The sequence below is a fragment of the Bradyrhizobium sp. genome (genome assembly GCF_004799445.1).
In the GTDB taxonomy this organism is placed as follows: domain Bacteria; phylum Pseudomonadota; class Alphaproteobacteria; order Rhizobiales; family Xanthobacteraceae; genus Bradyrhizobium.
Genome location: NZ_SSNA01000112.1, coordinates 1 through 53,158 on the forward strand (window position 1 = coordinate 1; position 53,158 = coordinate 53,158).

The window sequence follows — 53,158 nt, forward strand, 5'->3', positions numbered from 1 at the left end:
TCGCGTTCTCGACGGATGCTATCTCCTCGTTGAGCTGATTGATGATGATGTGGGTGTGGAGATCGGAGAGGTTGTTGATCTGGGGGTCTGCCGCGCTCAGCTGCTGCTGTACGCCGATGAGGTCCGAGACGATCAGGTTGACCTGATCCGGGCCGATACCGCCAATCTCGCGGGTCGTTGCGTCGTTGAATAGATCTGTTGCCGTAAGCGCCATTTCCTGCCTCCTTCTCTACACTGTTACGAATGCACTGCCGTTACTTCGGTTAGTTGCGGAAGGGCTTGCTGGCGCAAGCCTCCCTCGAGAAGTCCCATGGCCGCACAATTTAGATGGCGGTGATGCGCATTGTGCAGCGAGCCATTTTTGTCCCCTGTTGTCCCGTCAATGTTTCATCTCAGCCCTGGCAATCCACCCGAGCAGCGATGTGATGCGCAGCATGAAGATTTATTTAGCTTCGTGGCGCCATTCGGCCGACACCGGGGCCAATGCGTACGGAAGCAAGGTGATAGGCGGACGATTCTATGACGCCTGTCTCGCTTCTGGTTTGGGATTTGTTGAGTTGTGACAACTCTCACGAGCAGCGCTCGACCGTGATTCTGGCTCGAATTTCGGCAGACCTTCGGAAAGCCGCCAACTCGGAATAAGAATCTCGGCGTCACATATATGGCCAACAAACTTCTGCCGCCACATTTGTGGCCGGTGGAGTGTGGTGTCACATATGGTGGGGCCAATTGTCGGCAGAAATTGCCGACGGTCGCATTCCTGCCGAAAAATGGTCCGTATCACCTGTCAAGGAAATTTGATCGCCGATCGGTCTCGGCTCGACGGAAACGCGCAATTGCAAATGAGTGTCGATCAAGGTCAGGCGCAAGCAGTACCTCCGCCTCGCGGGATTTCGAATCTGCTATCGACCCTGGCGTCCGACGACCCCGTGGCGCTTGGGCTGCGCGAGAGCGCGCGGCGCATGGTTGGCATTGCCGTGTTCAGCGGGGTGATCAATGTTCTGATGCTGTCGGGCTCGCTTTATATGTTGCAGGTCTATGATCGGGTTATTCCGAGCCGCAACATTACGACCTTGCTGGGCCTCTCGCTGATCGTGCTGTTTGCCTATCTTATGCAAGGATACTTCGACGCGCTGCGATCGCGCATGCTGTGTCGGGTCGCAACGGTTTTCGACGCCGGCTTGCAGCAATCGATCCACACGGCGCTCGCCACGTTGCCACTTCGCGGCGTGAAGCCGATGCTGATGCAGCAGCCTTTGCGCGATCTCGACCAGGTGCGCGGCTTTATGTCCGGCATGGGGCCAACGGCGTTCCTTGATATGCCGTGGATTCCGATCTTTCTCATTGCGTTGTTTCTGTTTCATCCGGCAATCGGTATGACGGCTCTGCTCGGGACCGCCGGGATCATTGCGATGACGTTGCTGACCGAGCGCATGTCGCGCGGTGCCGCCAGGGCCGCGATGGAATCAAGCGCCCAGCGCCAGGTGCTGGCGGATGCGACGCAGCGCAATGCCGAAATTATCCGGGCCCTGGGCATGACGGATCGATTCACCGCCCGCTGGTCGCGGGCCAACGAGCGCTATTTGCGGGAAAATATCCGCGCCACCGACGTTGCTGCCAATCTCGGCTCGGGCGCGAAGGTGCTGCGCTATGTGCTGCAATCGGGAATGTTGGGCATCGGTGCATATCTTGTCGTGGCCGACCGGGCTTCGGGCGGCATCATGATCGCGTCGTCGATCATGATGGGACGCGCTCTGGCGCCGGTTGAAATAGCCCTCAGTACCTGGAAGCAGTTGGTCGCCGCGCGCCAGGGCATCGTCCGCCTGCGCGAAATCTGCAAGGTTACCGCGACACTTCCCGCACCACCGGTGGTGCTGCCGCGTCCTTGCCGTGAGCTATCGGTGCAGGGTCTGGCCGTCGCTGCGCCCGGCACGGAAAAGCTGATCGTCTCGGAAATTTCTTTCTCGCTCCGGGCCGGCATGGGTCTGGTTCTGCTTGGCGCGAGCGCATCGGGCAAGACCTCGCTCTCAAAGGCGCTGGTAGGAATCTGGCAGGCCCAGCGCGGAGTGGTGCGGCTCGACGGCGCCGCGCTCGATCAATGGCGAAACGAGGATCTGGGCCGCTATATCGGCTACCTGCCTCAGGATGTTGCCTTGTTCGATGGCACCGTTGCCGAGAATATCTGCCGCTTCGACGATCAGGCGACCTCCGATGCCATCCTCAAAGCGGCGCAGATCGCCGGCGTGCATGACATTATCTTGCGCCTTCCGGAGGGCTATTCGACGCGGATCGGCGAGGGCGGCATGAGCTTGTCCGCGGGCCAGCGGCAGAGACTGGGGCTGGCGCGGGCGGTGTTCGGCGATCCGTTTCTGGTTGTGCTCGATGAGCCCAATGCCAATCTGGATGCCGACGGCGAAAATGCCCTGACCCGCGCCATTCAGATTCTGCGCCAGAACAATTGCATCGTCATCGTCATATCGCACCGTCCAAGTGCTCTCTCGGCATTGAACATGGCGATGGTGCTCTATGAAGGAAGGGCGATCGCCTTTGGCCCACGCGAAGAGATATTTGCGCGCGTTCGCACCGGGACAGGCCAAGCCGCGGCGGCAACGCAGGCCGCGGCAGCACGGCAGCCTGCGGCAGCAGGACAGTCGGCGGCGGCGAAGCAAACTGCGGCGCCGAGTCCGAATTCGGCGCGCCTCGCTGTGCTGGCCGAGAGCGCCCTGCCATGAGAACGGGGGACGGGGCACGACCTGACGGTCAATCTCCGCAGCGCTGGATCGGCGAGCAGCACGGCGGCGGAGTCGGGCCGCAAGGCGCCGCGCTGATTCTCGAACTGCAGCGGCTGCGCCAGGCGTTCGAACGCGAGGAACCGAACGAGCCGCATGCACCGCGGGCGCGTCACCCGGCGCGTGACGACCTGCATCGCGGGCGTCGGCGTGCGGCCCCGCCGAAGCGCAAAAAGGGCAAGATTGAACGGGTCATCAATGTCTGCCTGGAGCAATTTTGGTTTACTGGCGCCGCTCCGTCCGCGCGCGGAAGCGAACATGCACGCGAGCCGACTGCCGGCCCGCCGCCGCGCCGGCCCAGTCCGATCATCGTGCCTGACGGCCCATCCCTGATTAATGTGACGAGGCCCGGGCCGGACCTTCCCAAGCCGAATGACAAATATCAGTCGATGCATATCGAAAGCCCGCAATTGACCCTTCCACCTCCGGCGGGTAACGCCGGGCCGGCAACGGCCATGGGACAGCTGATCAAGAACTGCCGTGTCGGCCTGAGCGAGGGCGTTGCCTTCCTCATCAATCGTGACGGTTTGGCCGACAACGATAACGCGCCAGGCGAAAGCCTGAGTTTACGGGCCGGACGCGCGTTCGAGCATGAATTGCGAACCGGGCTTCGAGTGCTGCTTGTTGCCGGCGTGTTGGCCGGCGGCTGGACCGTGCTGATGCCGCTTGCCGGGGCCGTCGTGGTTCCCGGTAACCTTGTGGTTCAATCGAACGTCAAGACCATCCAGCATCCGACCGGCGGGGTTGTCGCGGAGATCGCGGCCCGCAATGGAATGCGGGTGGGTGTCGGCGATTTGCTGGTGCGGCTCGACGCGACCCAGGCGCAGGCCAGTCTGCAGGTGGTGAGTAAGCAGCTCGATGAATTCCGGGCCCGGATTGCCCGGCTGGTTGCTGAGCGCGACGGCCTGCCCGGGCTCCAGGTGCCGGCCGAATTGGCGGTGCGATCGGGCGAGGGCACCGTCAAGACCCTCCTGGCATCGGAGGAATCCCTGTTCAAGGCCCGGGCCAATGCGCGTCGGAGCCAGATCGATCTTCTGCAAAGCCGGGTCTCGCAGCTCGGCGAGGAAATTACCGGCCTCGATGCCCAGGTGGCGTCCAAGACCAGGCAACTGGAGCTGATTACTGGTGAACTCTCCGGTGTCCAGGAACTCTATGACAAGCGGCTTGTCCCGCTGACGCGACTCACGAGCCTGCAGCGTGAGAGCGCGCGGATCGAAGGCGAGCGCGGGCAGTTGATGTCGGCGATCGCCGAGACAAAATCAAAGATCGGCGAGGCGCAACTTCAGATCGTGCGACTCGATCAGGATTTCCGGACCGAGGTTGTGAAGGAACTCGGCGAGACACAGGGCAAGGAATCCGAACTTGTGGAGCGTAGCGTCGCTGCGCGAGATCTTCTTGACCGGATCGAGATCCGCTCGCCGGCTTCGGGGGTGATCCATCAGCTCTCCGCGCACACCATCGGCGGTGTCATCCGCGCCGGCGACGCCATCATGGAAGTCGTGCCGGACACCGATGATCTGCAAATCGAAGCGCGGATGCAGCCCGGCGATATCGATCAGGTACGGACGGGCCAGACGGCGTTCATACGCTTCTCGGCCTTCAACCAGCGTGTGACGCCGCAGCTCACCGGTGTGGTGTCATATGTGTCTGCTGATACCAGCCGCGATCAGCAGACCAATGCGTCTTACTTCACGGTCAGGGTGATGCTTCCCGAAGATGAACGTCGTCGGCTCGCTGGACTGCAGCTCGTGTCGGGTATGCCCGCGGAAGTCTTCATGCAGACGGGCAGCCGGACCATGATGAGCTATTTGTTGAAGCCGGTTACCGATCAGTTCCAGCGCGCCTTTGTCGAGCGATGAGCGCTGGTCGCGTGTGGTACTGACGCCATCCGAACGCCAGTCGAGCCACACGTGCTGAGCGAGGACCGCTCAGGTGGAGCGGAGTTGCATTTGCTCCAGCACCGCGCGGCCGAGCAGGCCGTAAGGGCTCGCGAACGTCTCCATCATCTCGAAGTGATTGTAGTTCTCATTGACGAGATACTGCACCGGCTTGTTGGCGGCCTTGAGCGCGGCGGCAAAATCGCGGGTCTGGCGTTGAAATTCGGGCGTCTCGTAGGTGCCATGGGCAAGCACCAGAGGCGTGTTGATCCGCGCCAGATGGCGCTGGGTAGAGAGACGCTCCTCCATCTCGTCTGTGAAGTGGACATATTTCGAGCGCGCCGAAAGCCGAACCGGCCTAAGATCGGACATGCCGCTTGAAAGCACGGCGCCCTTGATGAGGTTGTCGGGGAGGTCGAAATCCCCGCGCCATTCCGTGAGCAGCGCCACTCCGGCCAGATGCGCGCCGGAGGAGAAGCCGGACAAATAGATGCGTCCGGCGTCGCCACCGAAGTCCTTTGCATGGCGCGCGGTCCAGGCGATGGCGCGGCGGACCTGGTCGACCATCGGCATCAGATCGCCATTGGCCTCGTCCACCGAGATGAAGTCAGGGACGACGTAATGCGCGCCGGCGTTCATCAGCATTTCGGCGGGAAAGGCGTATTCAGCCGCCGGGCGCTGGTGCCAGGCCCCGCCGTGAATGTGAATGTGGATCGGCGCATTGGCCCGTTTGGTGGAATAGACTTCGAGCCGCTCGATGGCGGTCGGGCCGTAATCGAGGCGTTTGGGCTCGCCGAGGCGCGCGCGCATCGCATTGCTGTTGGACGCATAACGCCTGGTGATCTGCTGCAGGTTCGGCGCGTATTTGGACTGGTCATACGCGTCGTCGAGTTCCTTCTGGTCCATGTTGAGCCAGACCAGCGGCCCCTTTTCCGAACCGGCGGCGGGAGATGGCCCCGCAAACGCCGTGCCCTCTGCCGCGGCGGCGATGCCGACCGAAATCCCTGCCAGCACCGTTCTGCGATCGACTTTCACAGCTTGGTTATTCCGTCCAGTCATCGGCTAGGCACCGAGCCGCGGCAGCAGCTTCAGCGCATTGCCGCGCTCGATCTCCATGATCTGTGCTTCGGTGAAAACGCCCGAATTCCGCAGTCCCTTCACATGGTCGATGCCGGTGCGATAGGGAAAATCGGTGCCGAACACAATCTGCGAAGTCGGGATCACCGCGGTCAGCGCCGACATCGCGGCCTTGTTCGCGGTTTGCGCGGTGTCGTAATAGAAGCGCGTCAGTTCGGCCAGCGTTCCCTCGGGCACGGCCGCCTTTGATTTCGGATCGAGCAACGGCTGGCGGACGAACCGCTCGATCAGGAACGGCATGGTGCCGCCGGCATGCGAGAAGATCCAGCGGATGTCGCGGAATTTCTGCGCGTTGCCGGAGAAGATGATGTCGCCGATGGTGCGGGTCGTATCGGTGCCCCATTCGATCATCCCCGGCGGTTCGGTGCGCACCAGGTTGACGCAGCAATCGGCCGTGGCCGGATGGGTGTAGACCACGACCTTGCGCCGGTTGAGTTCTTCCATGACCGGCAGGAAGGCGGGATCGCCGAGCCACTTGTCGTGATAGTTCGTCAACAGGCCGATGCCGTCGAGCTTGAGGGTGTCGAGTGCGTAGGATATTTCCTTCAGGCTGCCGTCGACATCGGTGAGTGGAAGCATTGCGAAGCTCCCGAAGCGGCCGGGATGGTCGGCGATCAGCTTTGCGGCGTATTCGTTGCACTCGCGCACCAGCTTGCGCGCCGCCTCGCCGGAGGTGAAATTGACGCCCGGCTGCGTCACCGAGAGCATCGCGACCGCGATGCCCGCCTGGTCCATATCGGCCAGCGATTTTTCGGGCGTCCAGCCGCGCATCAGGCCATCACCGAAATTGGCGCCGACCGACGCCGCGATGTAGCTCGGTGGCGACAGATGATGATGAACATCGATGCGGTAGGGCTTTGCCCCGGCGGTCTGCGCCATGGCGTTCTGCGGGTGTCCCAACCCCGCCGCCGCCACGGTCGCGGCGCCGGCCAGTCCAGCCACGAATTGACGCCGGCTCAGCGCCGCGCCGGACAGCGAAAGGGTGCTCTCGCAGCCGCCGCAGGCGCAGCCTCGGTACGACCAGCGCTTGTTGCCATCGTGTTCGTTCATAACGCCCTCCCTGCCGGGTCCCTTCAGGACTTCTCGTCTTGATCGGTCCGATAAATGTCACAGTCCAGCTATGTACCGCAGATAGCGTGGCAGACAATAGATTCGCGATCTCAAGCCATTGGAAAATCCAAAAAATAGCATGGCCTGCGCGGGGGTCTGATCGGCGTGCCGGTTCACGCCTGCCGCTCGTTTTCTTGTTTGAAGCTTCGGATCGCGCGGCGCGTTCCGGTTTCACACGCGCGAAGCTTGCGTTCGAAGCCAAGCGGGTGCGGCGCGTCGGCATCTTGCATGCCAGAAGGCCGGCCAAATGTTTGCCGACATGCTGCACTGCGATGTCCACAAGGGCAGAAGGATTGCCTCTTTTCGCGCGACAAAATGCAACGGACTCGCGGTGCGGATTCTGCTATTGTGCGCGCGTCAATTGGCTTCACACAGGAGTGGAGTTCATGAACAAGCTCGTTGAAATTCGCCGCCAGGAATATTTTTGCCGGGAGCGTGCGTACCTTGATTCCGAGCGTAGGGTTTTCTGGCTCGCAGAAGCCGAAGAGTGGGAGCAGCGTGCGCTTGACGAAATTGCGTTCCATTTCAGGGAATGCAATCTCGATGCTTCCGGTCATTCCCTTGCCGCCAACTGAGCGGTTCCAGACCTTTCCGTTGCGTTAGACCGTTAGCCGCCGCGTGCAGCCGATACGCTGCCGGTGAGTTGCTGCGCGAGAGCGTGTTGCCGAGGCGGACCTCAGCCCGGCGGCGCGGTCGCGGCGACGTGCGCGCGCTGGTCAGTGCCGCCGTTCGGGCTTTGTGACGGTTTGCCTGACTTCGGCGCCGCAGTCGGCGCACTCATAGATGAAGTCGATCTTCGCCATGCTCCAATGCGGCTCGATGTCTCTGACATACATCGGCAGCAGCCCGATGCAGCCGGGGCAGACCACCGGGGGCGTCTCGACGAGGTCGTGATGCTGAACGTAGGCTGGCATATCGCTCTCCTTCGAAAGCCGAAAGTGAACATCAACCCCGAAACCAGCCTACTGCGCGGAATCAAAGGTCCCTCATCAACTCTTTCGAACGTTTGAGGAACGGCTGCATAATCCCGGCACATGTGACATTCCTGTTACATATCCGTTCGCGGCCGATGCTGGCATCGTGCTATATGCCGGTTGCGATACATAATAACAAAAGATCATCACGGGGAAGGAATGAGGATGGCACTGTTGCAGCAGAGCGTCCCGGGGGAACGCGATGCGTCGGAGCGGGCAGGGGAGGATCCCGTGCTGCAAAGCGCCGTTCGAAAAGCCGCGCTCAGGTTCGTGCCGCTTCTGACCATCGCCTATCTCTTCAACTATCTCGATCGCACCAGTCTTGGTTTCGCCGCCCTGACCATGAACCAGCAGCTTGGCCTGTCGGCGTCGCAGTTCGGTCTTGCGGCGGGCGTTTTCTTTCTCGGCTATTCGCTGTTTGAAGTGCCGAGCAACCTGATGCTCTATCGCTTCGGCGCGCGGCGCTGGCTTGCCCGCATCATGATCAGCTGGGGCATCGTGTCGGCGGCAACCGCCTTCGTGGTCGGGCCGAACAGCTTCTACGGCCTGCGCCTGCTGCTTGGGATCGCGGAAGCCGGGTTCTTCCCGGGGGTGACGTTCTTTCTCGCCGCCTGGTTTCCGGCCCAATACCGCACCAGGATGCTGGCCTGGTTCCTGGTCGGGATTCCCTTGTCCTCGCTGGTCGGCAGCCCGGTCTGCGGCCTGCTGCTGCAGATGGACGGCATCTGGGGTCTCGCCGGATGGCAGTGGCTGTTTCTGCTGGTGAGCCTGCCCTGCATCCCCCTGGGGTTTTTGACGCTGCGCCTGCTTTCCGATTCCCCGCAGGCCGCGACCTGGCTCACGCCCGACGAGCGTGACATGCTGGACGAGGTGCTCGCTTCCGAAGTGCGGGAGCGGCCGCATTCTTCATTGCTGGCGGCATTCAAGGATTCGCGCGTGCTGATCTGCGCCGTGATCCAGTTCGGCTTTACGCTAGGCTCCTACGGCATCGGCATCTGGCTGCCGCTGATGCTGAAGGAATATCATTTGTCGAATCTGGCGATCGGCTGGACCGCCGCCATCCCCTATCTGTTTGCTTCCGTTGGCATGATCCTGTGGGCGCGTTATGTCGACGAAAAAGGCCGGCGCATCGTCAACCTGGCGATCGCGTGCCTTCTCGGCGGTGTCGGGCTGCTGGCGCCGATCATCTCCGGCTCGCTTCCCGTCGCCGTCATCGGTTTCAGCCTGGCGCTGGTCGGCGTGACCGCGGCGCGGGCGATCTTCTGGACCATCCCGACCCGGTTCCTGACCGGGGTCGCGGCCGCGGGCGGGTTGGCCTTCATCAACTCAATCGCCACCGTCGGCGGCTTTGTCGGTCCATCGATGATGGGCTGGCTCAGGGAATTTTCAGGGTCCTACGTCGTCGGCTTGCTGGCCGTGGCGGCGATCATGGTCGCCGCGACCGCGGCGTCGATGTCGCTGAAGCTGGTGATATCGCGGGAGTGAGGCGGCTCGCGAGGTGAGGGAAGAGCGGTTTCCGGTCGAGGGGCTAGATGTGACACCGGATCAAGTTTGTAGCCACGACGGAAGCGCGCTCCCTCTCCCGCTTGCGGGGGAGGGTTGGGGTGGGGGTCTTCACAAGACGCAGCTGGTCGAGGGGATAGGCTTTGCCCCACCCGCCGCGCTCTGGCGCGCAATTGCGCTCCCGAGCGCGTCGACCTCCGCCGCAGGCGGGAGAGGTGAAGAAGTGCACCTGAAGAAGTGCACCTATCGACAGGCCGATTCAATTAAGAGCCATCGCGTTCCAGGCGAAGCCTTCCTCACGCCGTCTCATGCTTTTTGAGATCGCGCAGATGATCGAACCGGCTCGCCTGCAGGTCGGCGCCAGTCGAGGCGATTTCCGGAACCGCGGCCTCCGCCAGGATGTCCTTGGTGATGTCCTCGACCGCGCCGTCGGCGATCTCGTGAATGAAGCTGATGTTGCCGTATTCGCCGGACACGATGCGCGAGATAACCTCGCGCCGGGTCACTTCCGGATCGACGATGGCTTCGCGGCCGCGCCGTCCGTAGTCGATCATCACGACGAAATACTGCATGCGCGGTTCGCTGCGCTCCCGGCGGGCGTTGCCCGGTTGGGTCGCAGTATTTCTGAAATTCAGAAACAAGTCAACCCTATAATTCTGGAAATCAGAAATTTGGTGCCTGCCGCATGGTTCAGCCCGCGAATCACGGCCCGTTCCGGCGTCATTTCGCGGGCGTTTTCCCGCGCGCCGCCTTGCGCGAGCGCGCCGTCGCCTTGGCGCGCAGCCGCTCGATCTGGCCCCGCGGCAGGGTGACGCAGATTTCCCCGATCCATTCCAGCTTTACCCCAACGATCGGCTTGGCGTTGAAGCTCGTGAGGTTGACCAGGGTGGCGGATTTGCCCCGCTCGACGGTTTTCAGGTAGCGCTCGCCGGTCTTCAGCCGCACCGCGGCCTCTTCCCCGTAAAAGCTCGAAACCGGGTGCCGCTGCTCCCGGTAGACCACGATAATGTCGCCATTTTCATATTTCGGCAGCATGGAATCGCCGGCCACTTCGAAGGCGATGGTCTCCTCCGCGATCGGGAAGGGCAGTTCGACCTCGCCCAGTCCCTCCGGGGGTACCTGCTCGTGTTCCGGCTCGATCGCCGCACCGGCGCCGACCCGGCCCATGATCGGCACCGAGTTCAGCTCGAGATAGTCGATGATCGGCTGGATTTCCGAGGCCTTGATCAGGCGGGCATCGGACAGGATTTCGGAAACAGCACCGGGGCGAACGCCCATCGCCGCCGCAAGCCCCCCCTTGGTCTTGCCCGGCTTCTTGAGCCCCCGCTCGATCAGCTTGTTGTCCAGCATGGCGTATCTTTTCCGAATTTCAGAAATGAAAGCAATTCCGATTATCCGAAATCGGGCTTGACTTTCATTTCGTAATATCAGAAGTATGAGAACATAACGTGAAAACCTCGGAGGGCTGCCATGCAGTCGAGCTGGGCGGAAGAACATTCGCGGGCGCTGCGCGAATATCTCGAAAAAGGGCTGTCCTTTTCGCGGATCGCAAATGCGATCAACGCCAGGTTCAACACCGGCTATTCCCGCAATGCCACGATCGGCCGCGCCAGGCGCATGGGGCTTTCCGGTCCCGGGCGGGCCGATATTCCAGCAGCGCGGAAACCGCAGCCGAAGCCGCGTCCGGCGCGGCTGCTAAAAATACGCGCGCGCGCCCTTGCCCCATCCCGGCCGAAGCCGACGGTGCGGAAACGGGCCGCGGCGCTGAAACTGCGCTGCGTCGGCATCGTGCCGCGCCACCTGTCGCTGCTTGAGCTTGAACGCGGCGATTGCCGTTACCCTTATGGCGGCGAGGCGGAGGGCGAGGCCATCACCTTTTGCGGCCACCCACGCCGCGAGGGTTCGAGCTACTGCGTCGCGCATTTTCACCTGACCAGCAGCCCCGCCGCTGTGTCGGAGCGCTCGGCGGGCAAGGTGCTGTTGCGGCTGGTGGCGGCGGCATGAGCACAGAACTCTCTCATCTCGCAGTCCGTATCAAGCGGCTTTCGCCGCGGCATCGGCTGGCGCATCTGCGCGCGCTGATCCGGCGCGAGCCGGCCGGCTCAAACCGCAGGCTCACGCTCGTGGCGCTGTTGCACGATCAATGGGCGACGACGCCCGCAAACGATAACCGCAGTCTGTGAGGCGTGCGCCATGAACCGTCCCTGGATGCCCCTTTATGTCGGCGACTATCTCGGCGACACCGGCCACCTGACCACGGCGCAGCACGGGGCCTATCTGCTCTTGATGATGCACTACTGGCGCAAGGGCGAGCTTCCCGACGACGACCGGCAGCTCTCCAAGATCACAAAGCTGCCTTTGCGGACCTGGTGCGAGTATCGTCCGACCCTGCAGGATTTTTTCCACGAGGGCTGGAAGCACAAGCGGATCGACGCCGAGTTGGCGCGGATGATGCGCGTTTCCGAGAAGCGCGCGATCGCCGGCCAAAAGGGCGGCCTCGGCTCGGCGCTGGCGCGCATGAAGCTGGAAAATGCCTCGCGTTCCCGGCCACTCCCGCCCCGGGCAATTGCTTCGCGATCGTCGGGCGTGGCTCAAGCCGGCGCCGACCACTCACACCCACACTCAGATCAGAATCTTCCCCAGGGCGAAGCGCACATCGCAGCTGGCTCAATGCCGCATGCGGGGGGAGCGAAGGAAAAACCTGGCATCGCCGTCAGCCCGGAGCTTGTGGCCTACGTCGCGAGGCGCGCGACGTAAGAGACGAACGATTTTCGCCATTCGAACATCCACGCTTGCAAGGGAGCTATCATGGCACGGGCCAGACGCAAGAGGGCGCACAAATCGGCTAAAATTCATGACCGCAGGTCGCAGGACCTGCCGCGCAACGCCGAAGTGGCGGAGGTTGAAGTGGACGATCCGCTGGCGCTGGAGCCGGGCGAAAAGATCGTCACGCTGCGCTCGATCCGCAACGATCCGCTGGGCAGGCTGCACAGCCGCCGCCAGATCGACGAGGCGCAGTACCAGGGCGGGCGGGCGTTTCAGGACGATTGGGAAAAGGCCGAGCGCGACCCGCAGGCCGTCGATCCGACGCGGGAATATGTCGATGGCGGACAGGCGCGGGAGCCGATCACCGAACGCCAGCGCAAGGCGGTGCTGCGGCTCAACCGCGCCGAGCGCGAACTCGGCGCTGATGGCGCAGCGCTGGTGCATGAGGTTTTGGTTCTCGGGCTGACCATGGAGCAGATTGGCCAGCGCCGCGGGCTGCGTGGCCAGCGCTGGATCGACTATTTTGCCAGACGGTTCCGTGAATGCCTCGACCGCCTGGCGCTGCTCTACGGCTTTGCGACGGAGCGGCGGTAATGGTGCTGAATATTGGCTTCGCCGGATGAAAATTGGTGACTTTGCTTCTTGATGCAGCGGCGCTGCTGGGCGCCGCTTTGTGGAAGGTCGCGCTAGAACGAACGGGCAAGAAGAGTAACTACGCCGCGTGCCCGATCACCGGCGCGATATTCTTCAGCTCTTTTCCAATCGCGCGTTCGGCCATTTGAACATCAAAGGCATTCTGCAGGTTCAGCCACAGTGCAGCCGTCGTCCCGAACGCCTTCGACAATCGCAGGGCCGTATCGGCGGTGAGGCCAGTCTCTTCATTGGCCAGTCGCTCGATACGCGTTCGAGGCACGCCGCACACCTTGGCTAGCGCGCCCGCTGACATATCGAGAGGGATCAGGAACTCTTCCCGAAGCACTTCACCGGGATGCATCGGTGCAAGTCTTTTTTGAGCGACTTTTTTTGATGCGTGTCTCTTTTTCATTGGCGAGTTCCTGACACTAATTTATCCGCTAGTGATAGTCCGTAAATTCGACGTCGATCGGGCCCTCGTCTGTCCAGATGAAACAGATGCGGAACTGGTCGTTAACGCGGATCGAATGCTGCCCGATCCTGTCACCTTTCAGCATTTCCAGACGATTTCCCGGCGGAGCTCTCAGATCGCCTAATAGAGCCGCGGCATGCAGAAAACCAAGCTTGCGGCGGACGATCTTGATCAGGTCGGACGGAAAGCCCTTGCCCAGGATACCATTAAAAGCATTCTCCGTCTGTTTGTTCCGGAAGCTCCTGATCATTCAGGTATGTATCATATCATGATACATGCGTCAACGGCTGACCGAACGGAGGTAATGCGCGAAAACTTTTACCCCCGAGGTAATCGCCACGCGTCATCCGGCCGGCCAGAATCGCGATCATCAGCAAATTGATCAGGGATCGAAGCCATGGATAGACGCACTCTCATGAAATCGGCCGCCTCGGGTGCGGTCGGCGCCTGCCTGCTGGGCGGCATGACCGACAACGCGATGAACGCGCGTGCCGCCGCTCCGCCTGCGAAGCCGCACACCGGCGATTTCATCGAAACCGCCGACGGCGTGAAACTCGCCTACACCGATTGGGGAAGCGGCAAACCGGTCGTCTTCATTCACGCCTGGGCGCTGCCGTCGCCGATGTGGGACTACCAGATCGGCGCGCTCTCTCAAGCGGGCCTGCGCTGCATCGCCTATGACCGCCGCGGCCACGGCCGCTCAAGCAAGCCGGGCAGCGGCTACGACTGCGACACGCTCGCCGACGATCTGTCCGCGCTGTTGACGCAGCTCGATCTGCGTGGCGTGACGCTGGTCAGTCATTCCTTCGGCAGCTGCGAGATCGTGCGCTATCTGACCCGGCACGGCGCGGGCCGGATCGAGAAAATCGTCCTCATTGCACCGGCGGCGCTGCCCTTCTTGACGAGGACACCGGACAACCCAAACGGCATCCCGGCCGAAGCGCTGGAGTTCTTCCGCAGCCACGTGCTGCAGGCGGACTTTCCGAAATGGCTGGAGGAGGGCAGGCAGGGCTTCTTTGTCGCCGACACTTCGCCGAGCCTGCAGGAGTGGGTCAAGCAGCTGATGCTGACTACGCCGCTGCCGGTCGCGATCGAAACCAGCCGGCGCATCACCTCGACCGACTTTCGCCAGGAGCTGCCCGGGATCACCGTGCCCACGCTGATCATTCACGGCGACAAGGATGTCTCCGCGCCGATCGATCTGACCGGGCGGCCCACCGCCGCGCTGATCCCGAAGGCCCAGTTCAGGGTCTATGAGGGCGCGCCGCACGGGATCTTTCTGACCCACAAGGACCGCCTCAACGCCGACCTGCTCGGCTTCATCAAGGGGTAGGTTGGAGCAGGGGTCCCGCCCTTGGCGTTGCTCCGGCAGGCGTTAGCTGCGGGCGCCGCGCGGGGCCGCGCCTTGATCTTGCGCAATGTGGCTTTCGCCGCGCAGCCTTAGGCTGCGTGTAGCGTTCGGCTTGCGGCCGAAAGCCTTGTATCTGATGAATTTTTGCCTGTTTCCCGAGGGGGAGTCTGCGATGAAAAAAATCCCGAACCTGTCGATCTCGCCGGAGAAGGTGTTCTTCATCATCGCGAAGTCACGTCAGTCCGAAAGCAGCGCCGCCGGGTTGAATCTGGAATCCGATTCCGACGACGATGACATGCCCGAGAATCACAGCCAGAGCTCCGATCGCTCCGAGCTTTCCGGCTTCATTCGGGGATTGAACGAAGACGAGCAGATCGATCTCGTCGCGCTGATGTGGCTCGGCCGTGGTGACGGCAATCTCGACAACTGGCGCGATCTGCGCGGCGAGGCGTCGCGGGCTCACAACAACCGCACGGCCGCCTATCTGATCGGGACGCCAATGCTTGCCGACTATCTGGAGGAGGCGCTGTCGGCGTTCGGCATGTCGTCGGAGGATTTCGAGGAGCATCTCTGATCCTTCAAGGTCTGCCGCGGTTTCGGCCCGTCGTGGCGCCGCCCGTTGGCGAGATCGTGCAGCGGAACAGGGCCTCGATCGTTCCCAGCATGACGACGATGGCAATAGCCACCAATACCACGCCGTGCGACAAATCCGTCGGCTCGGGCTTACGTTCGATAATGGATGGCGGCGCCGCCTGATCGATATCGATCCAGCGTGCATCATCCGGCGACATGTCCGGCACCGAGTCATCCGGGCTAGGCTGTTCAATGGCCCGCTGAACTCCGTGGATTTGATGACTTCCACGCGTCGGCACCGCGTCCCAGCATTGATCCCGGCCATGCCGGTAGAGGTGAACCGAACCAGAATGCTGACGCGCGTCGGTCCTGCTCACGCAGGGCCGTGAGGCTTCGGATGGTCCCATCAACACCAGACTGACCAGGATCGACGCAGTAATCACCACGACAGGCATCGGGCGCGCTCCGTCTTGATACAGACGTTGCCTCCGCCGAGGTGTGTCTTCCGTAGTCCCAACTAATTGACGATTTGCAAATGATCACGGATTTTAAAGGGCAGCATGCTTGCCCCAATTGACGATACTCAAATCACGCCGGGATTTCCGGCACTATCGCGGCGTCAATGCGGCAGGTTTCCTATTTCGGTCCAAGATTGGCCCCCGACTCAAATCACTCTTGCAGTGAACGGGAAAACTGGGCGCGCGTACGGCTACCTGAATGGGGGGATTGGCGATGGGAAAGGTATCTCCGCTGGACAGCAATCAAGAGCGTGTCGACGGATCGTCACTCGAATGTGACGAAATTACCTATGACGAACACACAGACGACGTTGCGTCGCTGCTTGAAGACAATGCCCGGCTGCGAGAGCTTGTTTTCAAGCTATCGGAGATCATCCTCAGAAACGTCGTTGATGGGGAGTGGCAGCCCATCGCCGACCCGTGACCCAACGGTGCTGCAAGACGATTCATTGAAACGTGGCCGACGCAAACCCTCCTTCTGGCGCTGAATGTTGCGCAGCCGCCGTTGGCCGTCGGGACAACGACGTCGTCGAAATCGCGATTCCGGTCTGATCGGAGCGTGGCTTCTTCGCCACCGTTGGCATGGATTTGGGTTGGCTTTCCGTTTCGATCCGCTTCGCCGGCGCGATGTCGGCGAAAGCGCGGTCAAATTTTGGCAGGCGATAAAACACGATGCCGCGGTCGATGTAGGAAGCTGAAAAGCCGGGATCAAGCTGGACCGCCTGATCCAGATCGGCAATTGCCCCGTTCAGGTTGCCGTTGCGGTAGGCGAAGACTCCCCGTGCGTGAAAAAATTGGGCATCGTTCAGGACGAGGTCGGGAGCCGCGCCGAAATTGAGCGCCGGCAGGCTTTCCAAGTTGGTCGGAATCATGGCGGCGCTTCGCACGATGGCGTCGGCGGCAATGCTTGTACTCTCGCGTTTACTCTCGAGCTTGGCGATGACCGAATTCTGGTCGGTCGGATACAGCGAATCGGTTCGGCTGACGGGCGCGATATCAGGCGATACGCGCACAGCCACGCCAACGTTGTTGGCCGGAACAACCGATGCCGTCGATATCTGCATGAACAGCAAATAGCCGCCGACAGTCATGATGGAGATTCCGGCAAGTGCCATCACGCCGGAGGCAAGACTGTGAATCCTGGCGGCGAGGGGGCGCACGAACGCCCGGCGCTGCTCCGCGCGCGCGAGCGCCAGCAGATGGTCGTAAGCCTCGCGTTGTTCCGGGTCGATGAGGATTTCGTTGGCGCGGACGATCTGCCTGAATTTCAGCGCAGCGTCCGGATCGCCGGGTCTAAGGTCGGGGTGAGCGCCCTTGACGGCTCTGCGAAACGCGGCCCTCAGACCCTCGGCGTCATCGCGCGGAAGAGCGCCAAGCAAATCATAAAGCGTGTCCATTACCGCACTCGCTGCCGGATCCTCGTCTCCGCACGAAATTCCAGCTGCGAATTTGCTGCGGAGTACGCATACAATTGAAAATCACCGCCCCTACAGAGTGTTGATCCAGTACGGCAAAACAATGGCTTTGGAAACGCGCCGGAGCCGTTCTGGATGACGTCCGGGTTTTCGCCGAAGCGTTGTTATCGAGCAGTTATCGAGCCCGAGGGCCTTCGCAACTTGATAGTGCGCTTCCGGGCGAAGGGGCTCTCGCTCTGCGGAGCATTTTCGAGGCCCCAGCCTTACAGCCTTTGAGCCGGATCAGCCAACGGGTCGCGGGACTGCGCTGACGATGATAGGCTCTGTGCTCTCCGCCGCGCCGCCCGTCGAGGGGTGGTTTGCGCTTCCCAGGGCCCCAGATGAAGAATTTACCCGTTCGGTTCGTTTTGCCGGGAAATCGCGTTACCGCCCATGCGCTCAATGTGGGGGATCGGATCAATACGGCGAGCTTCGAAGGCGAAGCGCTCTCGGCGATTCCGCTGGCGCTGCGGGTTGGCAAGGACGGCGTCGCGGTCCTGTTTCGCTATGGCGCGGTGGTATTTGTTGGCATGTCCGCGGAAGGCGAGGCGGCCTTCCTGGAAAGGCTGTCACCGCGCATCGGCGGCAGGTTGACGCCGCCCGAGGAGGAAACCGCGACGTTCGAACTTGAGACCGAGGGCGAGGATCAGGTCGCCGCCGGAGGACCGATCCAGGTTCGCGACCTCTCGCTGGAAAGGCTTCTCATCATTTCCGACGCTCTCGCCAAGAGCGTCGTGCTCGCCCATGACGAACGCGAAGTGGCGAAAGTGTTCGAGATCATCGAACCCTTTGTGCGTGAATTGGCCAGCTCCGGGAAAACCCAGCGAAGCCGGCGGGGCATATTGAAGCTGATCGGGGACGCGCTTTTGGTGCAGCACCATGTATCGGGCCGGGTCGCCATTACGGAAAAGCCCGATGCGCTGTGGGATCGTCCGGATCTGGAGCGGCTCTATGCGCGCCTGGAGGATGAGTATGAACTCAAGGAGCGGGTCGACGCGCTCAACCGCAAGCTAGCCGTGGTCGCGGAAACCGCCAACACGCTGGCCGACATCATCGATACAAGGCGCTCGCTTCGCCTCGAACTCATCGTCGTGCTCTTGATCGCCTTCGAGATACTGATCACCTTCTACCAGATCTATGCCGCGCGCGGAGGGCATTGAGCATGATCGCGATGCCCCGCGGCCGCCACGCGAAATTCCTTGCCGGGAGCGGGGGACCGAAATGAATCGGCGACTGGTTTTCAGCGTGGCGCTGGTGGCGGTTCTGCTGGGCTTTTGGCTGGTCATGTCCAGGCCGACGTGACGGGATGGCTTTGCCGCCGCCCTTGGCGCGCGCTCGGGCTGGACCTGCGTCGCCGACGCCCCATAACGCGGCCGGGCGCCTTTGCGCGCCGCGGCCATGATTGTTTCGCGGCTTGGTCCTGAAAATGCGCCAAGCTCTGACATTTTCGGCCACAATCGGAAGCGACGCTAATCCGATGAGAACGATGGCGGTCATCATGATTCTGGCACTGCTCACGATATCCGGGGCGGTGATCTCGGACCAGATTCTGACCCGCGATGAGCGGGCGGCGCAAACCACGAATTGAAATCGTTTGGGGGACGACAATCATGCTTTCGGTGGATCAATTCCTGAGACTCATCAGCGTGCCGGCGGTCGTTGCGGCCTTCCTGATCGCCTCCCAGGTTTCGGGGGCCGGGATCTTCCACTCCACGCCCACGCAGTTGGCGAGCGAGTGACGTCTTGATAGCCGGCAGTCTGCGGGCCGGCCCGCTGATGCGCTTTGCAAAATCTCCCTTCGCATAAATTCAATCGCGTCGCAGCGATGGTTCTTGTTGCCGGATCGCGACTGCTGGGGCGGGTAGCGACCCCCTTGGGATCGGCCGGCAACGCCGGCAAGCGGGCGCTGTCCGCCGAAGCAACCGGCGATCCGCAGCATGACAATCGTGTGACAAGGGGGTCGTGATGCGGGCCGGTCCGCGCAATCAACCCAAAGCGAGGGCTGGCAGCCCGGTGATTAGATTAGAATTGAGCGGCGCGCGTTTACTCAACTTTAGATGATTGCCAGTAGTTCTACGGGGGTTAGGGCGTCATCACAATCCCCCCCAAAGGAGGCAGGTTTTGCAGCGCATTTTCTCGAAATTCTTGTCGGATCAATCCGGTGCGACCGCGATTGAATACGGTCTGATCGCGGCGGGTATCGCGCTTGCGATCATCGCGGTGGTGAACGGTCTGGGTTCGAACCTCAACGACAAGTTCACGTCGGTCAATACTTCGTTGAAGTAGGCTTCTGCCCCCTTCTCAGGGGTATACTCGAGCGACACATGGCGTGGCCCCGCCGGATCTGATCCGGCGGGGCCTTTCTCTGTCGCAAGTGCCGGACCCGAGGTGGCCGCGAGCCCTTTTTGGCGCTAGCTTTTTGTTTTGACGCGTTTTCTTTACGCGAACCGGGGCCCACCCCCGGATCAAGTCCGAGGGCATGCTTCGCCGGAAAACGCTCTAACCGCCGAAGCCGACCATGACGAATACCGCGAGCATCACCCCGCCGAACACGGCGCAAATGGCCGCGGCGATCAGTGGCGCCAGCGATCCCTGCCGGCTGTCCGGCTCCAGCACCGCGTTGCCCGGCTGCTCCGGATCGTAATAGACCGTGACGGGCTGCCCCTGCCGGTACTGGCTCGCCGCCTTTTCCGCGAGTTCGCGCAGGCCATAGATCGCGGTCGCGCCCCAGTTGGCGGCGGTGCCGACAAAGTCGCGCTTGCCGACCTGATAGGCGTAGCGCAGGTCGACCTGATAGCGATAGATCCTGCGAATGCGGGATTTGTCGTCGTTGTCCTTCTCCTCGATCGCTTCCTCGATCACGTCCGACAGGGTGATGTTGCCGGCCGCCGTCGGCCATCGCGCGCTGGCACTGGCCACCTGCCGCTGACGCACGTATGCGATGACGCCGAAGACGGCGCCGAGCAGGACAAGAACCGGCAAGGGAAAGACAAACAGCGGAACGCCCTTATCGGTATAGAGCACGTGGCCTGCGATCGAATGCGCAACCAGAACGGCCGCGATCAAGCCAAACACGATCGCAAAAGCGATCAGCGCTGCGAGATTTCCCTGATTGCTCGGCTCCAGCAGCGCGTTTTTGGGATCGTTCGGGTCGACATGGACGTCGACGCGGGCGCCGACCGGATATCTTGCCACCGTCCGCAAGGCGAGCACGCGCGTCGTGAGCGGCGCCCCACCGACGCCGATCTGGTCGCCCTCGATGTCCTGGCCGCCGACGCGATAGCGATAATGGATGATGGGGGTGGCGTCGTTGAGATCGTCCGATACGTGGCTGGGAGGCTGATCTACTTTTGATACGGTGATGACGCCCTCAACCGCGTCCCAGTTGCCGGCGGCCTGCATCCGGCTTCGCATGCGAAACATGTTGAACAGGAGGCCGGCGAAAATCAGCGTGCAAACGGCGGCGGCAATCTGGGTCCAGAGCAATTGGTGGGCATCCAGCATGGGCTTTCCTCAAAAGGGCTCTTGAAAATGACACGAAGTATTCGGCCTGCTCGTCATTCCGGGTTCGATGCGGAGCTTGTCATCGGGCCGCGCTTCGCGCGGGCCCGTTGGCATCGCGCCGGAATGACGGATTGCAATTATTCGCCGAACTCACTGGTGCGGCACAACCGCATACGGCGTGGTGTAGGGTTCGACCCGCAGCGATGAATTCGCGATCAGCCCGATCTTCGCGGTCGGCGCCTGCTGCAATTCGCCGTTGGGGCCGCGATGCACATTGTATTGCCACACCGCCATGTCGCCCCTCTGCGCCAGCGCATGCGCCACCGCGCTCGCATCCGTACCGCCGAGCCCCTTGAGCTCGTCGGGGGAAAGCCCGATGACGATTTCGTCCTTGACGGTGATGACCTTGAACAGCTCCGTCTTGGTCTCCTCCGCAAACGCGCCTTGCGGAGGCGCAACGGTGAGCGCCAGAGCGCCGCTTTTGACAAGATCGCGCCGAGATAACATGCACCGCCTCTTTCTGTCCGGATGACATGCCGTGGCGTTGACGTGCAGCCGCCGGCACGGTCGATCTCGGGCATCGCCTCGATCGCACCGGCATTGGTCGCGGCAGGCCGCGTTTAAGTTCACATGCCCCTGGGGCGGGCGCCGCATGGCGGGCGCCACGAGTTTTTCAGGCTGTCCGCGCCGATGTTTGGGCCTAACGTTGCTCTTGCGCGGGGGTCGGCGGTGGCTCCGGATGGGTCGCCTCATAGGCCAGCCACAACTCGAGCGCGGCCAGGAATGCCACGGCCGCGCCGTCGCCGGGAATTGGGAACAGACTTTAGGCGAATGAACCTGATCGGCGGTTGCGCCGTCATAAGGAGGGAGCCGCCCCGGGGGACCGCCATGAAATACGCGCTTGCGATTTGCTGCTTGATTTGCGTTGGCGTCGCCGCCGTTGCTCCGGCCAAAGCCGCCGACGCGTTCTACATCGGGACCTGGAAGCTCGCCGGCGCGGTGGTGGCGCCATGGGCCGATCCCGGGCAAAAGCCCGATGGCGCCGAGCCGGCGCGGCTGATCGGCAAGACCGTCGTCCTGCGGCCCAGGGAAATCGCCGGGCCGCGTCCGTTCGCCTGCGCGGCTCCGCACTACAAGGTCAGCGTTTTCACCGCCGACATGGCTTTCCAGGGCGCCTTTGAAGAAATGCGATCGAACAACAAGTCGGTCGATCCGGACAAGCTCGCCGCCTCGCTCGGCCTTACCGGGAAAAGCATCAAGACGCTGGAAACCGGCTGCGAGATCGACTTTCATTTCATCGACGATTCGACCGCGGAAATCGGCCTCAACGACCGCGTCTATACGCTGAAGAAGCAGTAGCGGCCCGCGCCTCGCCCGGTAGCTCTTCTGTTGCGCCTTGTGGAGCGGCCGATCGCGAGCATGAACCGATGGCCTCTTGGCCGCGACCAACTGTGAGGAAGGGTGCAGATGGCCAATTTTTTGCAGTGGATGGGTTTTGCCTTCGGTCTCGGCGTGATTGTGCTCGGCCTGTCAGCCTTCTTTCGCGGCTTTTCGCTGCCGCCGAATTCCCCCGAGCATCGCGCGAATGGCAAGGACGAGACCTGGCGCCTCTGATCCCCGGCGCGCGTTCAGTCGCAGGTCAGAACGATCTTCCCTTCCACCGTGCCTGTGGCCAGCAGTTCGAGTGCCTGCTTCGCTTCAGCAATCGGAAATGTCGCGGCGATGACCGGCTGGATTTGCCGGCGCGCGACCAGCGTGAAGATCTTCGGCAGGTCTTCGAGAAAGGGCTGCTTGTCCTTTCGGTACCACAATGAGATGCCGTAGAACGTGCCGCGGCGCCCGCGCAGGCGGCTACCTGCAAAGACATCGAAGAACGTGCGCGCCTGCGCAAGCCTGCCATCGACCGCCATGAAGCCGTAGCCGACGACCGTGCCGCCACGCCGTACCGCGCGAACGCATTTGAGGATATTCGCACCACCAATCGCATCGAAGGCGACATCGACGCCATCAGGCTCGCGCGCGCGGATGAGACGGTCGATGGGGCCGGCCCGATAGTCGATCGGCGTTGCCCCGAGTTGGGCAACTATCCCGTGCTTTCTCACTGAGGCGGCGCCGTAGGTTTTGACGCCGACTAGCCGCAGGAGCTGCAGGATCGCCGTTCCGACGCCGCCGCCCGCGCCGGTGATGAGCGCGCTCTCGCCGGCTTGCACCTTCGCCGCACGGTGGATCATTTGCCACGCGCTGACGTAGTTCAGGATGACGGCTGCGGCTTCCACGTCGGAGACCTCATCGGGGATCGGCACGAAATGCTCCGCGCCGCGAACCAGCCGTTCGGCAAAGCCGCCATGGACCGTCAGCGCGGCAACGCGCTGTCCAACATGAAAACCCGTCACGCCATCGCCGAGCGCCTCGACGATGCCTGCGATCTCGTAACCGCCGACAAAGGGGATTTTGGGGGCGAAGGCGTAGCTTCCCGCCAGCATCGTCAGGTCCGTCGCGCCGACGCCGCAGGCGCGGACGCGGACCCGCAATTCGCCCGCACCGGGCTCGGCCACCGGCAAGGCCACGGGCTGCAGCACCTCGGGCCCGCCCGGCTTCGTAATCATCATCGCGCGATAGGTTGTCGTCATGGCGCATCTCCTTCAGGCGTGTCGATGCGGTGGAGTATGGCGACTGCCTTGATAAAGGAAATTGCGCGAACTCGTATCCATGATATACATTTTTGTATGATGCAGGGCGAACCCGGCTGGGAGCTGTACCGTACGTTTCTGGAAGTCGTTCGCGACGGCAGCCTGTCGGGCGCGGCAAGAAAGCTTTCATTGACGCAGCCGACCGTCGGGCGTCACGTCGATGCGCTTGAGGCTTCGCTCGGACTGTCACTGTTCTCCCGTTCGCCGCAGGGGTTGAAGCCAACGCCTGCCGCGCTTGAACTGGTGAGCTACGCCGAGACCATGGCGGCCGCCTCGGCCGCGCTGCGCCGGACCGCCTCCGGCGGCGCCAAGGCCGATCGCGGCACGGTTCGCGTTACGGCCAGCGAGATGATCGGATGCGAGGTGCTGCCGCCACTGCTGGCGAGCTTTCGCGACAGCCATCCCGGCATCACGCTGGAGTTGGCGCTCAATAACCGCAACGAAGACCTGTTGCGGCGGGATGCGGACATCGCCGTCCGCATGGTCCGTCCCCGGCAGAAGTCGCTCGTCGCCCGCCGCGTCGGCAAGAGCGCGATCGGATTTTATGCGCATCGAAATTACGCGGAAAAATACGGCCTTCCGAAACAGATCGCGGACTTCGAGAAACACTGCCTGATCGGCTTTGACCGGGACGATCTGGCGCTTCGCAGCCTTGGCAAGCTGCCGGGGCTGGTGACGCGGGACAATTTCGGTTTCCGCTGCGACAGTGATCTGGCCCAGTTCTCGGCCCTGAAGGCAGGCGTCGGGATCGGTGGTTGCCAGCACAACATCGCCCGGCGCTTTCCGGAACTGGTGCCGGTACTTGCAAAGGCGATCCGCTTTGAACTGGAAGTATGGGTCGCGATGCACGAGGATATGCGATCCACAGGCCGTGTCCGGCTGTTGTTCGATCACCTCGCGGCGGGACTTTCGGCCTTTGTCCGGGGCGTTGGCGCCGGTGGCTGATCAGCTTTAAAGCGGCGAAACACAACAGCCGCGCGCTTGCTCCGCGTCGGCTAATTCCTCGCCAATCCCTGCTGCTGAGCCGAGCTAGAACTGGCTGCGATCTGCGACGGGAGTTTTTGCCGCTGGCTCCAGGCTGGCAATTCTGCGCTCGGCTTCAACTGCCAATCGCACTTCCTTGGCACTCGAGAGCGCCCTGCGAATATTTCTGTCTTCCGAACTGCTGTCGAACGTGATCAGCCGATTGCAGTTCGTACAGTTGGTTTGAAGCCCGTCGCGGACCCGATGCGCGCGCTCGCGAAACACCTGCGAGCATTTCGTGCACTTGATTCTGACTTTTTCGTCGATCATGAAACACCCCTGAATGCAGCCAATCTGCGTTCCAAGGCTTAACGTTGCGTTTGCGGGCAGGCTAAAACTCTAACGAGTCGAGGCGGCAACGCCGGTGAAAGCCGGTATCGCGGTTGCCGTTGCGGCAAGCCGCACCTTCCACGGGCATCGCGCGTCTGCCGTCCTTCCCGCGCGAAACCGTGCCTCGCCGTGCCGTCGCCGTCATTCGGCCCGACCTATTTCAGATGACGGTAGCGAATTCTTAAGGATGAAACCGCTCCGCCCGGCGTTACCGGATCGAACAACCCTTTTGACACCGTTCGACCGATATGTTTTTGCCGCCGATATGGTCGCCCTCCATCGGGGCCACACCTCGATGGCTTCCGGACCGGCATCAGGATTGCACGATGCGCGCTCACGATTGCCCGGTGATCGAAACCCCCGACTTGCTGCTCGCTGTGCTTGAGCGGGCGAACGACGGCGTCGTGATCGTCGATGGCGATCTTCACGTCAGCCATTTCAATGCAGCAGCCGAACGGCTCTGGCAGCTCGATCGCGCCGAAGTGCTCGGCCATCATGTCAGCCGCCTGGGACTGACGGACATCGAACTAAAGGACTTGGCACTGCATCATGTGGCGACCGCGGCCTCGGGTCAGCTGAACGGCAGCGACGCCACGCCGCGATCTGGCCCCGAGATCAGGATCCAGCGCAAGGATGGCAGCCGGATCCGTGCCGCGCTGTCGCTTTCGCGCGTCGAGGCCGGCGGTCAAGGCCGTACCGTCGCCTTCGTTCGGGACATCACCGCCGAGGTTGGATTACGCGAAAGACTGGCGTTGCTCTCGTTGATCGCCGACAGGACCAGCCGCGCAGTGGTCGTCACCGATCACAACTTGAAGGTCGTCTATACCAACGCTGCGTTCTCGGGAATGTTCGGGTATTCGATCGAGGAAGCACAGGGCCGCCAGGCGAACGAGCTCCTGGTGGGCCGGCATACCGACCGCAGGACGCTGGCGAGGTTGCGACGCGTGATCGGCCAGGAAAGCGGCGGCGAAGAGGAAATCCTCAGCTACGACAAAAACGGCGACGAAGTCTGGATCTCGGCCAATGTCACCACGTTCCGCAACGATCGCGGACGGGTCAAGTACATGTGCGCGCTGCTGACCGATATCACCGAGACCCGGCAATTGCGGTCGCTGCAGCAGCTGATCATGACCGCGCTGGCCGATGAAATCCCGCTTACGGATATCGCCGACCAGCTTTGCCGGCGCGTCGAGCAAATCGCGCCAGACGTCGTTTCGTCGCTGCTCCACATCGACGCCAACGGATTGGTCCATCCGCTGGGCGGCCCCAGTCTTCCCGACGACTATTCCCGGGCGCTGGAGGGCATCGCGATTGGCCCCGATACGGGGTCCTGCGGATCAGCGGCATTTTACGGCAAGCCGGTGCTGGCGATGGATATCGACACCGATCCGCGCTGGCAGCCGTTCAAGGCCCGGCCGCTCGAGGTTGGCTTGCGGGCGTGCTGGTCCACGCCGATCAAGGCCAAGGACGGCCGCGTGATCGGAACCTTCGCCTTCTATTTCAGGGAATGCCGTGCGCCGAGCCGCTGGCATCAGGCCATTGTCGACGCCTGCGTGCATCTCGGGGCGCTGGCGATCGAGCGCAATGACGCACGAGCCCAGATCGCGCGGCTCGCCTATCATGATATGCTGACCGGCCTGCCGAACCGCGCGCAGTTGCGTGGTCTGATCTCCCAGGCGATCGAAGCCTGTTCCGAGGGAAAACACGTTGCGCTGGCGTTTCTGGATGTCGATAACTTCAAGGACGTCAACGATACGCTCGGACACTCGGCCGGCGACGAATTGCTCATCCAGTTTGCCCAGTGCCTGCGCGCGCAGCTTCAGCCGGGTGACTTGCTGGGGCGTCTGGGCGGCGACGAATTCGTGATTGTGCTGCCGAACCGCGATGCTGCCGAAGCCTCGATGGTCGCCTCGCGGATTACCGATGCTCTGATCATGCCGCTGCGGATCGGAACCAGACAGGTGCCGATGTCTGCCAGCATCGGCATCAGTGTCTATCCGGACAACGCGACCGACATCGATACCCTGATACAGCAGGCCGATGCGGCGATGTACAAGGCCAAGCGGGCGGGCCGTTCCACGTACCGCTTCTTCAGCGCCGACATGAACAGGCTCGCCGAGCAACGGCTGGTCCTGAGCGCGGCGTTGCGCAGCGCGATCGCAAGTGACGCCCTGAAATTGCATTATCAGCCGCAGATCCGGACGGTCGACGGCGCCATCCATGGCGTCGAGGCGCTGGCGCGTTGGCATGATCCCGTGCTCGGCGAGGTCTCGCCTGCGAAGTTCATCCCGCTGGCCGAAGAGTGCGGCCTGATCGAGCAGATCGGCCTGTGGTCGATACGCGAGGCCTGCCGGCAGATGGCGGAGTGGCGCCAGTCCGGGCTCGACATACCCTGTGTCTCCGTCAACCTGTCTCCCATCAACTTCCAGAACGTGAACCTGGCAGCGGCGGTCGCCGAGATCCTGGCGGACCATGGGCTGCCGCCGGAAGTACTCATGCTCGAGATTACCGAAGGCGTGATTATGAACGAGCGCTCGGTCGCGATCGAGACGATGCATGCCGTTCGCAAGCTGGGGGTGGGGCTGTCGCTGGATGATTTTGGAACGGGTTATTCGAGCCTCAGCCGGTTGACGCAACTGCCGATTCGCGAGCTGAAGATCGACCGCGGCTTCATGCGCGATATCGAGAGCAACGCCAGCGCGCGGGCGATCGTTACCACCGTGGTTCGCGTCGGCCAGAGCCTGCAACTCATCGTCGTCGCCGAGGGCGTCGAAACCGAGTTGCAGCGAAATCTGCTCGCCGAACTCGGATGCGATGTGCTGCAGGGATTCCTCTACGCCCCCGCGCTGTCACCCCCAGCCTTCGGGCGCTGGCTGCTTGAGCATAGCGCCAGCCGAGCGAGCGTGATGCTCAGGCGCATCGGTCGATCGCTGTCGCAGCCGCCGGCCGAGTCTTCGCCCAGCGCCTCCTCAGCCGAGCGGCTGGGATAGGGTGCTCCACCGCTCCGGCTGCCGGCCATCCACGTCTTTTATTCCGCAAGCGACGCCAAGACGTGGATGCCCTGCATCGCAGACAAGTTTAGGCCGTCTGCGCACGCTCGACTGGCCGGGCTTGACGGAAAGCAGGATGTTATTTCTGAACCTGGTCAGGCCGGCGAGGCGAGGGGCTTGCCCTTCTCCACGATATAGGTGCTCACGATATGGCTCTTCTTGTCGCCATTCTTGCCGCCCGCATGCGGCGTGTTGGCCGGAATCACGACGGCGTCGCCCGGTTTAAAGGACTTGGTCGGCTGTCCCTCGATCGGCAGGTCAAATCCACCTTCGAGCATGTACGCAGATTCGATGCCCGGATGGGTATGCCGCCCGATGGTGACGCCGGGTTCGATTTCAATATCGACAATGAGCGTGACATATCCCGGAGTCGGGCCGTCGGTCTGTGACAGAATCTTGCGCGCGACCCCCGGCGTTGCCGCGGGCGGTGTCTGCGCCGACGCGTCGGTCGCAGCGAATCCAGTGATGGAGCAGAGCGCGCAGGACGCAATGCCGGCAAAGCCTCGGCGTGTCAGCATGGAAACCTCCCTGTGATGCCCGGATCGCTGCCGGGCTTGGAGACCGGCATCGCCTCGCGCCGGTTTCGGCGCAAAACTGCCTGACCAGGCTGTGCTTGGCAAGCGGCGGCGTGGCGCCGTGCGCCGCGCCGGATGTCCAATCTGTAACCGGTCTCGATCGAACGCACGAGCCGCGACCCACCCATCCCAGTGGCAATGGAGGGTTGGCAACGCGGGATGGTCCTTGTGACCGTTACCCGATCCTGCGGAAGGACATGCTCAAGCTCGGTTTTTCCGGGAACACCGGCTCGCGGTGAATCTGGGTGCCTGACTCGTCGACGACAACAACCGCAAGGGCGGGATCCTTGGGTCGGGGATCATCGCGAAGCTCGCTTGCGAGATTCTTGCTGTGTTCGATCGCCGCCGAGACGGTGGGAAATTCCAGTCCCCCCTTGTCCCTGACGGGAACGCCATCCTTGATGTCGAAATAATAGGTCCGCATGGCAATCCTCTGAATACACCTGGCAGATAGGGCGACAGACGCTCCCCAGCAGGGGAGCCCGAGGAGCATCCGTGACCCGACGTGCAGAGAAAACGTCCAGAGAAGCTGGCTCCGAATTTCTTCAGCCGCGCTGCTCCCTCACGTATGCACAGAGAAGCACACGCCGCAGGCCGCGCCTTGATCCTGGTCAATGCTTGCCGTGACCCCGGCGATTGTCCGCCGCGGCGTCGATCGCGCTGTCGCCACCCGGCGGTAACGTGCTAGGCTCGGTAAAATAACCGGTGAGGGCGTCATGGGCTTCATTTCTTTTCCCGTACTGCTGATCATCATTTATGCCCTGATTTCGCTTCGGGTGCTCAAGCAGTATGAGCGCGGCGTGGTGTTTCTGCTCGGCCGGTTTGCCGGCGTGCGCGGCCCCGGCCTGACCTTGATCTTCATGCCGTTCCAGACCATGACGCGGGTGTCCTTGCGCACCGTCACCATGCAGATCCCATCGCAAAAGATCATCACCAAGGACAACGTCTCGATCGATATCGCGGCGGTCGCCTATTACCACATCACCGATCCGGAAAAGGCCGTGATCGCCATCGAGAACGTCTACAACGCGATCAACCAGATCAGCCAGACCACGGTGCGCAACGTGGTGGGTCGCTTCAGCCTCGATCAGCTGTTGTCCGATACCGCCAGCATCAACGATCAGATCAAGAACGTCATCGACCTCCACACCGAACCCTGGGGCACCCAGGTCACGGCGGTGGAGATCAAGGACATCACGCTGCCGGACAACATGCAGCGAGCGATGGCCAAGGAAGCCGAGGCCGAGCGTGAACGCCGCGCCAAGATCGTCGCCGCCGAAGGCGAATACCAGGCCGCGGTGAAGCTCGGCCAGGCGGCCGACATCATCACCCAGCATCCGGTGGCGCTGCAGCTTCGCACCCTGCAGACGATGGCCGAAATCTCGGTGGAAAAAAACTCCACCATCATCTTCCCCGCCCAGTTCATGACGACGGTGCAGGAAGCGATCGCGCTGCTTTCAAAGGACTCGGCGTCGAAGTAGCCTCGTCCACGATTGGCCCGGCGCCGTTGCCTGGGTTTGCGGCCACTTTCCGGCGAAGGGCACCAGTAGAAGTCCGATCAGCGCCACGGCCGCGAGCAGCGCCCAGGCTTCGTTGACGGAAAGCGCGAACGCCGCCTTCTCGACCATCGGGCGGACATAGGCCTCGACGGCGGCGTCCGATACATCGGGCGGCCGGTGCAGGAACAGCTTCAGATCAAGCCCGATCGCCTGCGCCGCGGTGACGTCGCCGGCAATCAGCCGGTCGCGCAAGGCCTCGCCATGCCCAATGGTGCGCCCATAGAGGATGGTATCGATCAACGCGATGCCGATCGCCCCGCCAAGGTTGCGCATCAGGTTGAACAGGCCCGAGGCGTCGGGCACCTGCGCTGCCGTCAGCGTGCCCAGCGCCAGCCGTGTCGGAGGCAGCAGGCAGAACATGATCGCGATGCCGCGCAGGACCTGGGGCCAGAACATCTCGTCGAAATCGGCGACCCGGCTTTGCCACGCGCTCAAGCCGAGGCCGAGCGCGAACAGCGCGAAGCCCGCCGCGGACAGCATGCGCGCATCAAGCCTGCTTTCCAGGTGACCCGCGACCGGCGCGGTGACGAGTTGCGCGACGCCGGTGACGAGCATGATGGTGCCGATCTCGAAGGCGTCGTGATGCCGGACATAGGCGAGGAAGACCGGCATCAGATAGACCGAGCCGAATAATCCAACCCCGAGGCAGAAACTCAAGCCGCAACCGACCGCAAAGGAGCGCGCCCGCAAGGTCGAAAGCTCCACCACCGGATGCCGTGCTCCAAGCGTCCTGAATGCGAAGAGGGTTGCGGTCACCGTACTCACCGCGAACAGGCCGAGGCAGAGCGGCGAAAGCCAGCCATCCTGCGGGGCCTGTTTCAGGCCGATCTCGAGCGAGGCCAGCGAAATCGCCATCAGCACGAGCGAAGTGCGGTCGAGCGTGGCGAGATCGGTGAAATTGGGTTTCTCCGCCGGCAGCAAAAACGGCGTGGCGGCCGCCGCGATCAGCCCGGGGGCGACATTGATCAGGAACAGCCAGTGCCAGGACCAGGTCTCGGTGATCCAGCCGCCGACCACCGGGCCGACCGTCGGCGCCAGCACCGCCATGATGCCGGCTATCGTGGTGGCGATCGGGTGCAGGCGGACCGGAAACAGCAGGAACACCGCGGAAAACACCGCCGGGATCAGCGTGCCGCCGGCAAAGCCCTGAAGCACGCGGAAACCGACCAGGGTCGGAAAATCGAAGCTCGACGCGCAGCCGATCGAGGCCAGGGTAAACAGGCTGATCGAACCGACAAACAGCCAGCGCAAGCTCAGCACGCGCGTCAGCCAGCCCGTCAATGGAATGGCGATGATTTCCGCGATCAGATAGGCGGTCTGAATCCAGCTCATCGCATCGCGCGAGATTTCGAGCGCCTGCTGGATCGCGGGCAGCGAGGCCGCGACCACCTGGATGTCGAGGATCGCCATGAACATGCCGAGGCACATCAGGAGGAAGCCGAGCCACGTCGCGGCATTGGCTTCGCCCGGCGCGGCGATCCCTTCGCTTGCGGCAATCCCCTCACTCATGGAGCGGACCGCGCCGTCATTGCGGCGGAGGCATCGAGGGCGCGGTTTTCGGCGCGGATGCGGATGGCGAGAACCGCTGAATTGAGCACCGTGAAGATCACGGCGGCGAGCGGCAGGCCGAACACAAGCGGAAGCACGGCGATTTCGCCGGCAACCACGGCATAGTTGGGATGGGCGAGAAATCGATACGGTCCCGCCGACACCAGGTTCTCGCCCGGCAGCACAATGATCCGCGTGGTCCACCGCGGCCCCAGCGTTCGCATCACCCAGATCCGCAAGCCCTGCAGCATAAGATAGATCAGCAACGCTGCGACATTGACCGGCCGGTCGTGCCCGAACACCCACAGCGAGATCAGCCAGCCGGCATGGACGGCGACCATCAATGGATAGTGCCGCGGGGCGACCTCGACGGCGCCGCGGGCCATCAGCCGGCGCGTGTTGTAATGTGAGAGAACAAGTTCTCCGGCGCGCTGCAGCGTGACCAGCGCGAGGATGAATTCGGCCGCCGTCACGCGGCGTGCCGCAGACTGACGCAGCTTGCGCTGAAGCCGGGGCCGAGTGCTGTCAACAGCGAGCGTGCCGGCAACCCCTTCGCGCGGGCCCGTTCGAGGATGAAAAGCACCGTCGGCGACGACATATTGCCGTAGTCGGCGATTACCTGCCGTTCGTGCTCCAGCGTTCCCTGATCGAGCGCCAGCGCGGTCTCGATCGCGTTGATCACCCTGGCGCCGCCGGGGTGGCAGATGAATTGGTCGATATCCGCCAGCGAGAGCTGCATGCGGGCCAGGATCTGCGTCAAGACCGGTTTGAGTTGCGCAGTGACGAATTCGGGAATGGTGCGGCGAAGGATGACGCCGAACCCTTGCGGATCGACGCTCCAGCCCATCACGTCGAGCGTATCGGGCCAAAGGTGCTCGCCGGCATGCTCGATCTTTGTCGCGCCGCCGTCGCCCGCGCGCAGCACGATCGCGGCGGCGCCGTCGCCGAACAGGCTGACGGCAATGATGTTGGCCTTGGTGAGTTCGTCGAGGCGAAGCGCGAGCGAGCAGAGTTCGATCGTCACCAGCAGCACATTGGTACCAGGCCGCGCCTGGGCGAGGCGCGAGGCGATCGACAGGCCCGAGGTCCCGCCGGCGCAGCCGAGGCCGAACACCGGCACGCGCGACACGTCGGATCGAAAACCCATCCGGCGATGGACGCGGGCATCCAGGCTCGGCGTTGCGATCCCGGTGGAGCAAACGGTGACGACGGTGTCGACGTCGGCAGCGTCAAGGCCCGCGCCGGCCAGCGCCTTGCCGGCGACGTCGATGAACAGCGCTTCGGCTCCCTCGAGAAACGCTTCGGTGCGCTCCGGCCAGCCTCGCGGCTCGAGATACCACTCGAACGGTTTCACGCCGTGACGCTTGACGATTCCGGTGTTGGTGAAAATGCTTGCGAACCTGTCGTAATCGGGAAAGCGGCTGCCGAACACGTCCCACGCCGCGGCCTGAACATCCTTCTGCAAGAAAACGTGCGGAGGTACCGATGTCGCGAGCGAGAGCAGGGCAGCCGTTGGCATTACGAGATCCTTCGTGTCGATTTCCCTCATGATGGGAACATCGACAGGAAGTCTTTATTTCGGCGCTTGCGAAATTCTTCGCCGGAACGGGTCACTAAAGCGTGAAACCCGCGCACCAGGCGATCACGCTGCGTAGTCGCGGCGTCCCTGTTCTGTTCGCTGCAACGATGTTTCCTGCAGACTCCGAAGACCGCGGCGGACGCCTCGTCAGGCGCTCACGACCGGATTGCGCAGGATACCGATTCCCTCGATTTCGATTTCGCAGACGTCGCCTGGCCGCAGGAAGATGGGCGGCTTGCGGGGGTAGCCGACGCCTGCCGGCGTGCCGGTGATGATGACGTCGCCGGGCTCGAGCGTCATGACTTCGGAAATCAGTGCGATGGTGCGCGCGACCGGAAAGATCATGTTGCCCGTGTTGCCGTCCTGCAGGGTCTGGCCGTTCAAACGGCAGACGATTCGCAGTCCCGCGGCGCCGGCGGGCAGTTCGTCCGCCGTGACGATGTCGGGGCCGAACGGCCCGGTGCCGTCAAAATTCTTGCCCATGGTCCATTGCGTCGATTTGCGCTGATAGTCGCGCAGCGAGCCGTCGTTGAAACAGGCGTATCCGAAGACATGGGACAGCGCGTCGGCTTCACTGACATTGCGCGCCGGCTTGCCGATCACGATCGCAAGTTCGGCCTCGTAGTCGAACTTGTCCGAGCACAGCGGCCGCACCAGCGGCTGGCCATGTGCCACCAGCGAACTTTTGGTGCGGAGGAAAACCGCGGGGTAATCCGGAATCGGATTGCCGCCTTCCTTGGCGTGGTCGACGTAGTTCAGGCCGATGCAAACGATCTTGCCCGGCTCGGGCACGGGCAATCCCAGGGTGATGTCGGCGAGGGGATGCGATCGCCCTTCCGTCAACCGGCGGCCTGCCGCAACCGCCGCAATGACGGCCTGCGCTGAACCCAGATCGGAATCGGCGATTTCCACGATGCTGTCGCCACGACGCAGCGCCGGGCACCAGCGGCCTTCCCTTAGAAACGAAACCAGACGCATAGCCATCTCCGATGCTTGACCATGGCGTCCTTAATCGATATTTTTTTCCAAATCAACATTTTGTCGACAAAATGGAAGATGCTCGCAATGATCGACCAGCATGGCGCGCGAAATCTTCTCACCGGCGAAGCGTCCGGTAAAACGCTGGCGACCCATGCCGTCAGCGCTCTGCGTCAATGGATCCTCGACGGCGCGCTTGCGCCCGGCAGCCGGCTGCGGATCGAGGAATTGCGCGCACGCTTTGGAATGGGCGCGTCGCCGCTGCGCGAGGCGCTGAGCCAGCTTGCGGCGGAAGGTCTGGTGCAACGGCTGGATCAGCGCGGATTTCGCGTCGCGACCGCGGACGCGGCCGAACTCAACGATCTGATCGAGACCCGATGCCTGATCGAAGGCAGCGCCTTGCGGGCGTCGATCGAGGCCGGCGATGATGCCTGGGAAGAGCGCATCATCATCGCGCACCGCCGGCTCTCGCGCGTGCCACGGTCGCTCGGCGCGGAGGCGTTCATTCCCAATCCGGAATGGGACAAGCTGCACCTGGCCTTGCACATGGCATTGATCGGCGCGTGTCGGGCAACCACCGTGCTTGAGATCTGCGAAACCCTGCACCACCGTGCAACACGTTTTCGAAATTTGTCCAACGCGGTGGCGTGGCGGCAGCGTGAAGTCGGACACGAGCACGACGCGCTGGTGGCGGCTGTGGTTGAGCGCCGGGCAAACGAGGCGGTTGATCTGCTGTTGAATCATTATCGGAAGACCGGCGCGCTGGTCGGCGAGGCACTCGCCGTGAGCTATCGTGGATCAAGCCCGGCCGCAGAAATTCAAGGCGCGTGAGACGCCATCGGGAGAACGCCGTGTTCGACAGAAAGTCCGCTTTTGCTTCGCGCCGCGATATCCTGCGTGCGTCCGGCTGTGTGATCGGCGCCGCAGTGACTGCACGGCTTGGCATCGGGCGCGCCGAGGCGGCGGGCTATCCGGAGCGGCCGATCAAGATCATCGTTCCGTTCGCGCCCGCCGGCCCCACCGACATCATGGCGCGAATCCTCGGCCAGAATCTCGGGCTCGCGCTGCCCGGCAATGTCATCGTCGAGAACCGCTCGGGCGCCGGCGGCAATATCGGGATCGGATACGTCGCTCATGCCGAGCCGGACGGCTATACGCTGCTGGTCAGCTCGAGCGCCTACGTGGTCAACCCGAGCCTTTATGCCAAGGTGCCCTATGATCCCTTCAAGGATTTCGCGCCGATCGCCGAACTCGGCACCTCGCCGAATGCGATCCTGGTCGATCCCAAGCTCGGCATCGACTCGATCGCCGATCTGATCGCGCGGGGCAAGGCGAAGCCCGACGAACTCAATTATGCGAGCCCCGGCGCCGGCACCACGCCGCACCTTTCCGCCGAACTTCTCAAGATCGTAGGCGCCTTCGAGATGACGCATGTGCCGTTTTCCGGCGCCGGCCCGGCCATCCAGGCGCTGCTCGGCGGCATCACGCAAGTAGCCGTCGTTGCCCTGCCGCCGGCGCTTTCCTATATCGAATCCGGCGCGATCAAGGCGCTGGCCGTTACCGGCGCGCATCGCTGGATCGATCTGCCCCACGTGCCGACCATGGTCGATCTCGGCTACAAGGATTTCATCGCGGAAACGTTTCAGGCTTTTCTGGCGCCGGCCAAAACCGCGCCTGATATCGTCGAGCGGCTGTCGGCCAAATCGCTCGAAATCCTGAAGACGCCGGCGATCAAGGATCAGCTGCGCATCAACGGCTTCGAGGTCATCGCCAATGGGCGCGAGGGCCTGCGAAATCGCATCGAAGTCGAAGTGCCGAAATGGCGCGACGTCATCGCCAAGGCCGGCATCAAGCCGGTCTGATTGAAATTGAACGCCCGATCGCCACGCGATCGCCAGCTCGAGCTGCGCCGATCCGGTCGCGGTGGCTCCCAACAATGGCGCTGCGTGTCTGATTGTGCAGGGATCGACGGGCGGCGGCGGCAGGCGGCCGTCTCACGTCAGGCGGCACAGAGGCAACGATGCGCGCCAATTTCCGCCCATCTGCCGCGGCAAGTGCAGAATCCGCATGGCGGAACCATCGCCGTGCCCGGCAGTTTGCCTTGCCGGTGGAGTTGTTCCTTGGCATACTTTCAACTTGGCGGGCCCACCTGCCGGTTAAAGGCGCGAGATGAAAAATCGCACATATGTTGCCGAACTGAGCGAGAAGCTCGGATATCCGACGAGCGAAACGATCGAAGGCCTGCGGCTGTTGAAGGCTTTCATCAAGCTTTCGCCGCTGCAACGGTCTGAAGTTATCGATCTGGTCGAACGGCTCGTCACCGACCCCGCGCCTGCGCCCGGCGGCATGAACGGGCGGCACGATACGCGCTGAGCGCAATGGTTCGGACAACGGTTCTTGAGATAACAAGTCTTGGGGCAATAGGCTGAAATGAAGGAGGTCGCCAGGGGAGCGGCCTCTTTCTGTTTTCGATCATGATCCGATTCGATTGTATCGGTTCATGACCATGTCTTTGGCTGAACATGATCTCGGGCAAACGCTTCGCGGCTGTTCCGAGTGAAAACCAACTACCACCTTGCGCTAACGCGGCTTCGGATCCGGATCATGCTCCAGGATACTATCGTTCCCACCACCACCAGTCGGCATGGGCCCTGCGCCAGTCCGCATGGCGCTGCTGGTTCTGGCCGATCAGAATACCAAAACGCACGCAGGCCCTGCGGTCGCCTTTTTCGCAAAGCTGATGGAAGCCGATCATTTCCGCCTCCACCGCGTTCTGGGCATGCGCTGGTGTTGCGACAATCGCTGCGCTAGCCGAAACGCCGGCTGCGATCACCGCGGCAGTCATCAATGGCCTAAAGATCATTGGTTCTCCTGTTCAAATGCCGCCCCCAAACGAAAAACTAAGGCGCGTAATCTGAACGCAAACTGAACTCGCGGGAGCGGCCGGCCGCGCGGGTTCGTCGTCAGGAGCCGGGCTGCGGCGTCGACTTCCGCAAGGTCTGGGATGGCAATTCGTCGCGCGAAAGCAACCGCCTCAAGCTGGAGGTCGACAAGTTCCTCGCTACCGTTCGGGCGGCCTAGCGCCGCCCGGCCGGTTGCCGGCGAATTCGCCATCGCGTCGGAAGTGTGGTAACCACGGGCCAAATAGGAGGATTGCGCCGATGGAGGAGCCGAAACTGGAAGTCCCGGCTGAACTGCGCGACTTGGCGGAGAAAACCATCGATCAGGCGGAAAGGGCGTTCGGGATGTTCTTCGACGCCGCCAACAAATCGGTGGCATCGATTCCGAGCCCCGGCACGCAGATTTCCAAGCAGGCATTGTCGTTCACCGAGCAGAACATGAAGGCGGCCTTCGAGCACGCGCGCAAACTGGTCCACGCCACCGATCTTCAGCAGGCCATGCAGATTCAGTCGGAGTTCCTGAAGAGCCAGTTCACCAATGCCGGCGAGCATATGCGACAGATCACGGGCGACGTCATGTCTGCCGCCAAGGACGCAACCAAGCCCAAATCCTGAAGCGCGCGCGGCCCGCAGCGGCGATGCATGCATGAGCAATCCACTGCCCACAATATAGTCTTGCGTGGACTCGCGCCGTGGACTTCAATTTCATTTGCAGGTCCTTGACGGGCCACCGGGACTAGCCGCCCGCCGTCTGTCAACCTTTCTGCTGATCCCTGTCGGCCAACACCGGCGGGGATTTGCATTTGTGGACTTTGCAAATTTTGGCCCTGCAAATGTGGGCTATGTAAAATCCGGACCGTGTAGCTGTCGACGCCACCACACGCCGACGCGGGACCAGCGTGCAGGCGCCGATCCGCCCGCGCGCTAGATGGCCTTGAGAAAACTCTCATCCGACGCGCACGCGCCGCACCGGTAGGTCAGGAGATTGAAGCAGCTGTCTTGCGGCTCGATCAGGACCAGCCTCATATGCTCGCCACATTTCATGCACGGCATCTCGATGGTGGTTTGAAAGCGCGTGCAGGTCGGTGTCGGTCGGGGAATGTTCAGCATGCTGTCCTCGGATCCCGTGCAAGACCAAACGCCACGCTACGCCGTTGACCAAAGCCTGACGGCATTGTGTCCGATTCCCGACATAATAGGAATCCGGTTCCCGACGGGAAAATCGCTCAAAAACTAGGCATTGGGGACGGAACCGGCCGGTCCAGACCGACCGGAGCCGGATCGCATCCGGGCCGATTGCCTCGGCGCCGCGGTCCAGCTCGCACCGGCAGCGGCCGGCATTGCGGGCCGGCGCGCGCGCGTTATTTGCGGAGCGCGCCGATATAGGCGGCGAGATCGGCCGCCTCGCTCCGGCTCAGATGAAAATCGGGCATCTTCGGGTGCGGCTCGAGCAGGAAGAAGGCGACCTTTTCCGCGGTAAAATCCGATTTGCGCGCGATGGCGGCGAATGGCGGAACGTCGGCGCTTGCCCGCTTCTGGTCGCTGTCAACCAGGTGACAGCTGGCGCACCAGCGTTTGGCGAGCACCGCGCCGTGATCCGCGTCGGCTGCGACCGCCGGGGGAATGCTGAGTGCCCCGCTCAACGCGGCGGTGGCAAATACCAGAACCTGAAGATGTGTGAAACCCGCGCGCATCCGATGTTCTCCTCCGACAGGCCGACGGCCCATGCGAGGGCTCTGCATACTGCGTCAATCTGTTAAAAACAATGCGCCGTAACGCGCCGGCGCCGTTGATCCTGATCAAGGCGGCCCATCATCGTCGCAGGCGCCATCGTTTCAGCCGCGGCGTCATTCCGCTCCGTATCATCCGCAGCACGATCCCGGGAAATCCGTGACATCAATCCGCGCGAGCAGACGCTTGAAAAAGTTCAGCGTGCGGCCGAAGCCGTGGCGAGCGGTGGGGGATATTCCGGATCGTGCCTGCGATGGTGTCTGTGCTTCAATGGGAGCCAGACCCGGCAAAGCCGCTCGAAGAGGGATGACGGTGCCTTTCGACTGGCGCGGGGGCCTCGCCACTCGCGGCGACGGCAAGTGCGGCGCCAAGTCAATGACGTCATTTTTCGCCGTTGACGACATCTCGTTTTTCATTGTCACCCAACATCTTGCCGGTGGTCTTGTTGATGAGATGGATCCGGGTACAGGCCGGGCAGGTCACCGATTCATAACTGTCTGCATGGTCAGTCGGTGCCTTTTCAGGCATCTCGATCTGAACATTCATGCCGGTCCGCGCGCAGCGAAAAATCAGTCTGGCCATTTTTAATGTTGATGCCGTCGTGCACGCTCGCGCGTTGATTTGCCTCAAGTCGCCCGACTTCTTTTGCAGCCGGCCGCGTCGCGGAGCCAGCCGGCCAGCGCTGATCAGGACGCAGGGATGCAGAGGATGGAACTCGAGTTCTCGAAGTTCGCACGAACCGCAAAAACCCCTGTCTCTATTTGCTCTCCGGAGGGGATGGCGGCGCGGCGGGCGCCGGCACTTCCCTGATGTCCGGCGTCGGGTTGTATCCGGCCGATCTGGCTCCGGCGGGCAGTCCCGGAATGTTCCGGCATTCCATTGAATAGACCAGGTCGCCCTTCGACGTGCGCCCGGTGGGTTCGCAGACCGGCTCTTTTACCGCAGGCGGCGTTTGCGCCAATGCAGGCGTCGCCAGCAGCAACACCACGGCAGTCCATTTTTTCATTTCATGCCCTGACATTATCGGCGAACGCGGCACGCCGAGTCGTGCTTGCATGGTGCGAGCAGGTCGATGGCCCACGCTCTCACGCAAGGAGCGCAATGCATGGCTCCGCTGCTCGTTCCCTTCGATCGGGATTTCTTTCGAAGACCGCGTGTTTGTTGCAAAACATTAACTTCCCGGCCAGCACGCCGTAAGGCCGGAGATCTCATGTTGAGGCTCAGCATCGGGCGCGAGTCGCGCCCCGCCATTGCCTCAAATTCATGGAGACTTTGCTATGACAGACCATCGATCCGACCGTGTTTCAGTTCCCCTCTATCTTCGAGCCCGGCGTTCGATGTTCTCCGCGCGCAAGATCGCGCTGATGGCTTCCGTCGTTGCCGGCCTCGGCGTCGCCGTCTACGGCTTTGATTCCTCGCCCGGCGGCTTCGGCATTCTGGTCAGCCCGGCCCATGCGCAGGTCGACAACGATGTCAGCAAGGTCGCGCAGCCGATCGGGTTCGCCGACATCGTGCAGCGCGTGAAACCTTCGGTCATTTCAGTCAAAGTCACGATGAAGGACAAGGCCGCCGACGCCAGCGATCGCGGCGATGACGGGGCGGATCAGTCGGGCCCACCGATGGAGCGCTTCTTTCGTCGGTTCGGCGGGCCCGAAGGTACGCCTCCCGGAATGCGCGATCACCGCGGTGGTCGTGGCGCCATGATGGGTCAGGGCTCGGGCTTCTTCATCTCGCCGGATGGCTACGCGGTTACCAACAACCATGTCGTCGATGGCGCCAGCAAGGTCGAAGTCACGACCGACGACGGCAAGACCTACACCGCCAGGGTGATCGGCACGGATGCGCGCACCGACGTCGCGCTGATCAAGGTCGAAGGCGGCGCGGACTTTCCGTTTGCCAAGCTTGCCGCAGGCAAGCCGCGGACCGGCGACTGGGTACTGGCGGTCGGCAATCCGTTCGGCCTCGGCGGAACCGTCACCGCCGGCATCGTCTCGGCAAGTGGCCGCGACATCGGCAACGGTCCGTATGACGATTTCATCCAGATCGACGCGCCGGTCAACAAGGGCAATTCGGGCGGTCCTGCCTTCAACATGCAAGGCGAAGTCGTCGGCGTGAACACCGCCATCTACTCTCCCTCGGGCGGCAGCGTCGGTATCGCCTTCTCGATCCCGGCTCCGACCGTGAAGAACGTCATCGCCCAGCTCAAGGACAAGGGAACCGTCAGCCGTGGCTGGATCGGCGTTCAGATCCAGCCGGTGACGCAGGATATCGCCGACAGCCTGGGTATGAAGAAAGCGGAGGGCGCGCTGGTGGCGGAACCCCAAGCCAACGGCCCCGCCGCCAAAGCCGGCATCGAATCCGGCGACGTCATCACGTCGGTCAACGGTGAGGCGGTCAAGGATCCCCGCGAACTCGCGCGCACCATCGGCAGTCTTCCGCCCGGCAACGCGGTCAAGCTCAACGTCCTGCACAAGGGAAAAGACGCGGCCATCAACCTCACCCTGGGCCAATTGCCGGCTACGCAGCAGGCGAACGCCGCTGAACCGGAGCACGGCTCTCAGGGGTCCGACGTTCCGCGGCTCGGCCTGACGGTCGCGCCGGCGAGTTCGGTCGCGGGCGCCGGCAAAACCGGCGTCGTTGTCACCGACATCGATCCGAAGAGCGCCGCCGCCGATCGTGGCGTCAAGCAGGGTGACGTCATTCTCGAAGTTGCGGGAAAGAGCGTGGCGAATCCGGATGACGTCCGTGAGGCGATCAAAACCGCACACGCCGAGAGCAAGAACAGCGTGTTGATGAAAGTTCGCTCCGGCGACGGCTCGCACTATATTGCGGTCCCGCTCGCGCACGGCTAGCCAAATAACGAAAGAAGCCGGCGGCGCGTCCCACGCGCCGCCGGTTTTTGCGTGCTGATGGTCCCGCGTTTGCTTCGCCGCCTTCCGCCGTTAATGCGCAACAACGCGGTCTTCGGGCGCTGATCCGAAACGGCAAGCGGTCACCCGCTATGGATAGGGCGCCGGCCCGAGCTTGGCGATCAGCGGATTGTCGGTTGGCGCCGGCGAAAGGTCGCTCACGGAGCTGTCGCCCAGGAACTGGCCGAGGGTGGCCTGAATCATCTCCTTCGCGGAATCCGGGCCGCGGTCGCTCATCCAGGTGTGCTGAAACTTGGTTTTGACGATGTCGATCCCATCGGCCTTGGCCTCCTGGGCGGTCGGCAGCACGCCGGGGTCGGTTTTGAAATTGGGGTCCGTCGAGCGGAACGACAGGATCTTCATCTTGTCGTTGAGCACGAAGGGAACGCGCAGATTGTCGAGCGTGATGACTTTCGACACCAGTTCGGGGTGTTGCTGGGCGCAGAACATCGCGACGTCTCCGCCGTTGGAATGTCCGACCAGCGTCAGGTGATTGTAGTCGGCGTTCGGCTGCAGCTTTTTCAATTGGCCGAGCACGAACAGGATATTGGCCTCGCCGCGTTGATAGACCTCCAGGCGGCCGACGTAAGGCAGTCCGACCTTGGTCATCAAGGGCGGGTCGGTCGGCAGATCCTGCTGAATGCTGGCGACCAGATATCCCCGTGCCGCAAGGACGTTGGCCAGGAATGAATATTCGGTATTCTTGACCGTGTTGCCGTTGCTGATGACGGCGACCGGAAGCTTCCAGTAACCGGCATCGGCCTTCATCTCGTAATCGCGGCGCACGGCGATATCCACCGAGACGGGGCGCGCCCGCGCGGCGTCGAAAAGATTCAGCGTTTCATGCCGAATGGCCCACTTGCTGGCGGCGACGTAAAGGCCGCCGGCGAGAATGCAGATGCAGGCGAATACGGCAAATGCCCTTTTCATCGTCTCCACCACCGATCACTTCTGGTTCAATAGATGGTGTTAAAACGCCTGAACAGCGACTTCAGGCCATGCCGGTGGCGAATTAATTTTAGGAAAGTTATTGCTCTGCAGCATCGATGCGGGCGGCCAAAGGCCCCAGGCCTGGCTCAGCCGGCCGTTCGACTTGCGGCATGGCCTGAAGCCTGGTTTGCGGCCTTGCCTGCGCCGGCCGCCTTTTCCCTGATCATGGCGACAACGGCGTCGATGATTCTGACGATGGCGGTGCGCCGGTAGGCCCAGCGCTGGTCGGGATCGGGGGCCGCGATCACCATGGTGGCGTTGGCCTCGAACAGCAACAGATCGCCGTCGGGACCCAATCCGAAATCGATGCCGGCATAGTCGAGGCCGAGCGCGTCGCGTATCCCGGCGAGCGCGACCATCGCCTTGTCGCCCAGCACCGCCGGCATATCGGCAAGGAAGGCCAGTTCCTCCGCCCGATGGTCCGGCTGGTCGGCCATGTCGGAGGTGAAATAATGCACCTTCCAGTTTCGGGATATCGCCAGATGCAGCGGATAGATTTGTCCCGCGATCATCATCACGCGGTATTTGCGCGCGCTGCCGTCCTTGCCGCGGGCATCGAGATATTCGATCGCCAAGAGATCGCTTCCCGGCAGGTCCGCCACCGCCGCCGATAATTCGGCGGCGCGCTCGACCAGGATGAAATTGCGTCCGGTGTGATAGCCGGGCGAGCGCAACAGCAGCGGAAACGCAAATCCGTGATCCGCAAGGAAAGCGGCGGCAGCGGGACCGGTCAGGATGTCGCGCGCGATCGCCAGGGTTTTCGGGGTCACCACCCCGGGCACGGCGGCAAGCCGCGCCGCGTTGCTGATGCGCCCGGTCTTCATGACCGCGCGGGGCTCGTTGATGACAGGCTTGGTGCTGCGCGCGATCAGATCGATAGCGGCTTCAAGCGCGGGCTCGCAGAGGTCGGCATCGCCGATCGCGTTGAAGATCAACTGGTGCGGCGGCAGCGGCGCCTTTGGGTCGAGATAATCAGCGACAACCACCGAGGTGAGGAAGATGCAGTCGTCCAGGAATGGGGCGGTCGGAATATTGCCGCCGCCGGAGGACACCAGTTGCAGGAGCGTCAGCGGCGGCGCGCTGCCGCGATAGGGCAGGCTCGAGATGGCATGGCCGGCAAAGCCTTTGCGGAAATGCTCGCGCGCGCCGTCGCGGTCGCCGTCGTCGGCGAGCACCGCGCCCAGTCCCTGATGTGCCTGCGCGTGATCCGGATCGGCCCGCAACGCTGCCTCGTAATGCGCGCGCGCCTCTTGATGCTTGTTGGCCCGCAGCAGGAGATTGGCGAGATTGACATGCCCCATCGGGTTGTCGGGATGGTGGAGGATCGCCTCGGCATAGACGCGGCAGGCGGCATCGATGGCGCCCTGGCCCGCCAGCAGCGTTCCGAATTCGTTGAGCGCGCTGAAATTCGTGGGCCGCCGCCGCAGGATATCGATGAAGGCGGCTTGCGCGTCCTGCCGCCGGTCCAGCGCGCCGAGCAACGCCGCGTGCTCGATTTCGGTTTCGAGCGCTTCGTCGCCGCTGCGCGGGCGCGCGAGCAGATCCTCCAGCTGACGCAATCTGGATTCCTGTGCCAGCCGGGGCGCCCAGCCGCCGCCGCGAGAGGGGAGCGCGCTCTGTTTCGGTACGGTCACGATGCGAACGATTCGAGAGGGGAGACTTCCAAGCCGCCACTATCGGCTGATTCGCAACCTTCGTGTATCCCGGAAATGCCGACGGCAGCGCTCGCGCGGTACTGCGGCCATATTCGGGCGTTTCGAAATGCCCCGTTACGGCTTTTGATCGAAGGTGACGCCGATCCGCTTCTCCTTGCGCCAGACGACGCGGCAGGGCAGATGGTTGCCATCGGTCACCAAGGTGAACTGCGCCGGGATTCCAAGTGGGCTGCCAACGTCCAGAGCCGCGCCGGTGGCGGAGATATTGCGGACCGTGCAATCGATCGCACCGCCGCCGAACTCGATCTTTCCGGCCTTCAAGACCCGATGCCTGGTTGCAATCCGGTGCTCGTCCATCGGGTCGTCCAGCTCCAAAACCGCATCGAATGATAGCAGGTTTCCCGAAAAAGCCCCGGACCACGCGGGGTCTTCTGGCGGGGAACCGAAAGCGGGCCGGAACCATCACGGAGCTGGCGACTTAGCGATGTACTGCCGGACGCCCGGAGCCCCCCTTTGGCGTCCGTCTTAACGACGGCCCCAGCGCGCCCCCCTCGCGCTGGGGCCGGTCCTTTTTGGCGAGCCGCGTGGGGCCAAATCGAGACGTGTTTTCGGCTATTCGGAAACGGTCGAAGCCAGAGAGGCCAGCGGCACGTTGAGCGCATAGACGAAGCCGGCGGGCTCATAGGTCAAAACCACGTCGCCCTTGAGCTGCCTGCCGAGCGTTTCGATCAGCCGGGTGCCGAAACTGCGCCGCTCGGGAGAGCGGACCTCGGGGCCGTTCTTCTCGGTCCATGTCAGATTCAGGCGCTGCCCGCTGGGGTCGAGCGCCCAGGCGATCTCGACGCGCCCGGTTGGAACCGACAGCGCGCCGAATTTCGTGGTGTTGGTGCAGAGTTCGTTGAGCGTCATCGCAATCGCGATCACGGCTCCCGACGTCATCCGTATTTCGGGTCCCGCGATCGAGAATTTCGGGGTGTCCGCACTGTCGAATGCTTCGATCGCACCGCGAATGATGTTGCCGAGGTCCGCGGTCGTCCATCTCGCCTGCAACAGAAGGTCGTGAGCCCGCCCCAGCGCCAGCAGCCGGCCCTCGATCGCGCGCTGCGCGTGTTCGGCGCCCGCCACGTTGCGCAGGCTCTGGGAGACAATCGCGTTGACGGTCGCCAGCGTATTCTTGATGCGGTGGTGCAGTTCCTCGAGAATCAGCTTCTGGAGCTTGTCGGCCGCCTCGCGCTCCATGGCGTCAATACCGGCCTGGGCGAGCAATTTCCGCGCATCGATTTCGGCCTGCTCAAGCAGCAACCGAAGGCTGACGTTCTCCGCCTCCAGAATCTCATGGTGCGGCGCGTCGAGACCAGCATGGCGCTCGTGTTGATGAAGGTCAGTTCCAAGCATGAGCAAGTGTATCACCTTATGTCGGATACCGGTCAGAACAATCGAGGCGGCATTGGTACACAACGGGCTGAATATCGACGTTTTTCGCCTGGAAGCACCGAAATCAGGCGTGGCCGATCATTTTCTGCATCTGGGAGATCATTTCCGCGGCTTCGAGCGGTTTTCCGAAGAATCGGCTGTCGGCAGGAATTTCGGTGGTGCTCAGCTTCAACTGGCCGGAGACCAGGATGATCCTGATCGGGGGCCAGCGCTCATGCACCGTGTGGGCGAGCTTCAGCCCGTCCATGCTGCCGGGCATCTGGATGTCGGTCATGACCAGCGCGATGTCGGATCGGGATTCGAGGATTGCGACAGCTTCGTCTGCATCCACGGCCTCAACCGAGGTATAGCCGGCGTCTTCGACCATATCGACCGCGCGCATCCGCAGCAGCATCTCGTCTTCGACGACGAGAATGACCGCGCGAACAAGCGAATGATCCAGAACCGTCATGACGGGCGCTTTCGAGGGTGGCGAAAGAAATCGGCCCGTGCCATCGACCGGAATGGCCGCGCGAGACAACTATCGAGACAACTATCGAGACAATTATCGAGACAAGTATCTCGTGAGCGATATGATCCCGATTAACTTAAAAATGCCAGAACAAGCTCGCGCGTCGCAGCGGGGAGAGGGGTGCAGCGCCCGCAAGCCGCTGATATCGCCCGCAATATGCCGAATACAGACACCCGCTTGCGAATCTGCGACATAGAGTGCGTTCGGAAATCCGGAGATGGACGAGGCTGATCGAGGCCCTGACCAATCATTTGCGGGGGGCTGGGCAGGCTCCCGCCGTCCAGGGCGATGGCGATCGCCGTGACCTGCGGCTCGATGCCTGCCGTGGACTGGCGCTGTGGTTTATCTTCATCGATCACATTCCCGGTGACGCGTTCGGCTGGCTGACGCTTCGCAATTACGGCTTCAGCGACACCACCGAAGCGTTTGTGTTCGTGTCCGGCTATACCTGCATGCTGGCCTATGGCGGAGCGTTGCGCGCGCAGGGCTGGCCCACGATCGTGGCGCGGAGCTTGCGGCGCGGCTTTGAAATCTACGCCGCTTTCCTGCTGCTCTTGATCGGCTATTTCGTCTTGATCTGGCTCGCCGGCGGCGGCCGTTATATCGACGACACCAACACGCGGGTGTTTTTCGAAAATCCCGGCGCGGCCCTGATTCACGCCGTGGTCCTGCAATACACGCCGGTCAACACCGACATATTGCCCACCTTCGCGCTGCTGCATCTGGCCTTCCCGGTCGTGCTGTGGCTCCTGATCCGCAATGCCGCGGTGGCGCTGGCCTTGTCGTTTTTGCTTTATCTCATGGTACAGCTCTTCAGCTGGCACGTGCCGGCGTGGCCGGGCGGCGAATGGTACTTCAATCCCCTGGCCTGGCAGTTCCTGTTCGTGTTCGGTGCCTGGTATGCCGATGCGGGCGCCGGACGGCTCAAGGCGATCGCGCAGTCGCGCGCTGTGCTGTGGCTTGCGCTGATCTATCTCGTGCTCAGCCTCGTCGTCGCGCTGAGCTGGCAGATCGAGCCGCTCAGATGGCTGATCCCCGATATGGTGTCGGGACTGATCTACCCGATCGACAAGAGCCATTTGGCGCCGCTGCGGCTCGCGCACTTTCTGGCGCTGGCCGTCGTGGTCTCGCGGCTGATGCCGCACGACTGGCACGGGTTGATGAAGCCGTGGATGACGGCGATGATCCGCTGCGGCGAAAACTCGCTCGCCGTATTCTGCCTCAGCATCCTGCTGTCGTTCGCGGGCGAGGTGATCCTGCAGGAGATTTCCGGCAGCATCGCGATGCAGGCCGCCGTCACGCTTGCCGGGATCGCGCTGATGATAGCGGCGGCGACCCTGATGACGTGGGAAGCCAGGCTCGACCGGCGCGGGCCGAAGCTGTTTTGAAGCGGATCGCCTTTCCGCGCTGTCTTTTGCGGGACATGCGTTGCAGATAGACAGGTCACTTCGGAGGTGTTGCCCGTGAGCGATGTTTCAAGACCAGATCCGACCAAACGCATCGCGGTGCTTGGCGCACCGATCGAGATCGGGGCGTCGCAGCGCGGAACCCTGATGGGGCCGGCGGCGCTGCGAACGGCCGGGCTGCTGACCCTGCTGGAGGGGCTCGGATTCGCGGTGGACGACCACGGCGATCTCTCCGTCGCCGGGGTGGCCGAGCTCGATGACGCTGTCCCCGGCAACGCCCGGCATTACCGGGAAATTCAGCGCTGGATCCGGACATTGAGCGCACGCGCCTACCAGCTCGCGCATTCCGGCGTCATCCCGATCTTTCTCGGTGGCGATCACTCGCTGTCGATGGGCTCGGTGAACGGGGTCGCGCGGCATTGCCGCGATACCGGCCGCGAGCTGTTCGTGCTGTGGCTGGATGCGCATGCCGACTACAACACGCCGGCGACGACGATCACCGCCAACATGCACGGGATGTCGGCGGCGTTTCTGTGCGGCGAGCCGGGGCTCGACGGCCTCTTGGGGCAGGAGCCGCGTGCCTCGATCGGTTCGACCCAGCTCGAATTGTTCGGCACGCGTTCGCTCGACAAGGCGGAAAACGATCTTTTGCGCCATCGCCGCATCAGCGTTGCCGACATGCGCCAGATCGATGAATTCGGGGTCGGGATCCTGATCCGCCGCGTCATCGACAAGGTCAAAGCCCGCCAGGGTGTGCTGCATGTGAGCTTTGACGTCGACTTTCTCGATCCCGATGTTGCGCCCGGCGTCGGCACCACGGTTCCCGGCGGCGCGACCTATCGCGAGGCGCATCTGGTGATGGAGATGCTGCATGATTCCGGACTGGTTCAATCCCTCGACATCGTGGAACTCAATCCATTCCTCGATGAGCGCGGGCGCACCGCGCGCACCGCGGTGGAACTGATCGGAAGCCTGTTTGGCCAGCAGATCACCGATCGCCCGACACCTACCAACGCGATTGGTTCCGATCGCTGAGACGTTTAAACGAGGAACCTTCACCGCCGCGCATGATTGACCTTCGGAAGTGGAAACGTCAGGCGAGGTAGATTCGATGATCGAACATCATCCGGGACGAAGCGGTGTGCATCCTGTCATCGTCGCGATAGCGGTAGCGATCTTCGGCGCATTGGCGATGCTGATCGTCGATCATGGTCCGTGGAGCCACCCGAACGTGCAGACCGCGGAGGTCGCCAATCACCAGACCACCGGTCAGGCCGCGCGGGCCGCGGGCGCTGCGGTGTCGCCGACCGCGCCCAAGCTGTCGCTGGAGCCCGAAGCTCCCGGGCCGAAGCCTGCACAGCCGGCCAGTCCTGATTAACCACCGGGATCAGCTGCTCTTGAAAAACGCTTCAGCGCCTAACGGATGCTGACAAAGGTGCCCCAAAGCGCCGCGAGGATGGCGCCCACGAATACCCAGGAGGGATTGTCGCAGAACGTGCTGCCGTATTGGCACATGGTCACGCCGAACGAGCCGATCTCATGATGTGCGGCGGCGTAAAACAGCCCCGACAGCACGGCCAATGCCCCAGCTACAAAAAGCATCACACCCTCCCTGAAGGGATAAAATATCGATGGCTTCAAAAGCGGAGGTGATCCGGTCCGCTGATAGGCGCGATGGTGGCGCCGAGCGGTTGCAAATCGGACAAAGAATCCGGTTAATTTTTCGCTAATCCTTTTCATGCTCACGGGTGTTCGCCCGCGAGCATTCAGCCGAGCCAATCCGCGCCACAGACGACAGAAGAGGTTGCTATTCCGCCGCCTGCGACGACGGCGGGCGCATGGTCTCGACGCCATCGGCCACGGTGGCGGAGATCGTGGTGCGTACCATCAGCCGCGCCTCATGCGAGGGCCACGGCCGGCCGCGATGCATGGTCGCGCGGTTGTCCCACATCACGACGTCGCCTTTTCGCCACTGGTGCACATAACTCGTGCCCGGGGCGGTTGCGAACGCCATCAGCTCGTCGATCAGCTTGCTCCCGGCCGCCGGCTCCATGCCTTCCACCGCATAGGCGTGCGAGGCGAGGTAGATCGCGCCGCGGCCGTTCGCAGGATTTTTCCACACCATGCGCCAGCATTGCGGCGGCAGTGCCGCGCGCTCTTCGGGGCTCGCAAGGTCCGGCGCGATCTGGCTGCGTGAATGCGCGTAGTCATGCCAGGCAAAGGAATTTTCGAGCCTCTCGCGCATGGGCGCATCGAGCCGCTCGAAGGCAAGGCGGGTCGAGACGTATTCGGTCTCCCCGCCATGCGCGGGAATGATGCGGGCCGACAGGATCGAGGTCAGCGCCGGCACGCGCTTGAACGAGGAGTCGGTATGCCAGAGCTGGTTGGCTCTGTTGCGCAGGACAAGCCGGTGATCCGGCGGCACAACCTTGCCGTCAGGACCGATCGTGCTGAGGATCACGAAATGCGAACCCGTCCCCTGCGAGCCGACTTTGGTCACCTCCGGCGGACCGAAGCGGCGCGAAAACTCAAGCTGGATCTCGTCGGTCACCTGCTGGTCACGAAACACCAGGACGGAATGTTCCTCGAACGCCGCGCGCGCCGCCGCATAGGCGGCATCGTCGCGCGCGATATCGGAAAGGGTCACGCCGCGCAGCTCGGCGGCGAATCCCGGACCCATGGGCACGACGTCCATCGGTAGGTCCTCCCTGTTGTTATGGCCGGCGAGGTTAGGGCAAATCCGCCCGAGCGGCAACGCGCGGGATCGCTTGGCGCGGCGCGGAAGGCAACCCGTCAAATCTGTTGCGGCAGTCCCAACGTCTATTTCGGTCCGCTCGCGGCGGCGGCCTGCTGGGTGACTTTGCTCTGCGCAATGATACCTTCGAGCCGGGCGATGTTTTCCAGCAGGCGCTGGCTGGTCAGCACCAGGAAGTAATAGCCGAATTGCGGGTTCTGGAAGTAGATCTCGAGCAGCTTCTCATAGGTGATGGTGAGCACGTGGCCGTCCTCGAGGCATTCAACCGTCGCGGTGCGCTTGTTGTCGGGCGACAGGAAACCGAGTTCGCCCATCAGGCGTCCCGGCGGCAGCTCGACCTTGATTTCCGTGACCAGGAATTTTCCGGTGAGGGTCAAAAACATCTCATTGGCGGTATCGTCCTTTCTGAACAGCACATCGCCCTTGCGATATTTGCGCTCGGTCATGAACGGCTTCAGCCATTCCATCGAGGTGTCGCCCTGGGTCGCGCTGCGTGCCTTCTTTACGAGAACGAGCATCTGGCGGAGGCGAAAGGCATTGATGGGGACCATCAGGAGATACAACAGGAACGTCGTGACGGTTCCGGTGAGCGCGCCGAAGCCGGCGAAGAAGGCGCAGCCGATCATGTTGGCAACCCGCAACGGCACCATGGTCTGCGTCAGCAAAGTGGCGACAAAGAAGATCGCGCCGATCAGCGCGAACATGTTGGCGAGCGTGATGTTGGCCAGAAAGATTTCCAGCAGGCGGTTGAAAATCGCGTCGTAGGTGATGTTGTTGGGATCGAGACCGAGCTGAACCAGAATCTTGGCGACCCTGAGGTTGTCAGCGGCGGTGTCGAGAATGCGATTGAGCGTCGTCGACATGTCTGCACTGAACGTCATCGAATCCCCCGCGCAAAATTGCCGGTCATCGCCATAGACCCCGGATCTGGTGAAAATCGAGGTCGGGCAGCCACGGTTGAGCCAGTTAGTAGCGGTCTGGATGCCAACGATCAACTTTTACCCGTGAAGCCGAGCGCATCCTGTGCGAGCCGGGTTGAGGTGCCCGGCTGGCCTGGCGGCGGGAGGGGGAGCCAGGCTTGGCAGGATATCGTCGATCGGCGGCGCCGTGGCCGGCGGGGCGGCTCGGTGCCGGCGGTGGCGCCAGGTCGGGGCTCGCATTTCAAAGGCGGCTTCCGGTCCGCCGTCGACTGTTGCCCGCGGACCGCTGGCGATGAAACCCTAGGGGTTCAGGGGCAATAGCGCGCTCCGTAGCGTCGCACTCGAAATCCCCATCAACCCTGTGAAGGGGTTATCCAGCTCCAAAACCAGAAAAATCGCGCAGGCAAACGACAGCGCGCAGACCAGCAGGGATGTCATGACGACCAGATTGGTTCGCGCGAACAGGGTGAAGCTCAGGAAAATAGCGCTCAGCCAAAAAACCAGAATGATCAAGAACGGAGTCGGGATTGAGCGCCCGGCCTGGGCGAACAACTGCAGCCGGGTCTGTGCGCCTTCCGTGAAGGTCTGAATGGCGCGAGCTTGCAGGGAGCGTTGCGCATCATTGGCCGGCGCGAGACGCTCCAGTTCACTTTCGAACGCCAGCGACTCGGCGCTCGACTTGAACTGAACGGGTCTGGCGGCCGCGACTTCCTCCTCGTGCCAGATGCGATTGGCCAGCGGCTGGATGCTTTGCCGCAGCAGGTTGCGGAGCTGAGTTGCTTCCGGACCATATTGCGCGAGCAGATCGTCCAAAAGGATGATGCTGGCGGTCATTTGTCTGACCTGGCTGGTCTTCTGATCGAACGAGTTTTTCGCGGACGCGATCAACAGGCCCAGCACAAGGGCGGCTAACGTGCCGATCAGGCCGGTTGCCATTTTCACAACATCGCGGGAGTCCGGATGCAGGTGGTCCTCCGACAGCAAAGGTCGGAGGACCACCCCGAGCAAGGCGCCGCCAAATATGATCGCGAATACAAGAAGCGAGATCTGCCAGGCGCTCATCATTGCGATACGCCCAGCAATCAGTAGACCCTGCGGTGAACGACAACTGCCCGTCGTGGCGCAACGACAACAGCACGGCGGACCACGGGAGTTCCAACGACCACGGCGCCGCCAGCGCCAACGCAGCCGGCGCGATGGACGCCGCGGGCGCAGACAACCGCACCTGCATCCATGGTGCTCAAGGCGACGAAGCTTGCTGCCAGCAATAGAGAGATCATCAGATGTTTCATGACTATTCTCCTTGGGTTGCACGTCGTTTGGTTGGTCAATCTCAATTCCCCGGCGTTCGCCGGACGAGCGACGCGTCGCTCAGGCCGCCGTGACAATCGCCGGTTTCTTCGCCAGCATGTTTCGTCGGTCGTGGATCAGGCTCTCCAGCCGATGGGCTGCCACGTTCAAGGTGGCGTCATCCACCGCGTTCTCGTCTCCGCGAGCGGATCCGGCGCGCTGCGCCCTGAGGATGTCGTCGATTTCCTCTTCGATATCGGAAAGCTCAGCCTCTGTGCCGGCCTTCCGGATCCGGCGTCCCATGGCATACAGGGAATCCAGCGGCCCTTGTCCGGTCGCGGGCTGGCCTAGCCCAAGGAATTTCCAGGCCGCGGCAAACAAGGTGGCCGCGCCCCCCAGAGCCATCGGCGTCAGGTAAATCCAGTTGCCGTATTCATCCATGAAGCTTTGCTGGGTGCCATTATAGACGGCTGCTGCGCCGGGATGCAGGGGAAGCCAGGCGTCCTGGTCGGTGCTCGGCGCGGTGATCTGCGCAAAAATCGGCTGCTCGCCCAGAAGCTCCCTGCGCACTTTCATGATCGTCAGCGTAAGGCTGGTGACCAAATCGGTGCCGAGCTTCTTGTTCGCCACCAGATACAGTGAAGCCCTCAAGGTGGTCAGATCC

Annotated in this window: 63 protein-coding genes and 1 pseudogene (1 of these 64 cut by a window edge); 27 read left to right on the forward strand and 37 right to left on the reverse strand. The window is 62.6% G+C overall.

What is annotated here, in order from left to right; translation table 11 throughout:
• On the reverse strand, window positions 1-214 hold a 214-nt coding region (locus tag E8A46_RS15290), incomplete at its 3' end, for a hypothetical protein (protein WP_291562111.1).
• 628 nt (window positions 215-842) lie between these two features.
• Between E8A46_RS15290 and E8A46_RS15295 the strand changes: the two genes are divergently transcribed.
• Together E8A46_RS15295 and E8A46_RS15300 are read left to right on the forward strand one after the other, a co-directional pair.
• Window positions 843-2,732 carry a type I secretion system permease/ATPase gene (locus E8A46_RS15295; RefSeq protein ID WP_291562113.1) on the forward strand — a complete coding sequence of 630 codons (1,890 nt, stop codon included), beginning with the start codon at window positions 843-845 and terminating at the stop codon, window positions 2,730-2,732.
• A complete protein-coding gene (locus tag E8A46_RS15300; protein ID WP_291562115.1) occupies window positions 2,729-4,648 on the forward strand; it encodes an HlyD family type I secretion periplasmic adaptor subunit in 1,920 nt (639 codons plus the stop codon). Before E8A46_RS15295 ends, E8A46_RS15300 begins: the two co-directional genes overlap by 4 nt.
• Before the next feature lie 69 nt (window positions 4,649-4,717).
• Here E8A46_RS15300 and E8A46_RS15305 read toward each other — a convergent pair whose 3' ends face one another.
• Window positions 4,718-5,701, reverse strand: a complete 984-nt coding sequence (locus tag E8A46_RS15305) for an alpha/beta hydrolase (protein ID WP_291562116.1) — start codon at window positions 5,699-5,701, stop codon at window positions 4,718-4,720.
• Window positions 5,702-5,728: 27 nt separating this feature from the next.
• Complete coding sequence (locus E8A46_RS15310) at window positions 5,729-6,853, reverse strand: amidohydrolase family protein (protein ID WP_291562118.1); 1,125 nt, start codon at window positions 6,851-6,853, stop codon at window positions 5,729-5,731.
• Between the two features lie 446 nt (window positions 6,854-7,299).
• Here E8A46_RS15310 and E8A46_RS15315 point away from each other — a divergent pair, with 446 nt between their 5' ends.
• Complete coding sequence (locus E8A46_RS15315) at window positions 7,300-7,488, forward strand: hypothetical protein (RefSeq protein ID WP_291562119.1); 189 nt, start codon at window positions 7,300-7,302, stop codon at window positions 7,486-7,488.
• Between the two features lie 141 nt (window positions 7,489-7,629).
• Here the strand turns inward: E8A46_RS15315 and E8A46_RS15320 are convergent, their stop codons facing one another.
• Complete coding sequence (locus E8A46_RS15320) at window positions 7,630-7,827, reverse strand: hypothetical protein (protein WP_291562121.1); 198 nt, start codon at window positions 7,825-7,827, stop codon at window positions 7,630-7,632.
• A gap of 225 nt (window positions 7,828-8,052) precedes the next feature.
• On the opposite strand from E8A46_RS15320, the gene E8A46_RS15325 reads away from it, so the two are divergent.
• The gene (locus E8A46_RS15325; protein WP_291562123.1) at window positions 8,053-9,372 is read left to right on the forward strand and encodes an MFS transporter; all 1,320 of its coding nucleotides are present in this window, start codon (window positions 8,053-8,055) and stop codon (window positions 9,370-9,372) included.
• A 314-nt stretch (window positions 9,373-9,686) separates the two neighbouring features.
• On the opposite strand, the gene E8A46_RS15330 is transcribed toward E8A46_RS15325, so the two are convergent.
• Window positions 9,687-9,962: a hypothetical protein gene (locus E8A46_RS15330; protein WP_291562125.1), complete on the reverse strand. Its 276-nt coding sequence runs from the start codon at window positions 9,960-9,962 to the stop codon at window positions 9,687-9,689.
• A 148-nt stretch (window positions 9,963-10,110) separates the two neighbouring features.
• Window positions 10,111-10,740, reverse strand: coding sequence for a S24 family peptidase (locus tag E8A46_RS15335; protein ID WP_291562127.1), 630 nt, complete (start codon window positions 10,738-10,740; stop codon window positions 10,111-10,113).
• Window positions 10,741-10,860: 120 nt separating this feature from the next.
• On the opposite strand from E8A46_RS15335, the gene E8A46_RS15340 reads away from it, so the two are divergent.
• The 4 genes from E8A46_RS15340 to E8A46_RS15355 are packed head-to-tail and all read left to right on the forward strand — an operon-like array spanning window position 10,861 to window position 12,750.
• On the forward strand, window positions 10,861-11,394 hold the full coding sequence (locus E8A46_RS15340; RefSeq protein ID WP_291562130.1) for a GcrA family cell cycle regulator: 534 nt from the start codon (window positions 10,861-10,863) through the stop codon (window positions 11,392-11,394).
• On the forward strand, window positions 11,391-11,573 hold the full coding sequence (locus tag E8A46_RS15345) for a hypothetical protein (RefSeq protein ID WP_291562132.1): 183 nt from the start codon (window positions 11,391-11,393) through the stop codon (window positions 11,571-11,573). The genes E8A46_RS15340 and E8A46_RS15345 overlap by 4 nt, the downstream gene beginning before the upstream one ends.
• A gap of 10 nt (window positions 11,574-11,583) precedes the next feature.
• Window positions 11,584-12,147, forward strand: a complete 564-nt coding sequence (locus tag E8A46_RS15350; RefSeq protein WP_291562134.1) for a DUF1376 domain-containing protein — start codon at window positions 11,584-11,586, stop codon at window positions 12,145-12,147.
• Window positions 12,148-12,198: 51 nt separating this feature from the next.
• Window positions 12,199-12,750 carry a hypothetical protein gene (locus tag E8A46_RS15355; protein WP_291562135.1) on the forward strand — a complete coding sequence of 184 codons (552 nt, stop codon included), beginning with the start codon at window positions 12,199-12,201 and terminating at the stop codon, window positions 12,748-12,750.
• Window positions 12,751-12,868: 118 nt separating this feature from the next.
• Here E8A46_RS15355 and E8A46_RS15360 read toward each other — a convergent pair whose 3' ends face one another.
• A complete protein-coding gene (locus E8A46_RS15360) occupies window positions 12,869-13,201 on the reverse strand; it encodes a HigA family addiction module antitoxin (protein WP_291562137.1) in 333 nt (110 codons plus the stop codon).
• A gap of 28 nt (window positions 13,202-13,229) precedes the next feature.
• On the reverse strand, window positions 13,230-13,511 hold the full coding sequence (locus E8A46_RS15365) for a type II toxin-antitoxin system RelE/ParE family toxin (protein ID WP_291562141.1): 282 nt from the start codon (window positions 13,509-13,511) through the stop codon (window positions 13,230-13,232).
• A 147-nt stretch (window positions 13,512-13,658) separates the two neighbouring features.
• Here E8A46_RS15365 and E8A46_RS15370 point away from each other — a divergent pair, with 147 nt between their 5' ends.
• The gene (locus E8A46_RS15370; protein WP_291562144.1) at window positions 13,659-14,594 is read left to right on the forward strand and encodes an alpha/beta hydrolase; all 936 of its coding nucleotides are present in this window, start codon (window positions 13,659-13,661) and stop codon (window positions 14,592-14,594) included.
• A gap of 190 nt (window positions 14,595-14,784) precedes the next feature.
• Window positions 14,785-15,186 carry a DUF3775 domain-containing protein gene (locus E8A46_RS15375; protein WP_291562147.1) on the forward strand — a complete coding sequence of 134 codons (402 nt, stop codon included), beginning with the start codon at window positions 14,785-14,787 and terminating at the stop codon, window positions 15,184-15,186.
• A gap of 4 nt (window positions 15,187-15,190) precedes the next feature.
• Here the strand turns inward: E8A46_RS15375 and E8A46_RS15380 are convergent, their stop codons facing one another.
• Window positions 15,191-15,640 (reverse strand): hypothetical protein, encoded by a 450-nt coding sequence (locus tag E8A46_RS15380; RefSeq protein ID WP_291562150.1) that lies wholly within the window; start codon window positions 15,638-15,640, stop codon window positions 15,191-15,193.
• 277 nt (window positions 15,641-15,917) lie between these two features.
• Here E8A46_RS15380 and E8A46_RS15385 point away from each other — a divergent pair, with 277 nt between their 5' ends.
• Window positions 15,918-16,127, forward strand: a complete 210-nt coding sequence (locus E8A46_RS15385) for a hypothetical protein (protein WP_291562153.1) — start codon at window positions 15,918-15,920, stop codon at window positions 16,125-16,127.
• 22 nt (window positions 16,128-16,149) lie between these two features.
• On the opposite strand, the gene E8A46_RS15390 is transcribed toward E8A46_RS15385, so the two are convergent.
• A complete protein-coding gene (locus E8A46_RS15390) occupies window positions 16,150-16,776 on the reverse strand; it encodes a hypothetical protein (protein ID WP_291562156.1) in 627 nt (208 codons plus the stop codon).
• A gap of 189 nt (window positions 16,777-16,965) precedes the next feature.
• Window positions 16,966-17,100, reverse strand: a pseudogene (locus tag E8A46_RS30460) (hypothetical protein); the annotation flags it as partial.
• A gap of 398 nt (window positions 17,101-17,498) precedes the next feature.
• On the opposite strand from E8A46_RS30460, the gene E8A46_RS15400 reads away from it, so the two are divergent.
• The 3 genes from E8A46_RS15400 (at window position 17,499) to E8A46_RS15410 (ending at window position 19,443) form a co-directional block, all read left to right on the forward strand.
• Window positions 17,499-18,317, forward strand: coding sequence for an RMD1 family protein (locus E8A46_RS15400; RefSeq protein ID WP_291562161.1), 819 nt, complete (start codon window positions 17,499-17,501; stop codon window positions 18,315-18,317).
• Between the two features lie 450 nt (window positions 18,318-18,767).
• A complete protein-coding gene (locus tag E8A46_RS15405) occupies window positions 18,768-18,896 on the forward strand; it encodes a hypothetical protein (RefSeq protein WP_291562164.1) in 129 nt (42 codons plus the stop codon).
• Between the two features lie 382 nt (window positions 18,897-19,278).
• Window positions 19,279-19,443: a Flp family type IVb pilin gene (locus tag E8A46_RS15410; protein ID WP_291562167.1), complete on the forward strand. Its 165-nt coding sequence runs from the start codon at window positions 19,279-19,281 to the stop codon at window positions 19,441-19,443.
• A 213-nt stretch (window positions 19,444-19,656) separates the two neighbouring features.
• Here E8A46_RS15410 and E8A46_RS15415 read toward each other — a convergent pair whose 3' ends face one another.
• Complete coding sequence (locus E8A46_RS15415) at window positions 19,657-20,661, reverse strand: DUF3592 domain-containing protein (RefSeq protein WP_291562169.1); 1,005 nt, start codon at window positions 20,659-20,661, stop codon at window positions 19,657-19,659.
• A gap of 150 nt (window positions 20,662-20,811) precedes the next feature.
• Window positions 20,812-21,168, reverse strand: a complete 357-nt coding sequence (locus tag E8A46_RS15420) for a hypothetical protein (RefSeq protein ID WP_291562171.1) — start codon at window positions 21,166-21,168, stop codon at window positions 20,812-20,814.
• Window positions 21,169-21,549: 381 nt separating this feature from the next.
• Between E8A46_RS15420 and E8A46_RS15425 the strand changes: the two genes are divergently transcribed.
• Both E8A46_RS15425 and E8A46_RS15430 read left to right on the forward strand, forming a co-directional pair.
• Window positions 21,550-22,020, forward strand: a complete 471-nt coding sequence (locus tag E8A46_RS15425; protein WP_291562175.1) for a hypothetical protein — start codon at window positions 21,550-21,552, stop codon at window positions 22,018-22,020.
• Window positions 22,021-22,128: 108 nt separating this feature from the next.
• The gene (locus tag E8A46_RS15430) at window positions 22,129-22,275 is read left to right on the forward strand and encodes a hypothetical protein (RefSeq protein ID WP_291562178.1); all 147 of its coding nucleotides are present in this window, start codon (window positions 22,129-22,131) and stop codon (window positions 22,273-22,275) included.
• Between the two features lie 14 nt (window positions 22,276-22,289).
• Here E8A46_RS15430 and E8A46_RS15435 read toward each other — a convergent pair whose 3' ends face one another.
• The gene (locus E8A46_RS15435) at window positions 22,290-23,291 is read right to left on the reverse strand and encodes a zinc-binding dehydrogenase (protein ID WP_291562179.1); all 1,002 of its coding nucleotides are present in this window, start codon (window positions 23,289-23,291) and stop codon (window positions 22,290-22,292) included.
• Between the two features lie 96 nt (window positions 23,292-23,387).
• On the opposite strand from E8A46_RS15435, the gene E8A46_RS15440 reads away from it, so the two are divergent.
• On the forward strand, window positions 23,388-24,296 hold the full coding sequence (locus E8A46_RS15440) for a LysR family transcriptional regulator (RefSeq protein ID WP_291562181.1): 909 nt from the start codon (window positions 23,388-23,390) through the stop codon (window positions 24,294-24,296).
• An 84-nt stretch (window positions 24,297-24,380) separates the two neighbouring features.
• On the opposite strand, the gene E8A46_RS15445 is transcribed toward E8A46_RS15440, so the two are convergent.
• The gene (locus tag E8A46_RS15445; RefSeq protein WP_291562183.1) at window positions 24,381-24,644 is read right to left on the reverse strand and encodes a hypothetical protein; all 264 of its coding nucleotides are present in this window, start codon (window positions 24,642-24,644) and stop codon (window positions 24,381-24,383) included.
• A gap of 386 nt (window positions 24,645-25,030) precedes the next feature.
• On the opposite strand from E8A46_RS15445, the gene E8A46_RS15450 reads away from it, so the two are divergent.
• On the forward strand, window positions 25,031-27,694 hold the full coding sequence (locus E8A46_RS15450) for an EAL domain-containing protein (protein ID WP_291562185.1): 2,664 nt from the start codon (window positions 25,031-25,033) through the stop codon (window positions 27,692-27,694).
• Window positions 27,695-27,849: 155 nt separating this feature from the next.
• On the opposite strand, the gene E8A46_RS15455 is transcribed toward E8A46_RS15450, so the two are convergent.
• Both E8A46_RS15455 and E8A46_RS15460 read right to left on the reverse strand, forming a co-directional pair.
• Window positions 27,850-28,272, reverse strand: a complete 423-nt coding sequence (locus E8A46_RS15455) for a cupin domain-containing protein (protein WP_291562187.1) — start codon at window positions 28,270-28,272, stop codon at window positions 27,850-27,852.
• Window positions 28,273-28,504: 232 nt separating this feature from the next.
• A complete protein-coding gene (locus E8A46_RS15460) occupies window positions 28,505-28,753 on the reverse strand; it encodes a hypothetical protein (RefSeq protein WP_291562190.1) in 249 nt (82 codons plus the stop codon).
• A 292-nt stretch (window positions 28,754-29,045) separates the two neighbouring features.
• On the opposite strand from E8A46_RS15460, the gene E8A46_RS15465 reads away from it, so the two are divergent.
• A complete protein-coding gene (locus E8A46_RS15465; RefSeq protein WP_291562192.1) occupies window positions 29,046-29,810 on the forward strand; it encodes an SPFH domain-containing protein in 765 nt (254 codons plus the stop codon).
• On the opposite strand, the gene E8A46_RS15470 is transcribed toward E8A46_RS15465, so the two are convergent.
• The 4 genes from E8A46_RS15470 to E8A46_RS15485 form a co-directional block, all read right to left on the reverse strand.
• A complete protein-coding gene (locus E8A46_RS15470) occupies window positions 29,787-31,397 on the reverse strand; it encodes a DHA2 family efflux MFS transporter permease subunit (RefSeq protein WP_291562195.1) in 1,611 nt (536 codons plus the stop codon). The genes E8A46_RS15465 and E8A46_RS15470 overlap by 24 nt on opposite strands.
• A complete protein-coding gene (locus E8A46_RS15475) occupies window positions 31,394-31,909 on the reverse strand; it encodes an isoprenylcysteine carboxylmethyltransferase family protein (RefSeq protein WP_291562198.1) in 516 nt (171 codons plus the stop codon). Before E8A46_RS15475 ends, E8A46_RS15470 begins: the two co-directional genes overlap by 4 nt.
• Complete coding sequence (locus tag E8A46_RS15480; protein WP_291562201.1) at window positions 31,906-32,955, reverse strand: type III polyketide synthase; 1,050 nt, start codon at window positions 32,953-32,955, stop codon at window positions 31,906-31,908. The genes E8A46_RS15475 and E8A46_RS15480 overlap by 4 nt, the downstream gene beginning before the upstream one ends.
• A 207-nt stretch (window positions 32,956-33,162) precedes the next feature.
• Entirely contained in the window at window positions 33,163-33,993 is an 831-nt protein-coding gene (locus E8A46_RS15485) for a fumarylacetoacetate hydrolase family protein (protein WP_291562204.1), read from the reverse strand.
• An 87-nt stretch (window positions 33,994-34,080) separates the two neighbouring features.
• Between E8A46_RS15485 and E8A46_RS15490 the strand changes: the two genes are divergently transcribed.
• The 3 genes from E8A46_RS15490 (at window position 34,081) to E8A46_RS15500 (ending at window position 36,366) form a co-directional block, all read left to right on the forward strand.
• A complete protein-coding gene (locus E8A46_RS15490; RefSeq protein WP_291562207.1) occupies window positions 34,081-34,824 on the forward strand; it encodes a GntR family transcriptional regulator in 744 nt (247 codons plus the stop codon).
• Window positions 34,825-34,844: 20 nt separating this feature from the next.
• Entirely contained in the window at window positions 34,845-35,855 is a 1,011-nt protein-coding gene (locus tag E8A46_RS15495; protein WP_291562209.1) for a tripartite tricarboxylate transporter substrate binding protein, read from the forward strand.
• Between the two features lie 307 nt (window positions 35,856-36,162).
• Window positions 36,163-36,366 (forward strand): hypothetical protein, encoded by a 204-nt coding sequence (locus tag E8A46_RS15500; RefSeq protein ID WP_291562212.1) that lies wholly within the window; start codon window positions 36,163-36,165, stop codon window positions 36,364-36,366.
• 244 nt (window positions 36,367-36,610) lie between these two features.
• Here the strand turns inward: E8A46_RS15500 and E8A46_RS15505 are convergent, their stop codons facing one another.
• Window positions 36,611-36,856, reverse strand: a complete 246-nt coding sequence (locus E8A46_RS15505) for a hypothetical protein (protein WP_291562214.1) — start codon at window positions 36,854-36,856, stop codon at window positions 36,611-36,613.
• Between the two features lie 298 nt (window positions 36,857-37,154).
• On the opposite strand from E8A46_RS15505, the gene E8A46_RS15510 reads away from it, so the two are divergent.
• Window positions 37,155-37,508, forward strand: coding sequence for a phasin (locus tag E8A46_RS15510; RefSeq protein ID WP_291562216.1), 354 nt, complete (start codon window positions 37,155-37,157; stop codon window positions 37,506-37,508).
• A gap of 309 nt (window positions 37,509-37,817) precedes the next feature.
• On the opposite strand, the gene E8A46_RS15515 is transcribed toward E8A46_RS15510, so the two are convergent.
• From E8A46_RS15515 to E8A46_RS15530, 4 genes are all read right to left on the reverse strand, one after another.
• Complete coding sequence (locus E8A46_RS15515) at window positions 37,818-38,003, reverse strand: hypothetical protein (protein WP_291562220.1); 186 nt, start codon at window positions 38,001-38,003, stop codon at window positions 37,818-37,820.
• 251 nt (window positions 38,004-38,254) lie between these two features.
• The gene (locus E8A46_RS15520) at window positions 38,255-38,587 is read right to left on the reverse strand and encodes a c-type cytochrome (RefSeq protein ID WP_291562224.1); all 333 of its coding nucleotides are present in this window, start codon (window positions 38,585-38,587) and stop codon (window positions 38,255-38,257) included.
• Window positions 38,588-39,005: 418 nt separating this feature from the next.
• Complete coding sequence (locus E8A46_RS15525) at window positions 39,006-39,206, reverse strand: hypothetical protein (RefSeq protein ID WP_291562227.1); 201 nt, start codon at window positions 39,204-39,206, stop codon at window positions 39,006-39,008.
• Window positions 39,207-39,381: 175 nt separating this feature from the next.
• Window positions 39,382-39,630: a hypothetical protein gene (locus E8A46_RS15530; protein ID WP_291562229.1), complete on the reverse strand. Its 249-nt coding sequence runs from the start codon at window positions 39,628-39,630 to the stop codon at window positions 39,382-39,384.
• A gap of 271 nt (window positions 39,631-39,901) precedes the next feature.
• Between E8A46_RS15530 and E8A46_RS15535 the strand changes: the two genes are divergently transcribed.
• Window positions 39,902-41,476 carry a Do family serine endopeptidase gene (locus E8A46_RS15535; protein ID WP_291562232.1) on the forward strand — a complete coding sequence of 525 codons (1,575 nt, stop codon included), beginning with the start codon at window positions 39,902-39,904 and terminating at the stop codon, window positions 41,474-41,476.
• Window positions 41,477-41,623: 147 nt separating this feature from the next.
• Here E8A46_RS15535 and E8A46_RS15540 read toward each other — a convergent pair whose 3' ends face one another.
• From E8A46_RS15540 to E8A46_RS15560, 5 genes are all read right to left on the reverse strand, one after another.
• Window positions 41,624-42,463, reverse strand: coding sequence for an alpha/beta hydrolase (locus E8A46_RS15540; protein ID WP_291562235.1), 840 nt, complete (start codon window positions 42,461-42,463; stop codon window positions 41,624-41,626).
• Window positions 42,464-42,609: 146 nt separating this feature from the next.
• Window positions 42,610-44,157, reverse strand: coding sequence for a tetratricopeptide repeat protein (locus E8A46_RS15545; protein WP_291562237.1), 1,548 nt, complete (start codon window positions 44,155-44,157; stop codon window positions 42,610-42,612).
• A gap of 135 nt (window positions 44,158-44,292) precedes the next feature.
• On the reverse strand, window positions 44,293-44,535 hold the full coding sequence (locus tag E8A46_RS15550) for a PilZ domain-containing protein (RefSeq protein WP_291562240.1): 243 nt from the start codon (window positions 44,533-44,535) through the stop codon (window positions 44,293-44,295).
• 255 nt (window positions 44,536-44,790) lie between these two features.
• Window positions 44,791-45,573: a sensor histidine kinase gene (locus tag E8A46_RS15555; protein ID WP_291562242.1), complete on the reverse strand. Its 783-nt coding sequence runs from the start codon at window positions 45,571-45,573 to the stop codon at window positions 44,791-44,793.
• Window positions 45,574-45,676: 103 nt separating this feature from the next.
• Complete coding sequence (locus tag E8A46_RS15560; RefSeq protein WP_291562246.1) at window positions 45,677-46,063, reverse strand: response regulator; 387 nt, start codon at window positions 46,061-46,063, stop codon at window positions 45,677-45,679.
• Window positions 46,064-46,320: 257 nt separating this feature from the next.
• Between E8A46_RS15560 and E8A46_RS15565 the strand changes: the two genes are divergently transcribed.
• From E8A46_RS15565 to E8A46_RS15575, 3 genes are all read left to right on the forward strand, one after another.
• On the forward strand, window positions 46,321-47,511 hold the full coding sequence (locus tag E8A46_RS15565) for an OpgC domain-containing protein (RefSeq protein WP_363251845.1): 1,191 nt from the start codon (window positions 46,321-46,323) through the stop codon (window positions 47,509-47,511).
• 75 nt (window positions 47,512-47,586) lie between these two features.
• The gene (gene rocF, locus E8A46_RS15570; RefSeq protein WP_291562249.1) at window positions 47,587-48,564 is read left to right on the forward strand and encodes an arginase; all 978 of its coding nucleotides are present in this window, start codon (window positions 47,587-47,589) and stop codon (window positions 48,562-48,564) included.
• A gap of 76 nt (window positions 48,565-48,640) precedes the next feature.
• A complete protein-coding gene (locus E8A46_RS15575) occupies window positions 48,641-48,907 on the forward strand; it encodes a hypothetical protein (protein WP_291562252.1) in 267 nt (88 codons plus the stop codon).
• Between the two features lie 38 nt (window positions 48,908-48,945).
• On the opposite strand, the gene E8A46_RS15580 is transcribed toward E8A46_RS15575, so the two are convergent.
• The 6 genes from E8A46_RS15580 to E8A46_RS15605 form a co-directional block, all read right to left on the reverse strand.
• Window positions 48,946-49,131: a hypothetical protein gene (locus tag E8A46_RS15580; RefSeq protein WP_291562255.1), complete on the reverse strand. Its 186-nt coding sequence runs from the start codon at window positions 49,129-49,131 to the stop codon at window positions 48,946-48,948.
• Window positions 49,132-49,336: 205 nt separating this feature from the next.
• Window positions 49,337-50,224, reverse strand: a complete 888-nt coding sequence (locus tag E8A46_RS15585; RefSeq protein ID WP_291562258.1) for a TauD/TfdA family dioxygenase — start codon at window positions 50,222-50,224, stop codon at window positions 49,337-49,339.
• A gap of 125 nt (window positions 50,225-50,349) precedes the next feature.
• Window positions 50,350-51,165 carry a cyclic nucleotide-binding domain-containing protein gene (locus E8A46_RS15590; protein WP_291562261.1) on the reverse strand — a complete coding sequence of 272 codons (816 nt, stop codon included), beginning with the start codon at window positions 51,163-51,165 and terminating at the stop codon, window positions 50,350-50,352.
• A gap of 339 nt (window positions 51,166-51,504) precedes the next feature.
• Window positions 51,505-52,038, reverse strand: coding sequence for a DUF4239 domain-containing protein (locus tag E8A46_RS15595; RefSeq protein WP_291562264.1), 534 nt, complete (start codon window positions 52,036-52,038; stop codon window positions 51,505-51,507).
• A 248-nt stretch (window positions 52,039-52,286) separates the two neighbouring features.
• The gene (locus tag E8A46_RS15600) at window positions 52,287-52,496 is read right to left on the reverse strand and encodes a hypothetical protein (RefSeq protein ID WP_291562266.1); all 210 of its coding nucleotides are present in this window, start codon (window positions 52,494-52,496) and stop codon (window positions 52,287-52,289) included.
• 79 nt (window positions 52,497-52,575) lie between these two features.
• On the reverse strand, window positions 52,576-53,158 hold the end of the coding sequence (locus tag E8A46_RS15605) for a TAXI family TRAP transporter solute-binding subunit (protein ID WP_291562268.1). 740 nt of this gene lie beyond the right edge of the window; 583 of the gene's 1,323 nt are visible here — the last part of the coding sequence; the start codon falls outside the window, past its right edge — the gene reads right to left on this strand; it ends in the stop codon at window positions 52,576-52,578.

Excerpts from the sequence above, each read along its gene's own strand:
- E8A46_RS15355 (WP_291562135.1), top strand. The coding sequence starts at position 12,199 with ATGGCACGGGCCAGACGCAAGAGGGCGCACAAATCGGCTAAAATTCAT.
- E8A46_RS15535 (WP_291562232.1), top strand. The coding sequence starts at position 39,902 with ATGACAGACCATCGATCCGACCGTGTTTCAGTTCCCCTCTATCTTCGA.
- E8A46_RS15360 (WP_291562137.1), bottom strand. The coding sequence starts at position 13,201 with ATGAAAAAGAGACACGCATCAAAAAAAGTCGCTCAAAAAAGACTTGCA.
- E8A46_RS15430 (WP_291562178.1), top strand. The coding sequence starts at position 22,129 with ATGGCCAATTTTTTGCAGTGGATGGGTTTTGCCTTCGGTCTCGGCGTG.
- E8A46_RS15325 (WP_291562123.1), top strand. The coding sequence starts at position 8,053 with ATGGCACTGTTGCAGCAGAGCGTCCCGGGGGAACGCGATGCGTCGGAG.
- E8A46_RS15450 (WP_291562185.1), top strand. The coding sequence starts at position 25,031 with ATGCGCGCTCACGATTGCCCGGTGATCGAAACCCCCGACTTGCTGCTC.
- E8A46_RS15415 (WP_291562169.1), bottom strand. The coding sequence starts at position 20,661 with ATGCTGGATGCCCACCAATTGCTCTGGACCCAGATTGCCGCCGCCGTT.
- E8A46_RS15330 (WP_291562125.1), bottom strand. The coding sequence starts at position 9,962 with ATGCAGTATTTCGTCGTGATGATCGACTACGGACGGCGCGGCCGCGAA.
- E8A46_RS15300 (WP_291562115.1), top strand. The coding sequence starts at position 2,729 with ATGAGAACGGGGGACGGGGCACGACCTGACGGTCAATCTCCGCAGCGC.
- E8A46_RS15515 (WP_291562220.1), bottom strand. The coding sequence starts at position 38,003 with ATGCTGAACATTCCCCGACCGACACCGACCTGCACGCGCTTTCAAACC.
- E8A46_RS15295 (WP_291562113.1), top strand. The coding sequence starts at position 843 with ATGAGTGTCGATCAAGGTCAGGCGCAAGCAGTACCTCCGCCTCGCGGG.
- E8A46_RS15560 (WP_291562246.1), bottom strand. The coding sequence starts at position 46,063 with ATGACGGTTCTGGATCATTCGCTTGTTCGCGCGGTCATTCTCGTCGTC.
- E8A46_RS15375 (WP_291562147.1), top strand. The coding sequence starts at position 14,785 with ATGAAAAAAATCCCGAACCTGTCGATCTCGCCGGAGAAGGTGTTCTTC.
- E8A46_RS15520 (WP_291562224.1), bottom strand. The coding sequence starts at position 38,587 with ATGCGCGCGGGTTTCACACATCTTCAGGTTCTGGTATTTGCCACCGCC.
- E8A46_RS15335 (WP_291562127.1), bottom strand. The coding sequence starts at position 10,740 with ATGCTGGACAACAAGCTGATCGAGCGGGGGCTCAAGAAGCCGGGCAAG.
- E8A46_RS15440 (WP_291562181.1), top strand. The coding sequence starts at position 23,388 with ATGATGCAGGGCGAACCCGGCTGGGAGCTGTACCGTACGTTTCTGGAA.
- E8A46_RS15425 (WP_291562175.1), top strand. The coding sequence starts at position 21,550 with ATGAAATACGCGCTTGCGATTTGCTGCTTGATTTGCGTTGGCGTCGCC.
- E8A46_RS15575 (WP_291562252.1), top strand. The coding sequence starts at position 48,641 with ATGATCGAACATCATCCGGGACGAAGCGGTGTGCATCCTGTCATCGTC.
- E8A46_RS15460 (WP_291562190.1), bottom strand. The coding sequence starts at position 28,753 with ATGCGGACCTATTATTTCGACATCAAGGATGGCGTTCCCGTCAGGGAC.
- E8A46_RS15600 (WP_291562266.1), bottom strand. The coding sequence starts at position 52,496 with ATGAAACATCTGATGATCTCTCTATTGCTGGCAGCAAGCTTCGTCGCC.
- E8A46_RS15580 (WP_291562255.1), bottom strand. The coding sequence starts at position 49,131 with ATGCTTTTTGTAGCTGGGGCATTGGCCGTGCTGTCGGGGCTGTTTTAC.
- E8A46_RS15500 (WP_291562212.1), top strand. The coding sequence starts at position 36,163 with ATGAAAAATCGCACATATGTTGCCGAACTGAGCGAGAAGCTCGGATAT.
- E8A46_RS15540 (WP_291562235.1), bottom strand. The coding sequence starts at position 42,463 with ATGAAAAGGGCATTTGCCGTATTCGCCTGCATCTGCATTCTCGCCGGC.
- E8A46_RS15530 (WP_291562229.1), bottom strand. The coding sequence starts at position 39,630 with ATGAAAAAATGGACTGCCGTGGTGTTGCTGCTGGCGACGCCTGCATTG.
- E8A46_RS15470 (WP_291562195.1), bottom strand. The coding sequence starts at position 31,397 with ATGAGTGAGGGGATTGCCGCAAGCGAAGGGATCGCCGCGCCGGGCGAA.
- E8A46_RS15400 (WP_291562161.1), top strand. The coding sequence starts at position 17,499 with ATGAAGAATTTACCCGTTCGGTTCGTTTTGCCGGGAAATCGCGTTACC.
- E8A46_RS15315 (WP_291562119.1), top strand. The coding sequence starts at position 7,300 with ATGAACAAGCTCGTTGAAATTCGCCGCCAGGAATATTTTTGCCGGGAG.
- E8A46_RS15455 (WP_291562187.1), bottom strand. The coding sequence starts at position 28,272 with ATGCTGACACGCCGAGGCTTTGCCGGCATTGCGTCCTGCGCGCTCTGC.
- E8A46_RS15525 (WP_291562227.1), bottom strand. The coding sequence starts at position 39,206 with ATGGCCAGACTGATTTTTCGCTGCGCGCGGACCGGCATGAATGTTCAG.
- E8A46_RS15385 (WP_291562153.1), top strand. The coding sequence starts at position 15,918 with ATGGGAAAGGTATCTCCGCTGGACAGCAATCAAGAGCGTGTCGACGGA.
- E8A46_RS15350 (WP_291562134.1), top strand. The coding sequence starts at position 11,584 with ATGAACCGTCCCTGGATGCCCCTTTATGTCGGCGACTATCTCGGCGAC.
- E8A46_RS15595 (WP_291562264.1), bottom strand. The coding sequence starts at position 52,038 with ATGACCGCCAGCATCATCCTTTTGGACGATCTGCTCGCGCAATATGGT.
- E8A46_RS15465 (WP_291562192.1), top strand. The coding sequence starts at position 29,046 with ATGGGCTTCATTTCTTTTCCCGTACTGCTGATCATCATTTATGCCCTG.
- E8A46_RS15380 (WP_291562150.1), bottom strand. The coding sequence starts at position 15,640 with ATGCCTGTCGTGGTGATTACTGCGTCGATCCTGGTCAGTCTGGTGTTG.
- E8A46_RS15555 (WP_291562242.1), bottom strand. The coding sequence starts at position 45,573 with ATGCTTGGAACTGACCTTCATCAACACGAGCGCCATGCTGGTCTCGAC.
- E8A46_RS15435 (WP_291562179.1), bottom strand. The coding sequence starts at position 23,291 with ATGACGACAACCTATCGCGCGATGATGATTACGAAGCCGGGCGGGCCC.
- E8A46_RS15510 (WP_291562216.1), top strand. The coding sequence starts at position 37,155 with ATGGAGGAGCCGAAACTGGAAGTCCCGGCTGAACTGCGCGACTTGGCG.
- E8A46_RS15590 (WP_291562261.1), bottom strand. The coding sequence starts at position 51,165 with ATGACGTTCAGTGCAGACATGTCGACGACGCTCAATCGCATTCTCGAC.
- E8A46_RS15320 (WP_291562121.1), bottom strand. The coding sequence starts at position 7,827 with ATGCCAGCCTACGTTCAGCATCACGACCTCGTCGAGACGCCCCCGGTG.
- E8A46_RS15585 (WP_291562258.1), bottom strand. The coding sequence starts at position 50,224 with ATGGACGTCGTGCCCATGGGTCCGGGATTCGCCGCCGAGCTGCGCGGC.
- E8A46_RS15480 (WP_291562201.1), bottom strand. The coding sequence starts at position 32,955 with ATGCCAACGGCTGCCCTGCTCTCGCTCGCGACATCGGTACCTCCGCAC.
- E8A46_RS15490 (WP_291562207.1), top strand. The coding sequence starts at position 34,081 with ATGATCGACCAGCATGGCGCGCGAAATCTTCTCACCGGCGAAGCGTCC.
- E8A46_RS15310 (WP_291562118.1), bottom strand. The coding sequence starts at position 6,853 with ATGAACGAACACGATGGCAACAAGCGCTGGTCGTACCGAGGCTGCGCC.
- E8A46_RS15505 (WP_291562214.1), bottom strand. The coding sequence starts at position 36,856 with ATGATCTTTAGGCCATTGATGACTGCCGCGGTGATCGCAGCCGGCGTT.
- E8A46_RS15445 (WP_291562183.1), bottom strand. The coding sequence starts at position 24,644 with ATGATCGACGAAAAAGTCAGAATCAAGTGCACGAAATGCTCGCAGGTG.
- E8A46_RS15345 (WP_291562132.1), top strand. The coding sequence starts at position 11,391 with ATGAGCACAGAACTCTCTCATCTCGCAGTCCGTATCAAGCGGCTTTCG.
- E8A46_RS15370 (WP_291562144.1), top strand. The coding sequence starts at position 13,659 with ATGGATAGACGCACTCTCATGAAATCGGCCGCCTCGGGTGCGGTCGGC.
- E8A46_RS15485 (WP_291562204.1), bottom strand. The coding sequence starts at position 33,993 with ATGCGTCTGGTTTCGTTTCTAAGGGAAGGCCGCTGGTGCCCGGCGCTG.
- E8A46_RS15340 (WP_291562130.1), top strand. The coding sequence starts at position 10,861 with ATGCAGTCGAGCTGGGCGGAAGAACATTCGCGGGCGCTGCGCGAATAT.
- E8A46_RS15420 (WP_291562171.1), bottom strand. The coding sequence starts at position 21,168 with ATGTTATCTCGGCGCGATCTTGTCAAAAGCGGCGCTCTGGCGCTCACC.
- E8A46_RS15405 (WP_291562164.1), top strand. The coding sequence starts at position 18,768 with ATGCTTTCGGTGGATCAATTCCTGAGACTCATCAGCGTGCCGGCGGTC.
- E8A46_RS15550 (WP_291562240.1), bottom strand. The coding sequence starts at position 44,535 with ATGGACGAGCACCGGATTGCAACCAGGCATCGGGTCTTGAAGGCCGGA.
- E8A46_RS15365 (WP_291562141.1), bottom strand. The coding sequence starts at position 13,511 with ATGATCAGGAGCTTCCGGAACAAACAGACGGAGAATGCTTTTAATGGT.